The organism is Halospina sp. K52047b, assembly GCF_008709855.1.
GTDB lineage: Bacteria > Pseudomonadota > Gammaproteobacteria > Pseudomonadales > Oleiphilaceae > Halospina > Halospina utahensis_B.
This window is the reverse complement of sequence record NZ_VYJH01000008.1, coordinates 112,124-167,090: the sequence shown is the minus strand read 5'-3', so window position 1 is coordinate 167,090 and position 54,967 is coordinate 112,124. Positions and strand designations below refer to the sequence as shown.

Annotated in this window: 57 protein-coding genes and 1 pseudogene (2 of these 58 cut by a window edge); 24 read left to right on the top strand and 34 right to left on the bottom strand. The window is 62.8% G+C overall.

Annotated features, from left to right (window positions below; translation table 11 throughout):
• The 3 genes and pseudogenes from F3089_RS11525 to F3089_RS11515 form a co-directional block, all read right to left on the bottom strand.
• Window positions 1-170: the 5' portion of a type II toxin-antitoxin system RelE/ParE family toxin gene (locus F3089_RS11525; RefSeq protein ID WP_151440937.1), read on the bottom strand. 169 nt of this gene lie to the left of the window's left edge; only the first 170 of its 339 coding nucleotides appear in the window; it begins with the start codon at window positions 168-170; the stop codon falls past the left edge of the window.
• Window positions 171-360: 190 nt separating this feature from the next.
• Window positions 361-495: pseudogene (locus F3089_RS11520) on the bottom strand (metallophosphoesterase family protein); the annotation flags it as partial.
• Between the two features lie 63 nt (window positions 496-558).
• Window positions 559-1,530 (bottom strand): virulence RhuM family protein/type II toxin-antitoxin system death-on-curing family toxin, encoded by a 972-nt coding sequence (locus F3089_RS11515; protein WP_151440936.1) that lies wholly within the window; start codon window positions 1,528-1,530, stop codon window positions 559-561.
• A 224-nt stretch (window positions 1,531-1,754) separates the two neighbouring features.
• Between F3089_RS11515 and F3089_RS11510 the strand changes: the two genes are divergently transcribed.
• The 4 genes from F3089_RS11510 to tnpC are packed head-to-tail and all read left to right on the top strand — an operon-like array spanning window position 1,755 to window position 4,460.
• Window positions 1,755-2,078 carry a HigA family addiction module antitoxin gene (locus tag F3089_RS11510; RefSeq protein ID WP_192497362.1) on the top strand — a complete coding sequence of 108 codons (324 nt, stop codon included), beginning with the start codon at window positions 1,755-1,757 and terminating at the stop codon, window positions 2,076-2,078.
• Window positions 2,079-2,109: 31 nt separating this feature from the next.
• Entirely contained in the window at window positions 2,110-2,412 is a 303-nt protein-coding gene (gene tnpA, locus F3089_RS11505) for an IS66 family insertion sequence element accessory protein TnpA (protein WP_151440935.1), read from the top strand.
• On the top strand, window positions 2,412-2,780 hold the full coding sequence (gene tnpB / locus F3089_RS11500) for an IS66 family insertion sequence element accessory protein TnpB (protein ID WP_151440934.1): 369 nt from the start codon (window positions 2,412-2,414) through the stop codon (window positions 2,778-2,780). Before tnpA ends, tnpB begins: the two co-directional genes overlap by 1 nt.
• 45 nt (window positions 2,781-2,825) lie before the next feature.
• Window positions 2,826-4,460 carry an IS66 family transposase gene (gene tnpC, locus F3089_RS11495; RefSeq protein ID WP_151440933.1) on the top strand — a complete coding sequence of 545 codons (1,635 nt, stop codon included), beginning with the start codon at window positions 2,826-2,828 and terminating at the stop codon, window positions 4,458-4,460.
• A 141-nt stretch (window positions 4,461-4,601) separates the two neighbouring features.
• Here tnpC and F3089_RS11490 read toward each other — a convergent pair whose 3' ends face one another.
• Complete coding sequence (locus F3089_RS11490; RefSeq protein ID WP_151440932.1) at window positions 4,602-5,093, bottom strand: metallophosphoesterase family protein; 492 nt, start codon at window positions 5,091-5,093, stop codon at window positions 4,602-4,604.
• Between the two features lie 221 nt (window positions 5,094-5,314).
• Here F3089_RS11490 and F3089_RS11485 point away from each other — a divergent pair, with 221 nt between their 5' ends.
• Entirely contained in the window at window positions 5,315-5,551 is a 237-nt protein-coding gene (locus F3089_RS11485; RefSeq protein ID WP_151440931.1) for an HP1242/YdcH family protein, read from the top strand.
• Window positions 5,552-5,715: 164 nt separating this feature from the next.
• Here the strand turns inward: F3089_RS11485 and yihG are convergent, their stop codons facing one another.
• The 4 genes from yihG to F3089_RS11465 are packed head-to-tail and all read right to left on the bottom strand — an operon-like array spanning window position 5,716 to window position 9,195.
• Window positions 5,716-6,612 carry a 1-acylglycerol-3-phosphate O-acyltransferase, YihG family gene (gene yihG, locus F3089_RS11480; protein ID WP_151440930.1) on the bottom strand — a complete coding sequence of 299 codons (897 nt, stop codon included), beginning with the start codon at window positions 6,610-6,612 and terminating at the stop codon, window positions 5,716-5,718.
• 57 nt (window positions 6,613-6,669) lie between these two features.
• Entirely contained in the window at window positions 6,670-7,137 is a 468-nt protein-coding gene (locus F3089_RS11475) for a glucosaminidase domain-containing protein (protein ID WP_151440929.1), read from the bottom strand.
• 34 nt (window positions 7,138-7,171) lie between these two features.
• A complete protein-coding gene (locus F3089_RS11470; RefSeq protein ID WP_151440928.1) occupies window positions 7,172-8,728 on the bottom strand; it encodes a BCCT family transporter in 1,557 nt (518 codons plus the stop codon).
• The gene (locus F3089_RS11465; RefSeq protein ID WP_192497361.1) at window positions 8,728-9,195 is read right to left on the bottom strand and encodes a YbhB/YbcL family Raf kinase inhibitor-like protein; all 468 of its coding nucleotides are present in this window, start codon (window positions 9,193-9,195) and stop codon (window positions 8,728-8,730) included. Before F3089_RS11465 ends, F3089_RS11470 begins: the two co-directional genes overlap by 1 nt.
• Window positions 9,196-9,419: 224 nt before the next feature.
• Between F3089_RS11465 and F3089_RS11460 the strand changes: the two genes are divergently transcribed.
• Window positions 9,420-10,544 (top strand): hypothetical protein, encoded by a 1,125-nt coding sequence (locus F3089_RS11460; protein WP_151440927.1) that lies wholly within the window; start codon window positions 9,420-9,422, stop codon window positions 10,542-10,544.
• Window positions 10,545-10,571: 27 nt separating this feature from the next.
• Here the strand turns inward: F3089_RS11460 and F3089_RS11455 are convergent, their stop codons facing one another.
• The 6 genes from F3089_RS11455 to F3089_RS11435 all read right to left on the bottom strand — a co-directional run bounded on the left by F3089_RS11455 (window position 10,572) and on the right by F3089_RS11435 (window position 15,343).
• Window positions 10,572-11,015, bottom strand: a complete 444-nt coding sequence (locus F3089_RS11455) for a response regulator (protein ID WP_151440926.1) — start codon at window positions 11,013-11,015, stop codon at window positions 10,572-10,574.
• Entirely contained in the window at window positions 11,012-12,136 is a 1,125-nt protein-coding gene (locus F3089_RS11450) for a sensor histidine kinase (RefSeq protein WP_151440925.1), read from the bottom strand. The genes F3089_RS11455 and F3089_RS11450 overlap by 4 nt, the downstream gene beginning before the upstream one ends.
• Window positions 12,129-14,192: a putative bifunctional diguanylate cyclase/phosphodiesterase gene (locus F3089_RS11445; RefSeq protein ID WP_151440924.1), complete on the bottom strand. Its 2,064-nt coding sequence runs from the start codon at window positions 14,190-14,192 to the stop codon at window positions 12,129-12,131. Before F3089_RS11445 ends, F3089_RS11450 begins: the two co-directional genes overlap by 8 nt.
• Before the next feature lie 131 nt (window positions 14,193-14,323).
• Window positions 14,324-14,572 carry an ATP-binding protein gene (locus tag F3089_RS16200; protein ID WP_225741740.1) on the bottom strand — a complete coding sequence of 83 codons (249 nt, stop codon included), beginning with the start codon at window positions 14,570-14,572 and terminating at the stop codon, window positions 14,324-14,326.
• On the bottom strand, window positions 14,469-14,843 hold the full coding sequence (locus tag F3089_RS15890; protein WP_192497359.1) for a hypothetical protein: 375 nt from the start codon (window positions 14,841-14,843) through the stop codon (window positions 14,469-14,471). Before F3089_RS15890 ends, F3089_RS16200 begins: the two co-directional genes overlap by 104 nt.
• A gap of 56 nt (window positions 14,844-14,899) precedes the next feature.
• Window positions 14,900-15,343, bottom strand: coding sequence for a hypothetical protein (locus tag F3089_RS11435; RefSeq protein WP_151440922.1), 444 nt, complete (start codon window positions 15,341-15,343; stop codon window positions 14,900-14,902).
• 227 nt (window positions 15,344-15,570) lie between these two features.
• On the opposite strand from F3089_RS11435, the gene F3089_RS11430 reads away from it, so the two are divergent.
• Window positions 15,571-16,635, top strand: coding sequence for an SDR family oxidoreductase (locus F3089_RS11430; protein ID WP_151440921.1), 1,065 nt, complete (start codon window positions 15,571-15,573; stop codon window positions 16,633-16,635).
• Between the two features lie 10 nt (window positions 16,636-16,645).
• Here F3089_RS11430 and F3089_RS11425 read toward each other — a convergent pair whose 3' ends face one another.
• Window positions 16,646-17,080 (bottom strand): DUF488 domain-containing protein, encoded by a 435-nt coding sequence (locus F3089_RS11425; RefSeq protein WP_151440920.1) that lies wholly within the window; start codon window positions 17,078-17,080, stop codon window positions 16,646-16,648.
• Window positions 17,081-17,250: 170 nt separating this feature from the next.
• Here F3089_RS11425 and F3089_RS11420 point away from each other — a divergent pair, with 170 nt between their 5' ends.
• Window positions 17,251-19,605, top strand: a complete 2,355-nt coding sequence (locus tag F3089_RS11420; RefSeq protein ID WP_151440919.1) for a DUF6351 family protein — start codon at window positions 17,251-17,253, stop codon at window positions 19,603-19,605.
• 233 nt (window positions 19,606-19,838) lie between these two features.
• Window positions 19,839-20,570, top strand: a complete 732-nt coding sequence (locus tag F3089_RS11415; protein ID WP_151440918.1) for a Crp/Fnr family transcriptional regulator — start codon at window positions 19,839-19,841, stop codon at window positions 20,568-20,570.
• On the opposite strand, the gene F3089_RS11410 is transcribed toward F3089_RS11415, so the two are convergent.
• The 3 genes from F3089_RS11410 to F3089_RS11400 form a co-directional block, all read right to left on the bottom strand.
• Window positions 20,565-21,611 (bottom strand): diguanylate cyclase domain-containing protein, encoded by a 1,047-nt coding sequence (locus F3089_RS11410; protein ID WP_151440917.1) that lies wholly within the window; start codon window positions 21,609-21,611, stop codon window positions 20,565-20,567. The two genes, F3089_RS11415 and F3089_RS11410, sit on opposite strands and share 6 nt — an antisense overlap.
• A 128-nt stretch (window positions 21,612-21,739) precedes the next feature.
• Window positions 21,740-22,240 (bottom strand): NlpC/P60 family protein, encoded by a 501-nt coding sequence (locus F3089_RS11405; RefSeq protein ID WP_077528767.1) that lies wholly within the window; start codon window positions 22,238-22,240, stop codon window positions 21,740-21,742.
• Between the two features lie 57 nt (window positions 22,241-22,297).
• Window positions 22,298-22,621, bottom strand: coding sequence for an antibiotic biosynthesis monooxygenase family protein (locus F3089_RS11400; protein WP_151440916.1), 324 nt, complete (start codon window positions 22,619-22,621; stop codon window positions 22,298-22,300).
• A 55-nt stretch (window positions 22,622-22,676) separates the two neighbouring features.
• Between F3089_RS11400 and F3089_RS11395 the strand changes: the two genes are divergently transcribed.
• Window positions 22,677-23,246, top strand: coding sequence for a cyclin-dependent kinase inhibitor 3 family protein (locus tag F3089_RS11395; RefSeq protein ID WP_151440915.1), 570 nt, complete (start codon window positions 22,677-22,679; stop codon window positions 23,244-23,246).
• Here F3089_RS11395 and F3089_RS11390 read toward each other — a convergent pair.
• Window positions 23,239-24,021 carry a PhzF family phenazine biosynthesis protein gene (locus F3089_RS11390; protein ID WP_151440914.1) on the bottom strand — a complete coding sequence of 261 codons (783 nt, stop codon included), beginning with the start codon at window positions 24,019-24,021 and terminating at the stop codon, window positions 23,239-23,241. The two genes, F3089_RS11395 and F3089_RS11390, sit on opposite strands and share 8 nt — an antisense overlap.
• A gap of 117 nt (window positions 24,022-24,138) precedes the next feature.
• Here F3089_RS11390 and F3089_RS11385 point away from each other — a divergent pair, with 117 nt between their 5' ends.
• The 3 genes from F3089_RS11385 to F3089_RS11375 are packed head-to-tail and all read left to right on the top strand — an operon-like array spanning window position 24,139 to window position 26,365.
• The gene (locus F3089_RS11385; protein WP_192497358.1) at window positions 24,139-24,768 is read left to right on the top strand and encodes a SatD family protein; all 630 of its coding nucleotides are present in this window, start codon (window positions 24,139-24,141) and stop codon (window positions 24,766-24,768) included.
• Between the two features lie 12 nt (window positions 24,769-24,780).
• The gene (locus tag F3089_RS16070; protein ID WP_225741739.1) at window positions 24,781-25,473 is read left to right on the top strand and encodes a hypothetical protein; all 693 of its coding nucleotides are present in this window, start codon (window positions 24,781-24,783) and stop codon (window positions 25,471-25,473) included.
• A gap of 22 nt (window positions 25,474-25,495) precedes the next feature.
• A complete protein-coding gene (locus F3089_RS11375; RefSeq protein WP_151440912.1) occupies window positions 25,496-26,365 on the top strand; it encodes an alpha/beta fold hydrolase in 870 nt (289 codons plus the stop codon).
• Window positions 26,366-26,369: 4 nt separating this feature from the next.
• Here the strand turns inward: F3089_RS11375 and F3089_RS11370 are convergent, their stop codons facing one another.
• The gene (locus tag F3089_RS11370; RefSeq protein ID WP_151440911.1) at window positions 26,370-26,879 is read right to left on the bottom strand and encodes a retropepsin-like aspartic protease family protein; all 510 of its coding nucleotides are present in this window, start codon (window positions 26,877-26,879) and stop codon (window positions 26,370-26,372) included.
• 2 nt (window positions 26,880-26,881) lie between these two features.
• On the bottom strand, window positions 26,882-27,616 hold the full coding sequence (gene cysZ / locus F3089_RS11365; RefSeq protein ID WP_225741742.1) for a sulfate transporter CysZ: 735 nt from the start codon (window positions 27,614-27,616) through the stop codon (window positions 26,882-26,884).
• A gap of 153 nt (window positions 27,617-27,769) precedes the next feature.
• Here cysZ and F3089_RS11360 point away from each other — a divergent pair, with 153 nt between their 5' ends.
• Both F3089_RS11360 and F3089_RS11355 read left to right on the top strand, forming a co-directional pair.
• The gene (locus tag F3089_RS11360; RefSeq protein ID WP_225741738.1) at window positions 27,770-28,441 is read left to right on the top strand and encodes a GNAT family N-acetyltransferase; all 672 of its coding nucleotides are present in this window, start codon (window positions 27,770-27,772) and stop codon (window positions 28,439-28,441) included.
• A gap of 108 nt (window positions 28,442-28,549) precedes the next feature.
• A complete protein-coding gene (locus tag F3089_RS11355; protein ID WP_151440909.1) occupies window positions 28,550-29,830 on the top strand; it encodes a DUF4013 domain-containing protein in 1,281 nt (426 codons plus the stop codon).
• Window positions 29,831-29,850: 20 nt separating this feature from the next.
• Here F3089_RS11355 and F3089_RS11350 read toward each other — a convergent pair whose 3' ends face one another.
• Window positions 29,851-31,332 (bottom strand): rhomboid family intramembrane serine protease, encoded by a 1,482-nt coding sequence (locus F3089_RS11350; protein WP_192497357.1) that lies wholly within the window; start codon window positions 31,330-31,332, stop codon window positions 29,851-29,853.
• Between the two features lie 153 nt (window positions 31,333-31,485).
• Between F3089_RS11350 and F3089_RS11345 the strand changes: the two genes are divergently transcribed.
• Window positions 31,486-32,166 carry a type 1 glutamine amidotransferase domain-containing protein gene (locus F3089_RS11345; RefSeq protein ID WP_151440907.1) on the top strand — a complete coding sequence of 227 codons (681 nt, stop codon included), beginning with the start codon at window positions 31,486-31,488 and terminating at the stop codon, window positions 32,164-32,166.
• Between the two features lie 25 nt (window positions 32,167-32,191).
• On the opposite strand, the gene bamE is transcribed toward F3089_RS11345, so the two are convergent.
• Window positions 32,192-32,503, bottom strand: a complete 312-nt coding sequence (gene bamE / locus F3089_RS11340) for an outer membrane protein assembly factor BamE domain-containing protein (protein ID WP_192497356.1) — start codon at window positions 32,501-32,503, stop codon at window positions 32,192-32,194.
• Between the two features lie 359 nt (window positions 32,504-32,862).
• Between bamE and F3089_RS11335 the strand changes: the two genes are divergently transcribed.
• From F3089_RS11335 to F3089_RS11325, 3 genes are all read left to right on the top strand, one after another.
• Window positions 32,863-33,300: a hypothetical protein gene (locus F3089_RS11335; protein ID WP_151440906.1), complete on the top strand. Its 438-nt coding sequence runs from the start codon at window positions 32,863-32,865 to the stop codon at window positions 33,298-33,300.
• 134 nt (window positions 33,301-33,434) lie between these two features.
• A complete protein-coding gene (locus F3089_RS11330; protein WP_151440905.1) occupies window positions 33,435-35,063 on the top strand; it encodes a GGDEF domain-containing protein in 1,629 nt (542 codons plus the stop codon).
• A gap of 32 nt (window positions 35,064-35,095) precedes the next feature.
• Entirely contained in the window at window positions 35,096-35,740 is a 645-nt protein-coding gene (locus F3089_RS11325; RefSeq protein ID WP_151440904.1) for a class II aldolase/adducin family protein, read from the top strand.
• Here the strand turns inward: F3089_RS11325 and F3089_RS11320 are convergent.
• The 4 genes from F3089_RS11320 to F3089_RS11305 all read right to left on the bottom strand — a co-directional run bounded on the left by F3089_RS11320 (window position 35,737) and on the right by F3089_RS11305 (window position 41,247).
• Window positions 35,737-36,768 carry a proline racemase family protein gene (locus F3089_RS11320; protein WP_151440903.1) on the bottom strand — a complete coding sequence of 344 codons (1,032 nt, stop codon included), beginning with the start codon at window positions 36,766-36,768 and terminating at the stop codon, window positions 35,737-35,739. The genes F3089_RS11325 and F3089_RS11320 overlap by 4 nt on opposite strands.
• Window positions 36,765-37,928, bottom strand: coding sequence for a zinc-binding dehydrogenase (locus F3089_RS11315; RefSeq protein ID WP_151440902.1), 1,164 nt, complete (start codon window positions 37,926-37,928; stop codon window positions 36,765-36,767). The genes F3089_RS11320 and F3089_RS11315 overlap by 4 nt, the downstream gene beginning before the upstream one ends.
• A gap of 1 nt (window position 37,929) precedes the next feature.
• Window positions 37,930-40,167, bottom strand: a complete 2,238-nt coding sequence (locus tag F3089_RS11310) for an NADP-dependent isocitrate dehydrogenase (protein WP_151440901.1) — start codon at window positions 40,165-40,167, stop codon at window positions 37,930-37,932.
• Window positions 40,168-40,242: 75 nt separating this feature from the next.
• On the bottom strand, window positions 40,243-41,247 hold the full coding sequence (locus F3089_RS11305) for a histone deacetylase family protein (protein WP_151440900.1): 1,005 nt from the start codon (window positions 41,245-41,247) through the stop codon (window positions 40,243-40,245).
• A gap of 269 nt (window positions 41,248-41,516) precedes the next feature.
• Between F3089_RS11305 and F3089_RS11300 the strand changes: the two genes are divergently transcribed.
• Window positions 41,517-42,503 (top strand): zinc-dependent alcohol dehydrogenase family protein, encoded by a 987-nt coding sequence (locus F3089_RS11300; RefSeq protein WP_151440899.1) that lies wholly within the window; start codon window positions 41,517-41,519, stop codon window positions 42,501-42,503.
• 6 nt (window positions 42,504-42,509) lie between these two features.
• Here the strand turns inward: F3089_RS11300 and dsbG are convergent, their stop codons facing one another.
• From dsbG to dsbD, 3 genes are read right to left on the bottom strand one after another with little or no spacing between them, the layout of a single operon-like run.
• Window positions 42,510-43,091: a thiol:disulfide interchange protein DsbG gene (gene dsbG, locus F3089_RS11295; protein WP_151440898.1), complete on the bottom strand. Its 582-nt coding sequence runs from the start codon at window positions 43,089-43,091 to the stop codon at window positions 42,510-42,512.
• Complete coding sequence (locus F3089_RS11290; protein WP_151440897.1) at window positions 43,088-43,918, bottom strand: TlpA disulfide reductase family protein; 831 nt, start codon at window positions 43,916-43,918, stop codon at window positions 43,088-43,090. Before F3089_RS11290 ends, dsbG begins: the two co-directional genes overlap by 4 nt.
• 11 nt (window positions 43,919-43,929) lie before the next feature.
• Complete coding sequence (dsbD, locus tag F3089_RS11285) at window positions 43,930-45,744, bottom strand: protein-disulfide reductase DsbD (RefSeq protein WP_151440896.1); 1,815 nt, start codon at window positions 45,742-45,744, stop codon at window positions 43,930-43,932.
• Window positions 45,745-45,809: 65 nt separating this feature from the next.
• Here dsbD and F3089_RS11280 point away from each other — a divergent pair, with 65 nt between their 5' ends.
• The 3 genes from F3089_RS11280 to F3089_RS11270 are packed head-to-tail and all read left to right on the top strand — an operon-like array spanning window position 45,810 to window position 48,566.
• Window positions 45,810-46,496 carry a response regulator gene (locus F3089_RS11280; RefSeq protein ID WP_151440950.1) on the top strand — a complete coding sequence of 229 codons (687 nt, stop codon included), beginning with the start codon at window positions 45,810-45,812 and terminating at the stop codon, window positions 46,494-46,496.
• The gene (locus tag F3089_RS11275; RefSeq protein WP_151440895.1) at window positions 46,493-47,749 is read left to right on the top strand and encodes a histidine kinase dimerization/phospho-acceptor domain-containing protein; all 1,257 of its coding nucleotides are present in this window, start codon (window positions 46,493-46,495) and stop codon (window positions 47,747-47,749) included. Before F3089_RS11280 ends, F3089_RS11275 begins: the two co-directional genes overlap by 4 nt.
• A 58-nt stretch (window positions 47,750-47,807) precedes the next feature.
• Window positions 47,808-48,566 (top strand): class I SAM-dependent methyltransferase, encoded by a 759-nt coding sequence (locus F3089_RS11270; protein ID WP_151440894.1) that lies wholly within the window; start codon window positions 47,808-47,810, stop codon window positions 48,564-48,566.
• 6 nt (window positions 48,567-48,572) lie between these two features.
• On the opposite strand, the gene tilS is transcribed toward F3089_RS11270, so the two are convergent.
• The 4 genes from tilS to F3089_RS11250 are packed head-to-tail and all read right to left on the bottom strand — an operon-like array spanning window position 48,573 to window position 54,844.
• Complete coding sequence (gene tilS, locus F3089_RS11265) at window positions 48,573-49,934, bottom strand: tRNA lysidine(34) synthetase TilS (RefSeq protein ID WP_151440893.1); 1,362 nt, start codon at window positions 49,932-49,934, stop codon at window positions 48,573-48,575.
• The gene (gene accA, locus F3089_RS11260; RefSeq protein WP_095617924.1) at window positions 49,918-50,874 is read right to left on the bottom strand and encodes an acetyl-CoA carboxylase carboxyl transferase subunit alpha; all 957 of its coding nucleotides are present in this window, start codon (window positions 50,872-50,874) and stop codon (window positions 49,918-49,920) included. Before accA ends, tilS begins: the two co-directional genes overlap by 17 nt.
• Before the next feature lie 30 nt (window positions 50,875-50,904).
• Window positions 50,905-54,390, bottom strand: a complete 3,486-nt coding sequence (gene dnaE / locus F3089_RS11255; RefSeq protein ID WP_151440892.1) for a DNA polymerase III subunit alpha — start codon at window positions 54,388-54,390, stop codon at window positions 50,905-50,907.
• Window positions 54,391-54,394: 4 nt separating this feature from the next.
• Window positions 54,395-54,844, bottom strand: a complete 450-nt coding sequence (locus tag F3089_RS11250) for a TlpA family protein disulfide reductase (protein ID WP_151440891.1) — start codon at window positions 54,842-54,844, stop codon at window positions 54,395-54,397.
• 111 nt (window positions 54,845-54,955) lie between these two features.
• Between F3089_RS11250 and F3089_RS11245 the strand changes: the two genes are divergently transcribed.
• Window positions 54,956-54,967, top strand: the start of a protein-coding gene (locus F3089_RS11245; RefSeq protein ID WP_151440890.1) for a DUF2069 domain-containing protein. It continues 372 nt past the right edge of the window; the window shows 12 of its 384 coding nt (coding positions 1-12); its start codon is at window positions 54,956-54,958; its stop codon lies beyond the right edge, outside the window.

The following is a 54,967-nucleotide window of genomic DNA, read 5'->3' as shown; positions in this document are numbered from 1 at the left end:
TTGCCCTTCCCTTTGAAACGAAGTTTACGCAGGCCTCCCGTTCCCTGGATCCGGTCTCCCTTTACGGGATTTTCCATCAAATCCCGTTGCAACTCCTTGAAGCTCAAGTCATCGAGATAATCACTTCGATGGCGCTCAAACGGAGGAAGTTCGATAAAAACAGCTTTCATGACACTCCTTGTCCTCTACACAAAACTATACGCACATTGCGTATAGCAATCAAGCTACCCGAGCTCGACCATTACTTACGCCTACGGGGCTCAGGAACATCCAGTTCCTGGATATGGCCCTCCACACCGCTATCGGTAACCCTTATTCGACCGACCGTAACGGGAAGGCTGAAGCGGCGTGGGCCCGCTCGCTCAGCGCATCCATCACCTCTGGCTTGCCAATGTCACCCACGTGCAGGATCAGCTCACAATCAGCCAGAGCGCTCAGGGCCTCGGGCCTCACCTGGCCATGGGTATCTGAAATGACGCCAATATCACTGCTGATGCGCACGGTTTGCCTCTCTCAATTCCAGCCAACCAACTGCCCCACTTCTGCGCTTCTGCAAGTTTAATAGGGATCCGTTGCCAGCAGGTTCATCACCAGGCGCACCATCAGATCCTTGGCTTTAGGGTCGCTCTCTGCAATCAACAGCGTCAGGGCCGTCAGGCCCTGCTCATTCAGGGTCAGATGCATGCCTTCCTGGCGCAGGTAGAGGACGAACAGAAAGGCACCGGAGCGCTTGTTGCCATCCGAGAAGGGGTGGTTCTTGATGACGAAATACAGCAGATGGGCGGCGCGTTCCTCGCGGGTCCTGTACAGGGGCTCACCGAACATGCTCTGTTCCAGGTTACCCAGAATGGCTTCGAGCCCCTCGCCTCGATCCCGGGCAAACAGCTCGCTGGCTTCACCTCGCTCCCGCAGCTCCCCGGCCAGTGCATCCAGGGCGCGACGAGCCTCGTTGAAGTTCAGTACACCACGTGCCGGGCGCGCGCCCTCCGGAATACCCAGGCCACCCTCGTCGTAATCGAGAAGCAGGCGCCAGGTGCGCGCGTAGCCGAGGATCAGGCTTACCACTTCCTGCCCCACATCGGAGACCAGCGCCTGCCTGGTGAGCGTCTGGCCAAGCAGTTCCACGGCCTGCTCCAGCTCGGAGAGACCCTGCTGTGCCAGGCGGTGTTCGTTGAGGCTGTAGCCCTGGGTCAGGTGTTCGCGGAGGACGCGGGTTGCCCACTGGCGAAAGCGCACGCCCCGTTGGGATTTGACTCGATAGCCCACGGAAATAATGACATCGAGATTGTAATGCTCAACGGCACGCTGGACCTGTCGTTTGCCCTCTTGGCGAACTATCCGGAATTTCCGGATAGTTCCCTCCCGGTCCAGCTCCCCCTCTTGATACACATTGCCAACGTGTTCGTTGACGGTACGAAGATCCTTGCCGAAAAGCTCCGCCATCTGCTTCTGGGTGAGCCAGACAGTCTCACCTTCCAAGCGGACCTCCACCGGTTGGCTCTCGTCTTCAAAAATCACAATTTCACTCATACAGCCTCCTTGCTGTCGGTTACTGGGCGTTGTTGGTTGTGTTCCGTCATTATGGAAGAGCCTACTTCATGAACGGGGTCAGGGTCAGCTTACGCCCGTCTTTCCCTACGCCTTTAATTCATTGTGCCCTTTTGACGCTTACCGTTAAACGTTATACATTCAACAAATGATCAGAAGCTTTCGGTGTAAGGAAACACAGACGTTTTTCCGGACGGGCAAGACTGATGACGGACAACGGCATGCGCCCTATCCATCCGGGTGAGATCCTCCGCGAAGAGTATCTCGAACCCACGGGCATGAGCGTGAATGCGCTCTCGAAAGCGTTGCGCGTTCCCGCTACACGCATGAATGAGATCGTGCGCGAAAATCGGGGCATTACAGCGGATACCGCCATGCGCCTGGCCCGCTATTTCAGCACCAGCGAACGGTTCTGGCTGAAGCTGCAGATGGAATACGAACTGCGTGAGGCGCAGGTGCAGCGTGGTTCGCGTATCGTAAGCGCCAGAGAACCGACACCTACCCCCGGGTCTGAGCACCCATCACACTGATTCCATCCTGGTAACCACTGGAGGAATCGGTATGACCCGCACCGAGCGGCATCATTTCTGGCAACAGATTCTGGCCGAGTGGGCGGCCTCCGAGCTTTCCGGCGCCGCCTTCTGCCGCGAACACGCCCTCGGCTACCACCAGTTCCGCTACTGGTGCCGCAAGTTGCGGCCCGAGGGCGAGTCACAGACTGGCGCCGGATTCACCCGGGTCGCGCCGGTGGCAGATGCTGACACCGCGGATGGATTGACCGTGTCGTTGCCCGGCGGTGTGTCGATCACCGGCCTGCATGCGGGCAACGTTGAGTTGCTCAGCGCCGTGCTGAGCCAACTGTGATGCGTCACCGGTATCTACGCCCGTCGCGCCGGTTTCCGGAGATTTACCTGTACCGGGAACCGGTCGATTTTCGCAAGCAGGCCCATGGCCTGGCGCTGATCGTCGAGCAGGAGCTCGGGCACAGCCCGTTCACCGGCGCGCTCTACGCCTTCACCAATCGCCAGCGCAACAAGATCAAGTGCCTGATGTGGGAAGACAACGGCTTCGTGCTCTATTACAAGACCCTGGCCGAGGAACGGTTCAAGTGGCCGGGCCCAGGGGATCAGCTGATGGCGCTGACCGGTGAGCAGATCAACTGGCTTCTGGATGGCTACGACATCACCCTTCTCAAGGGCCATAAAGCGTTGCATTACGAGGCGCTCGGATAGGCGTTTTTGCGTGCGCCAGGGCGCTGTTTTTGCTATCATTTCGCAATGAAATCAACGCCTGATAACGCCTCTCAAGCCCCCGATCTCAGCGGCCTTTCGCCCGCTGAGCTGATGGGCGTTATCGGCGATCTTCAGCAGCAGCTCAACGCCAGGGACCAGGCGCTGGCCTCGAAAGAGCAGGCCCTACAGCAGCGCGACACCCGCATTGATCTGCTCGAAGAGCTGCTGCGGCTGAAAACCCTCCAGAAGTTCGCCGCCAGCAGCGAGAAGCATCGTGACCAGATCACGCTGTTCGATGAGGCGGAGGTGGAAGCCGAGATCGAGGCCCTGCGCGAGCAAGCTGGGGACGACGACGATGAACCGGATCCAGATGAGCCACCGCGCCCGGCGCGCAAGCGCGCCCAGCGCGGGTTCTCGGACACACTGCGGCGCAAGCGCATCGAGCTGACCCTCAGCGACGAGGAAAAGGCCGGTGCGAGCAAGACCTTCTTCACCAAGGTCAAGGAAGAGCTGGAATACGTCCCCGCGCAGCTGAACGTGCTCGAATACTGGCAGGAAAGGGCCGTGTTCGAGCACGACGATGGCGAAGAGGCCGTGGTGGGCGCGCCGCGCCCGGTGCATCCGCTGGGCAAGTGCATGGCCACCACCTCGCTGCTGGCCCACATTATCACCTCGAAATACGCCGACGGGCTGCCGCTGTACCGGCTGGAGACCATGCTGGCGCGACTCGGGCATCCGGTCAGCCGCACCAGCATGGCGCACTGGATCATCCGGCTGAACGAGGTGTTCAAGCCACTGATCAACCTCATGCGCGAGGCCCAGAACACCAGTGATTACATCCAGGCCGATGAGACCCGCCTACAGGTGCTCAAGGAGGACGGCAAAACCGCCCAGTCCGATAAATGGATCTGGGTGACGCGCGGTGGCCCACCGGGCCAGCCCACGGTGCTGTTCGAGTACGACCCCTCACGGGCAGGCAGCGTGCCCGTGCGCCTGCTCGATGACTTCAATGGCATCCTTCAGGCCGATGGTTACTCCGGCTATGGGAAGGTGTGTCGGGATAACGCCATCACCCGGATCGGTTGCTGGGACCACGCCCGTCGCAAGTTCGTCGAAGCCTCGAAAGCGGCGCCGGCGAAAAAGAAAGGCAAGGGCCAACAGCAAACGTCCAAGGCCGATGTGGCACTGAACCACATCCGCAAGCTCTACGCCATCGAACGCCGGATCACCGACCTTGGCGATGACGAACGCTATCGCATCCGCCAGGGCGAAAGCCTGCCCCGGCTGCAGGCGTTCAAGAGCTGGCTGGACGACAACGCTGACAAGGTCGTAAAAGGCTCACTGACCCGCAAGGCCATGGACTACGCCCTCAACCAGTGGGAGACCCTGGTGGGTTACTGCGAGCGCGGGGACCTGCAGATCAGCAACGCTCTGGCCGAGAACGCCATCCGCCCGTTCGCACTTGGGCGTAAGGCATGGCTGTTCGCCGATAGCACGCGAGGGGCGAACGCCAGTGCGAGCTGCTACTCGCTGATCGAGACGGCCAAGGCGAATGACCTGGAGCCGTCGGCCTACATCCATCATATCCTCAAGCATATCGGCGAGGCGGACACCGTCGACAAGCTTGAGGCGCTGCTGCCCTGGAATACCGACCTGGAGCCGGCTCCAAAAAAGAGCTGATCAATGCGCCTGGGGCAAGTGGGTCGATTTACGGGCGCTTACCGCGTATCGCAGAGGAAGTCGCTCCGTACAATGCTTGATGCGGGTATCCGGGAGTAACGGGAAACGGCGCCACGGCAAGAAAGACCGCAAGATCCGCAATCATCGACGCTTTCGGGGTCCTGGAACATCCAGTTCCTGGATCTGACCTTCCACACCGCTATCGGTAACCCGTAGTAGCCCAACCGTAACAGGCAGGCTGAAGCGGCGTGGGCCCGCGCTACCCGGGTTGAAATAGAGCACGCCGTTTTGGGTCTCGTTGAAGGGTTTGTGGGAGTGCCCGAACAGGACGACATCGCAGGATCTGTCCGGCAACAGGGTCTTGATGTCCTGGTGACGATGGACCATCTGGATACGTAGGCCGTTAACGGTGAGCTCCTGCGTTTCCGGATAGACCAGGGCCCAGTCCCCGTGGTCCACGTTGCCCCGTATCGCCACGACCTGCGCCTGCTCGCTCAGGGCATCCATAACCCCTGGCTTGCCGATGTCACCCACGTGAAGAATCAGCTCACAGTCGGCCAGAGCCCTCAGGGCCTCGGGCCTCACCTGGCCATGGGTATCCGAAATGACGCCGATATCACTTCTGATGCGCACGGTTTTCCTCTCCCAATTCCAACAGGACTACGGGGTCCACCCTAAGCTTCGCTCCGTGTCATCTTCGTTAAGATGATCTCGTCACCTTTCATCCGAAAGAGCATGCACCAACCGGAGTTTCCAGGATTGAGAATCTGCAACGACAGCTCTCCGCAGTGATGGCAGACTGGTGATTGCGATCAAAAACTTTGACGCCAATCACCGAGTAAGATGGAGACCCTATGAGTCACACCCCGCACGAACTGGCGGAAGAATTCCCGGAACACACCGATCGCATCTCTGAGCTCAAACAGTCGGACGCACACTTTGCCGAACTGGTGGATGAGTACCACGAAATAAACCGCACCATTCACCGTATGGAAACGGAAGTTGAGCCGGTGGCCACGCCCACAGAGGAAGATGCCCGCAAAAAGCGCGTGGCACTTAAGGACCAGATTGCGGCGTACCTCAACAAGTAGCCCAGCGACAGCCGAGCCGCGACCGGGCTCGCGCTGACCGAAAGCGCCGCCGGTTCCACCCGGCGGCCTTATCTACCTGAGAGCCCCCTCACCCGCCTCTCAAATCCGCGCCACCATTTCTATTAGGGTGCTTTAAAGGGCTATCTGGAAAAGCTGCCGGAGCGCTAATCCTTTGACTTCAACTCATCGAGCAACCGATCCTTGCGCTCCCAAAGTGCTTCCTGCCACTGCTTGACCTGTTGGCGGTGGTTTTCATCCTCGTTGTAATTGCCGCCCAGCAGATGCTGTGGAATGGGCACCTGCTCAACACGGATGACGATATGGGTGACCCGCCCGCACATGAATTCCCAGAGCCCGGGGCGGCCGTTGGGGTAGGCAATGGTAATGTCGAGCAGAGTGGAGAGGGTGTCGCCCATGGCTTCCAGAACGAAGGCGGTGCCGCCGGCCTTGGGGCGCAGCAGATGCTTGTAGGGGGATTTCTGGCTGTCGTGTTTCTCGGGGGTGAAGCGGGTACCTTCCGGGAAGTTCATCACGCTGACCGGGGTATAGCGGAATTTCTCACAGGCGCGGCGGGTGGCCTCCATGTCCTCGCCGCGTTTCTCCGGGTGTTTCTGCAGATACTCCCGGGAATAGCGCTTCATGAACGGAAAGTCGAGCGCCCACCAGGCCAGCCCAATCACCGGCACCCAGATCAGCTCCTGTTTGAGGAAGAACTTCAGAAACGGAATGCGCCGGTTGAAGATGTGCTGCAGGGCGAAAATATCCACCCAGCTCTGATGGTTGCTCATCACCAGGTACCAGCCCTCGCGGCTGAGCCCTTCCACCCCGGAGACATCCCAGGTGGTGCGGTGGGTGAGGCGCATCCAGCCACTGTTGCAGGCCACCCAGCACTGCGAGATCCCGATGATCAGGCGGATGCAGAACACCCGCCAGGCACGGATCGGGATGATCAGCTTCAGTATGCCCGGGATATAGAGCAGCACACACCAGAAGACGGTGTTCACCGCGAGCAGCAGGGAGTTCAGTACGCCGAGTAAGGGTTTGGGGAGAAAGTTGAGCATAGAGCAAGCCGGCCATCGAATGATTCATCGCCATTGTTCGATGAGTTGGGCCAGGGATCAATGGGGAGCAGCCAGGTTGTTGGCCTTGATCACGCGGCGGATGAGCCGGATGTAGCCTTCACCCTTGGCGGAGTATTTCTCAAGACCCGCTGCAAGATCGCTCCCCTCCGGGGCCTGGCCTTTGTTGCGCGCCTGAGCCCGCCGTTCCCTCAACGGTTCGTAGACCGGATGGCTGTTCAGGTGGTGGATGTAGTCATTGACGGCTTCCACAATGGGCGCGAGGTAATCGAAGAAAGCCTCCTTGCGCTCGGGCCCGGCGGGGATGTCCAGAAAGGCCGGCATCGATTGGGCTCCGGCGCCCTCGTCAATCCGGGGTGGAATGGCAACCTGTTCGGATTCAGGTGTCGTGGCTTCTGTCGTGGCTTCCTCGCTCTCCTCCACGCCGTTGTCACAGGCGGAGAGAGCGATGACAACACCGACCATGAACGCGGCCGACAGGTATTGGCGCCTTTTGTGACTCAACATGTATGCTCCCGGATCAATGGTATGTTCATCGGCCTCACCCCCAGGGCGGTTCGACACCCTCAACACGATACTCCCGCTTCAGCGCCCGCTGCAGGTTGATACAGGCGAACGCCAGAATCACTGCCACCGGCAGACCGGCCGTTACTGAAGCCGTCTGCAGGCTGTCGAGCGCACCCGCGCCGCCCACCAGAAGCAACGTGCTCGCGACCAGGCCCTCTGTAATCCCCCAGATAACGCGCTGACGACGTGGTGAACGCTTGCTGCCCCGTGAGATCAGTGCGTCCACCACGTGAGTGCCCGAGTCAGAAGACGTGACGAAATAGGTTGCGATAAGCAGTGTGGCAAGTGCCGAGGTAATACCGGCCAGGGGAAGCTGCTCCAGGGTCACGTACAGTGCCACTGTGGTGTCTTCAGCGACGGCCTCGGCGATGCCACCGCCGCCCTGCCCCAGTTCCATCTCGAGGGCGGTGCCGCCGAAGGTGGCCATCCATACCAGCACGAATGCGGTTGGCATCATCAGCACGCCCACGATGAACTCGCGGATGGTTCGGCCATGGGAGATCCGGGCGATGAAGATGCCCACGAAGGGGGACCAGGCAATCCACCATCCCCAGTAGAAGATGGTCCAGCTCTTCTGCCATTCGGAGCCGCCCATGGGGTCGGTGGACAGGCTGAGTTCGATGAGCTGTGTCAGGTAGCCTCCGGTCGCATCGAGCAGGAAGCGGATAATGAAGAGCGTGGGTCCCAGCGCCAGGACGAACAGCAACATGACGAGGGCAAGCCCGAGGTTGAACACACTCAGCCACTTGAGGCCACGGTCCAGGCCGGAAATCACCGACAGAACCGCGACCCCGGTAATGAAACCGATGATCCCCACCTGGGACCACTTGGAGACGGGCAGGTCCACCAGCACATTGAGCCCGGTGTTGAGCTGCATGGCGCCGAAGCCGAGCGACGTGGCGAGGCCGAAGAGCGTTCCAAACACGGCCAGGATGTCGATGAGGTGGCCGATGGGCCCGTAGATCCGATCGCCCAGCAAGGGGTAGAAAATCGAACGGATGGTCAGTGGCAGGTGATGGCGGTAGCTGAAATAGGCAACCGAGAGTCCCAGCACAACATACACCGCCCAGGCATGCAGCCCCCAATGGAAGAAGGTGTAGATCATCGCCTGGCGTGCCGCCGCTGGTGTTCCACCCTCCCCCGTCGGCGGATTCTGGAAATGGAGAATGGGCTCGGCGATGCTCCAGAAGACCAAGCCGATCCCCATGCCGGTGCTGAACAACATGCTGAACCAGGCGGCTTTACCGAATTGGGGACGGGCGTCGGGCTCGCCCAGTCTGATGCTTCCGTAGCGGCTGAACAGCAACCAGACCAGAAACCCCAGGAACACCGTGACAGCCAGCAGGTACACCCACCCCAGATACTCGGTGATAAATCCCTGGATCTCCCCAAACACCCGCCCTGCCGTCTCGGGAGCGCCCACACCAAACAGCACGAAGCCCACGACAATGACCGCGGAGGCGACAAAGACTGTCGGATTGACCGTTGAAAAGAAACGCTCTGGTCTGGCTGGTCGAAGATCGCGTGCCATCAGTCCTTCCCACCGTTTTTTTCAGAGGGATTGGCATCAACGATGCCGTTCAGGGCGGCTTGATCGAGAACATGCGCCTTCATGGCCCGCTCAAGTGCAGGACGGGTGGCACCAGCCTCCAGCTTTAGCTTGGTGTCCAGGGCCAGCACCGAGAATCGATAATGATGGCGCCCCTCAGGGGGGATGGGACCCAGGTAGCCTATCTTCCCGAAGCTGTCTCTGCCGATGCAGCATTCCGCCGGCAGATTCACCGCGTCCAGTGATTGGGTATCGGGTGGAATGTTCCAGGCCATCCAGTGCGTGAGCGTGCCCAGCGGAGAGTCCACGTCCTCAATCATCAGTACCAGGCTACATGCCTGCTCAGGAACGTCCTGGATTTGAAGCGGAGGTAGTTCGTTCGCCTTCGGGGCCGTGTATTGCCAGGGAATGGGATCACCTTCGGAAAATGCTGGGCTGGACAAACGCATGGTTCCTGCTCCCTTCCATCTATAATCACGCCCCAAGTGCGAACGCTGGCCACTTTCGGCTTACTCTACACTATTGGCAAAACCTTAAAGTACTGGAAAATAGCACATGATGGCCGGCTGTAAGCTCCTGCTCTGTGTCTGCAGGTTTCAGGCACAAGCAGGAGAGCAGAAATGACCCTGGGAGCTTTGTTCAAGCGAGGCTCCCCCATATTGATGAACCCCAGATGCGATACCTGCAAACCCTCACCACGCTAACCGTAATCCTGGCCATCTCCGCCGCGCCCACCTGGGCTGCCGAGACGCTCAAGACCAACCGCCAATGGGATGTATTGCCCTCGCCGAATGGAGACGAGGGGCGGCAAACCCTGGCGGCGGCCGCGCAATCCCTGGCCTCGCTGGATGTGACGCTGGCGGCGGAGCCACTGACAGAGCAACGGCTGAGCCGGTTGGCGGCCACACCAGCGGAGGACCCCCTCATCCGTGCGCTGCGGGAGTCACTCGGACAGGCCATTGATCGGCGGGACTTCCTGTTGTTCCTGGACGATGTGGCCCGAGCCCAGCCGGAACGCGTGCGCGTGCACTCCGGCCGTGCGCGGCGGGCGGGCATCCTTCTGCACCCCGATGACGTCTTCAAAGGCGAGCCCCGCCGTTACGGCGGTCAGACGCTGGCTATCGCGCCACCTCCTCGGCCCCCCGATCTCGATCCTGCACCGGACGGCGCGCCGCTTGGTGAGCGCTGGAGCGCACGTTATCCCAATCCACCCGATGAGACGGAGCGCCTGCGGGCGCTGGAGGCGGCAGGCGGCGGCGACTTCCGAGAACGCATCGAACAGCTGATTGACCAGCTGCGTGACCAGGGGGCCGAGGTCCACGTGCTGTCCACCGTCCGCCGGCGCGAGCGGGGGTATCTGATGTATGGGGCCTTCACCCTGAGCCGGGCCAGCACCCGGGCGCAGGTGGAGCAACGGGTGGAGGAACTGGATCGGCTCAACCGGGAATGGGATCTGGATATCCCCATCCAGTGGCAGCATCCGGATGGCTGGCGGACCACCATTGAGGCCGCAAAAGAGATGGCTGAGGCCTATAACGTGGTCTACGCCACGCGCCACGGCGCGCGCCATTCCAACCATTACGGTGCCGGGGCCATTGACCTGTCGGTGACCCGCCTGCCACGAAACCTGCGGCTGCAGGCACCGGACGGTGCGGAGCGGACCTTCGATCTAAACGGGGCCGACGAGCCACGGGACCTCAACCTTACCCCGCGTCTCATCGAGTGGATCGAGGCGCACTACGGTGTCCGCAAACTCCGATCCGACTATCCCCACTGGGGGAACGCCAGCGGGGACTAGGATCACTGCCCTCGAAGCGTACCGAACTCAACGCTCGCTTGGCAGAACCGCCACATGCTGCCAGAACCCTTCAACGGCTTCTGCGATCCGATAGAACTGTGAGAGCCCGAGAGGCTTGGTGATGTAGCAGTTGGCATGCAGTTCGTAACTGGTGTTGATGTCTTTCTGGGCCTGGGAGGAGGTGAGCACAATCACCGGCAGTACCTTGAGCTCCGGATCGCTCTTGATGGCCTCCAGAACTTCGCGCCCGTCCATACGGGGCAGATTGAGGTCGAGCAGGACAAGATCCGGCCTCCCCGCCTCTCCATACTCGCCCTCCTGGCGCAGGAAACGCATGGCGTCCTCGCCATCCCTGACCGGGTGCAGACGGGTGCCGTTACCGGTCTCGGCGAAGCTTTCCAGGATCAGGTCCACATCCGCAGGGTTGTCCTCAACCAGCAGAATTTCGAGCGCCTCGGATTGTGGCTTCATGGGGATTCCCCTTTTCCGGTGCGCGGCGTCTTTGGAAGTGAGAAATGGAAGCGCGTACCCGTTCCGTGCTGGGACTCGAACCCGATCCTGCCACCATGGCGCTCCACAATGCGCTTGGCGACAGCCAGACCAATCCCCGTCCCGGGGTAACGGTCCCGTTCGTGCAGACGCTGGAATACCTGGAAGACCCGTTCCGCGTACTGAGGGTCGATACCGATGCCATTGTCCTGAATATGGAAAAGCCATTCGGCCGGCTTTTCCTCACAGGAGACATGAACCCGGGCCGGCTCTTCCCCGTGGAATTTCAGGCCGTTGAAGATAAGGTTCTGGAACAGCTGGACCAGCATGGATTCGGAGGCCCTGACCGTTGGCAGTTCATCCCAGGTTATGCTCGCCCCGGGCTGTTCAGCCAGCGTGACACTGAGCAGGTTGAGCACGTGGTTGACCACGGCATTGACGTCCACCTGGGAAATCTCCAGCTCACCCCGCCCCACCCGTGAGTACAGCAGAAGGTCATCGATGAGCAGCTGCATCCGCTCCGCCCCTTCCACCACGTACTTCATGGCCTTGGCACTCTTTTCGTCCAGATCCTGCCCGAGGTGGCGTTCCATCAGCTCGGTGTAGCTGCGCACCATGCGCAACGGCTCCTGGAGGTCGTGGGAGGCAACATACGCGAACTGCTCCAGCTCGGCATTGGAGCGCGCCAGCTCATCGGCCTGACGCGCCAGCGCCTCCTCGGCCTGCTTGCGGTAGGTGAGATCAATGATGGCGCTGAGCACATGGGTGCCATCCGGCATGTGGATGGGGGTGAGGCCCACTTCGATGGGAATTTCCTCACCGTCCCGGCCCATGCCGTAGAGATCACGGCCCTGCCCCATCATCCGGGGCTCGGGCGTGGCCAGGTAACTTTCCCGGTACTTATGGTGGGAGCCCCGAACGGAGGCGGGAACCAGCATCTCCACGGAGTTGCCCAGGAGTTCCTCTCGCTCGTACCCGAACAGCCGTTCCGTGGCGCGATTGACCAGAACGATTTCCCCGGCGGGGTTCACCAGTACCAGGGCCGAGGGTGATGCGTCGATGATGTCCCGGTACCGCTGGATTTCCGCCTCGAGCTCATTCATCGCCCTCCCTCCCGGCCGACCTCAGCCAGCCATGGAACTGGGAAAGCTCAACGGGCCTGCCGATATGGAACCCCTGCAGATAATCGCACCCGATACCGCGCAGGAACGCCTGCTGCTCATCATTTTCCACCCCTTCAGCGACCACTCGCAGGCCCAGTGCCCGGGACAGGCCCAGAAGGTTCTCGATGATGGCTTCCGTCTGGCGGTTGCTGCCGATCTCCATGACAAAGCTGCGATCAATCTTGAGTACGTCGACTGGCAGCTTGCGGAGATAGCTGAGTGAAGAGTAGCCGGTGCCGAAATCATCAATGGCAATGGAGACACCGAGCTCCCGCAGCCGCCGAAGGGTTTCACAGGTGCGCTCAAGATCCGCCATGATGGAGCTTTCGGTCAGCTCCACCTCAAAGTTCCCCGGAGGCAGTCCAGTGGACTCGAGGACACCGGCGATCTGGTCAAAGAGCCCCGGGTCGTACAGCTGGCGCATGGACACGTTGACCGCCATCCGCAGTGTAATCCCCAGTTCCCGCTCCGTCGCGACGGCCATTTGCGCCGCCTGCTTCATAACCCAGTAACCAACACGCTCGATGAGCCCCACATCCTCCATCACCGGGATGAAGTCCGCCGGGGACAGGACCGGTATGGTGTCGCCGGGCCAGCGCAGCAGGGCCTCGACGCCTACGGCCTGCCCATCCGACGCGCGTATCTGGGGCTGATAGGCCAGCCACAGGGTCTCGTCCGCAACGACCTGGCGCACGGCCTGCTCCCGCACAAGCCGGGTCTCCACATCACGCTGCAGCTGTTCCGAGAAAAACTGGTAGTGATTCTGCCCCCGCTCCTTGGCCTGATACATGGCGGTATCAGCCGCAGAGTACAGTTCCTGGGCGCAGCTACCGCAATGGGGATAAGTGGCGATACCGATACTCAGCCCAACCCCGACACTGCTTTCGCTCAACCTCACAGGTTCGCGAAACACCTCAATGAGTTTCTCGGCGACGTGGGCTGCATCATCAGGCTGTTCAACATCCGAAAGCACCAGCGCGAATTCATCGCCCCCCAGGCGGGCGATAAAGTCACTGCTTCGACTGTTCTGGCACAGGCGCTCCCCGACGAGTTGCAGCAGCTCGTCACCGGCACTGTGGCCCAGGGTGTCATTGATGTTCTTGAAGTGATCCAGATCGATGTAAAGCACGGCCACCATGCCGCCTTCACGGTCCACATGGGCAATCAGGCGGTCGGTGTGATCGAAGAAATGGTTCCGGCTGTTGAGCCCTGTCAGCTGGTCGAACTGCACCAGCTGTTTCAGTTTCCATTCGACCTTCTTGCGTTCGGTGATGTCGTGGTAGGCGACGAGTGTTGCCGGAGTCTCATTCCAGTCGAGCGTTGCCCGGCGCACCTCGGCCACACGCCCCCCAGCCAGCTCCAGTTCTTCACCTTCCTCTCCCATGAGGTCCTGGCTCAGCTGGGTACCGATGTCCTCAGGCGCCCTCAGCCCAAGCATATGGCTGGCCGCCTGGTTGAGAAAGAGCAACTGAAGGTCCTCACCCATAACCACCATGCCGTCCGGATTCGTCTCCAGGATCCGCGCATACTGGGTCTGAAGGCGATGGCGCTCCATGGCGTGGCGGATGGCCTGGGAGAGAACCGCCGCACTGAGGTCCTGTTTGGCACAGAAATCCTGGGCATGCTCGCGGATAACGCGGACGCCCAGCTGCTGATCACGGCTGCCCGTGAGCACAATGATGGGAATCTCAGGGGCAATGGCCCGGAGTTTGATTACAGAGGTTACGCCGGAGCTGTCGGGCAGTCCCAGATCCAGCAACACGATGTCGACAGCATGCTGTTCAAGCAGCGGCTCGACCTGGGCAAGCTGGCTGGCATGAAGAACGTTCGCCCGGGAACCAAAAGCATCGGCCAGATAGAACTGGCACAGATCCGCATCCGCAGGATTATCCTCGATCAACAGGATCGTGAACGCATGCCCATGCCCGCCGCCGGAACCTGCACTGACTCCCTGCCCGGAATCACCGCTGGTAAAACTGTATTGGGTTAGATTCATCGATACCGCCCGACCCCGATCAAAGTCCCTGGCCGACCCCGACCTCTGCAACCAACGTAGCCCTCTTTGAGAAGCAGTTCAAACGGTGGCGGGAGCCGGTAATGTCCGTGCAGACCACGCTTGATGCGGGATCAGGTGCCCGCCAGGGGCAGGCGGACCCTGACCGTTGTGCCCTGGCCCTGCTCGGACTCAACCGCGATATCACCTTCCATCGCAAACACAAGCTCCCGAACGAGGCTCAACCCCAGGCCCGTGCCACTCTGGTTACGGCGTTTGTCACTGCTGTCCGCCCTCGCGAACCGGTCGAAGATCTGGTCCCTGAAAGAGGCGGGGATGACATGTTTGCCCAAAAAGCGCAGCCATCCAGCTTTCAATTTCACCGTAATCCGGCTGGCCGTTCTGGCTCTGGATGAAACTCGCCAGACCAATGGTGATGTAGAGGCCTTCGCTGATCTCGGCTTCCATCAGCGCTCGCGCATCGACCAGCTGAGAAAAGAGCTCCTTTTCGGTTTCTGCTCTGTGATTGGCATCGAATTGCCAGATCAGAAGCTCGCCAACCGCAACGAGGAGAGCAACGCCCATCGACACGATCAGCCACCGTCGGGCGGCGGGTCCTTTGAACAGGCGAGGGAATATGGACGTTACCGGCATGAGGGTGTGCGATTCCTGCTGTCATCAGGTTTCAGCATAGTGCCCAATGGCAGCGTCTACCAGATCGCGATCAGGCCCCCGGACCCCAGCACCAGGGCCCCGCCCACTTCCGCCACGATCAACAGCCCCATGAACCCGTGAATTACCCAGGGTGGCAGGGTTGTCTTACCCAGGCGGTGCGGCTTGCGCATCTGGTTGCTGGTGTCCTGCAGGAGGCCATGAACGATGTAGGTGCTGATCGCGAACGCAAAGAAGCTCAATGCCGCCACCGCTGCCAGGGTGTTCAGCCAGCCGGGATAGATGCTGTAGCGCGCAAAGGTTGCCAGCACCAGCGCGGCGAAGCTGTACATCAGTGAGCTGCGATGGGCGATGTCCACGTACCGCGGCGCGGTCGCCTTGGGGCTGGCGGTCATGGCCGCGTACTTCCAGATCCCGGTCAACAGGCCGGTCATGAGGAAGATGAAGGCTGCCGTGAGACTGATTTTTTCTGCAAGGGGCATTGGTGTCGTTCCTGAGCGATTCACTCGATGTGAGCCGAAAAACGGACGTATTCGGCTCACCCAATGAGCCGAATAGCACTCATAATCGGCTCATCCTTTCACGAAGTCTGCATCATTTCCCATGTCCGGACTGACGGTCGGCTTAGACAAACAGAACCGGTATGCTGTCCAGCGACACGCTTCACGAACCTTCGACGCACTTTGAGATGCCCACAGGAGACCGGGTCATGACGGATCAGACACAACCCACCACGGTACTGGTAACCGGCGCGACTGGCTATGTCGCCGGCTGGCTGGTGAAGGCGCTGCTGAAGGAGGGGCATACCGTTCACGCGGCGGTTCGCGATCCTTCAAACAGGGACAAGGTGGCCCACCTCGATGCCCTGGCGGCCGAGCAGCCCGGCGAGATCCGGTATTTCCAGGGGGATCTGCTGGAGGATGGCTCCTACCATGACGCCATGCAGGGCTGCGAGATCGTGTTCCACACCGCCTCGCCTTTCATTGCCAGCGTGGCGGACCCGCAGCGCGACCTGCTCGACCCGGCCGTGAGAGGCACCCGCAACGTGCTCAACAGCGTGAATGCCACCGAGAGTGTGCGCCGCGTGGTTCTGACCTCAAGCTGTGCGGCCATCTATGGCGACAACGCGGACATGGCCAACAGCAGAACCGGCGTCTTCACCGAGGCGGACTGGAACACCTCATCAAACCTGGAGCACCAGCCCTACTCCTACTCCAAGACCGAAGCGGAAAAGGCCGCCTGGGAAATCGCGGAGCAGCAGAGCCGTTGGGAGCTGGTCACGGTGAACCCATCACTGGTGCTCGGCCCGGGCATCAAGCCGGACGCAACCTCCGAGTCCTTCTCCATCTTCAAGCAGATGGCGGACGGCACTCTCAAGCCGGGTGCGCCGGACCTGGCGTTCGGCCTGGTGGACGTGCGTGATGTGGCCGAGGCCCATGTGCGCGCCGCGTTCACGCACGAAGCGAAGGGCCGTTACATCACCTCCGGCCACGATTCGAGCCTGATGGGGATTGCCTCCATCCTGCGGGAATCCTTCGGCAACGACTGGCCCTTCCCCAAGCGCACTCTGCCCAAGTCCCTGCTCTGGCTGGTCGGCCCGCTCGCCAACAAGGCGCTCACCCGTAAGTTCATCAGCCGCAACGTGGGCTACCCGGCCTCGTTCGATAACACGAAGAGCAAAAAGGAACTGGGCATGAGCTACCGGCCACTTCCGGAGACAGTGGATGAGATGTTCCAGCAGATGCTGGATGCAGGCTCCATCCGCAAGCGCTAGCGGCCGAGACTCATGGCAACAGATCCCTTATCTCAAGGTCCGCTCTAGCCTGCACCCGCTCCCCGATCAGCAACCGGTGGCACTGCCGGGGATCGCGCTCGTAGCACATCATGCAGGGGGATTCAGTCCGGGCCAGGTCGATCAGGCTTCTGAGCGCCTGCTGGGCGGGGTCAGTATCCAGGTGCGCTTCATAGAGCCGGTTGAATGTGGCCGTGTCGCCCTGCCGGGCCGCGTCCCGGGCGGTTTCCGGTGCGCCCAGTACCGGCCAGCTTTCATAGCCAATGCCATGCTCGGCCAACGCGGGCCCAAGATGCTTATAGGCAAATTCACGGCGCCGGGAATGGGGCTGGACCCGAACATCGATCAGGCGCGTAACGCCCACCTGGCTCAGCGCCTCCGCAAACTCCGGGAATCCGGATTTCTCATAGCCAATCGTGAATAACATTCAGTCGCTCACCTCGCCTTTCCGTTACCGGCTGCCATCATGCATAAAGAGACTCGACGGATGATTAACGTCCGTTTAAAGTCGATGGCAAGCGCGTTGTGTTTCCAGGATGAAGTCGGGCAGTTGTCGGGCGCTTTACAGGGAGTATTTCATCATCGGGGGAAACGACAATGCCAAGAATAATCGTGTCCGCGTGCCTTACCGCCACCATCATGGCGGCTCTCCTCTTCAGTGCCACCACGGCGCTTGCCATGGGGCCTTTCAGGCTGCCACCCGGCCTGCTCTGGAACATCGAGCTCTCCGTTCTCTCCAGCGACCCGCAGCAGGTGACCGGCGGCGACGCCCGGATTGCCATCAAGGCGCCCCCGGGGCAGCGCAAACGGCTCTCTCTGACGCTGAACGGCTCCCCAGTCGACCTGAATACGTTCAAGGCCAGCCGTTGGCGGCTGGAGGGCGTCATCGAGGGCCTGAATGAGGGCGACAATGAGCTGAACCTGGTCCACGACCGTTTCGGCCACGTCCGAACACTGACCCTGACCAACCACCCGGTTTCCGGTCCGGTCTTCTCCGGCCCGCAGCAGTCGCCCTTCATCTGCATGACGCCCAGCGAATTCGGCATTGAACCCAAAGTGGATGCCGCAACGCCCCCAGGCTTCAGGGTCTATAACGACGCCGGCGACACCGTGATCGGCTACAGCAGGAACTGCGCCATCGAGCCCTTCATCACCTACTCCTACCGCACCACGGGCGGCGAATGGCGGGACTGGCCGGAAGACGGAGAGCGCCCGGCAGACCTGGCGCAGACTGAGACCATTGACGGAAATACCGTCGACTTTGTGGTGCGCGTAGAACGCGGGACCATCAACCGCTTCATCTACAGCTACGCGATGCTGGTGGACCCGGAGCGCATCGGCAATGACGACGGGACCGATACGCACCGCTGGAACGGGCGCCTCGTCTACCAGTTCCAGGGCGGCGTCGCCATCGGCCATACACAGGGCGAGTGGTCCCAGCGCCTGGCCATGAACGAGGACGTGCTCGGGCTGGGCCACGCCATTGCCTACTCCACCGGCAACAGCACGGACGTGCACTACAACCTGCAGGTGGGCGGCGAGACCGCACTGATGACCAAGGAACGCTTCATCGAGCGTTATGGCGTGCCGAAGTACACCGTCGGTCTTGGTGGTTCCGGTGGCGCCATCCAGCAGTACGTCTACGGCCAGAACCATCCGGACCTGCTCGATGCGGCCATTCCCCAGCGTTCCTATCCGGACATGGTCACCCAGACCATCCACGTGGGTGACTGCGAGCTGCTGGAGCACTACATGGATGCCACGGACCGCAACAACCCGTTCTGGCAGGTCACGGACAACCGCAGCCTGCTGGTGGGGCTGAACGCTACCAACTTCCTCGGCAATCCCTTCTTCGACATCCAACGTGCGCTGGGCTTTGCCGCCGCCCCGGGCATGACCGAGTGCGTACCGGCCTGGCGGGGCCTGTCACCACTGGTGCTCAATCCCAACTTCGGCGGCGTGCCGGAGATGCAGCGCTGGGAACCCCAGTCCGACATCGCGGAGATCGAGTGGACCCACATGGATGACCTGCGCCACATCTACGGCATCGGCGAGGACGGTTACGCCAATCGCGCCGTGGACAACGTGGGCGTGCAGTACGGACTGGAAGCATTCCGCAGCGGCGAGATCGGAGCCGATCAGTTCCTGAAGGTCAACGCGGAGGTGGGCGGCTGGAAGCCGAGCAGCGAAGCGGTCCAGGAAGGCTTCCCCTTCATCGGCGAGCCCACACCGGCCAACTTCGACCCCTGGAGCCGTCGGAACATGATGCTCAGCGATAACGGCGAGCCGGCACCACGCCACGAAGGCGACCTGGAGGCAATCCGTTCTCTCTATGAGACCGGTATGATCTTCCATGGCGACATCCGGATGCCGATCCTGGATATCCGGGACTACATGGAACCCATCCTGGACATGCACAACGCCCACCAGTCCTTCGCCACCCGCCAGCGCATCCGCAATGAGATGGGAACGGCCAGACACCAGACGATCTGGTTCGCCAGTATCGGCCCCAAACCCTACCCGGGCTCCCAGTTCAATATGACGCTGAAGGCGCTCCGGGTGATGGACGAATGGATGGGGAATATCCTGCGCGACCCGAAACGGCGTATCGCCCGTAACCGGCCGGAGACAGCGGTGGATACCTGCTTCGGCTATCAGGGCAATGTCATTGCCTCCGGCAGGAACGTCTGGAGCGGCATCCTGGATAACGGTGGCGAAGGCGCCTGCACCCGGGAATTCCCGGTCTACACCACGTCACGCATTGAGGCGGGTGGCCCGATTACCGGGGACGTGTTCAAGTGCCAGCTCAAGCCGGTTTCCAGGGCGCTGAACGATGGCACCTACGGCAGCCGCCGCTTCACACCGGAACAGGTCGAGCGCCTGAAGGCGATTCACCCCCAGGGTGTCTGCGATTACAGCCTTCCCGATGCCGGAAGGCCGGCCAATCTTTAACGCATCAGCCGGGGCCGATCCATTCGGCTCCGGCATTCCCCACCCCCGCATAAGATGCCCGCTCATGACGTTAAGGGCTCAAACCACTCGATTTGTGGCCTCTATCGCAAATAATCACCCATAACGGACCATAAACTGTCCTATAGTGACACCAGAAGAGCGCTTCTCGCATTAAGCCTCCCTGAATGATTCGGATACCCGGTGCCGGGTACCCCTGACGTATCGAGGTCAGCATGTCGCCCCACAGACCGCCCGTTGCGGAGCCAACCGACAATCGCCTGCTTACTCAATTGACGCCGGAAGCCCGGGAAAGTCTCATTCCGCATCTCAAGCTGGTCGAGCTCAAGCTGGGCGATGTTATCTATGAGGCCGATCAGGATCTGGAGTACGTCTACTTCCCCACAGACAGCATCATTTCCCTGCTCTATGTCATGACCAATGGTGCCTCGGCGGAAATCGCGGTCGTCGGCTACGAGGGACTGGTGGGCATTGCTGTCTTCATGGGTGGGGAGAGTACCCCGAGCCGGGCCGTGGTCCAGAGTGCCGGTTCCGCCTACCGCCTGCCAGCCGCTGAGCTGAAGCGGGGGTTCAACCGGGACCCGGATATGCGCATGACCTTGCTCCGCTACACACAGGCGCTGATCACGCAGATGTCACAGACTGCGGTATGCAACCGTCACCACACCATTGAACAGCAGCTGTGCCGTTGGCTGCTGCTTTCCATGGATCGTCTGCCGACCAATGAACTGGTCATGACTCAGGAGTTGATCGCCAATATGCTCGGCGTCAGGCGTGAGGGCGTCACAGAGGCGGCCGGCAAGCTTCAGCGTTCCGGGGTTATTGAGTATTCGCGCGGCCGCATCTGGGTACTGGACCGGGAGACCCTGGAGCAGATGTGCTGTGAATGCTATGCCACCGTCAAGCGTGAAACGGATCGGCTGCAGGGGATCCCGGCACCCTCATGAGCGCCGGACCAGTGAACCCGCCATCCGTGATGGACTCCCGGTGCTCCGGGGCGTGGTAGCGGCTGCCACCTTCGCCCGGGACAGGGACTTGCGAGCGTACATGGCGTCATCCGCTCGGTGCAGCAGTGTCTCCATGGTGAGGCCATCGTCGGGGAAGACGCTGATGCCAATGCTCAGTGTCAGTGTAGTTCCATACCCTTCCAGCAGGCCGGGCTCCGAAACGGCCCGCCGCAGTTTCCTGGCCATCCGCCCAGGGTGACCGAGGCGCTCTATGTCACTGAGCAGTACAACAAACTCATCACCCCCGTAACGGCAGACAGTGTCGGTTTTCCGAACACAGCTCGACAGCATGCGCGCCAGGTTCACCAGCAGCTCATCTCCGGCTTGGTGACCCAGTGTGTCATTCACTTCCTTGAAATTGTCGAGATCCACGAACAACAGCGCCACCTTGCGATGATGCCGCTTGGCAAGTGCTGTGGCATGATCAAAGCTTTCGCTGAGGGCTGTACGGTTGGGCAGTCCGGTCAGCGCATCATGGCGGGCCAGATAGGCCATCCGGTCCGTCATGGCCTGGGAGAACTTCACGTCGTGAAACACGACGACGGCCCCTGAGACCCGACCCTGCCGATCATGGATGGGCGCTGCCGAATCCTCGATCGCCACTTCCTCACCTTCTCGGTCGACCAGGAGGGTGTTGGCGGCGAGCGCAACGATACAGTCTTCCTGAATCGCCCTCTCGGCCGGATTACCGACGGGCTCTCGGGTGTTGGCATCCAGAACCCGGAAGATCGTGGTAAACGGCTTACCCCTGGCGTCTTCAAACAACCAGCCGGTCATCTGTTGCGCGACGACGTTCATGTAGGTAATGCGACCACGGATATCCGTGCTGATCACGGCATCACCAATTGAATCAAGCGTTACCCTGGCCCGCTCACGCTCCTCGAACAGCATGGCCTCAATACAGGAACGGGAGGGCTCCAGCAGCCTGCGGGGGTTGGCGCCATCCGGCGTATAGGGTACAAAACCTGCATAGTGGGTCATGCCTTCGACCTCCGGGCACCCCTGAAATGGGATCTGAAATCAGGATCGTAGAAGAATGCCGGACCGGTGTCCGTTCGGTACCACACGCAGATCCGGCATTGGCACTCATGGAGGGCTTGTTCTGGCCGTTAATCGCCGCTCAACCGGCGCGAATGCCAGTAGTTGGAGGCCCAGTAGCGGTTGTTGAGGTTGGACAGGGAGACACCCTGGCTCGAGGAAACGTGGAAGAACTGCTGATCCCCCATGTAGATGCCCACATGGCGCGTCTTGTAACCGGTCTTGAAGAACACCAGGTCACCCGGGCGCAGCTGGTCACGGCTTATGGTGCGCCCCACTGTGGCCTGTCGCCGGGTGGTGCGGGGGATATCATGCCCGAGGCGGGCCAGGAAGGTCCGGTGCACGAGCCCGGAGCAGTCCACGCCATTCTGGCTCATGCCGCCCATGCGGTGCGGTGTGCCCTTCCACTTGGCGTACTGGTCCATCAGGATGCTGTGCACGGTCTGCCGCTCGGTCAGGTCCACGGCATCGCCCCGGGACGTGACAGGAGTGGGCTTCTGAAGGGAACCGCCGGTGCTGGCGCAGCCAGCAAGGGTGAGAAGCGCCAGGGCGCAGAGGATCTGTCGGGTCATGGCTCAGATTTCCGTGTTCTGTAACCCCATGTTAGCCGTAACGGCGAGGCTGACAAGTTACGATTCACCTCCGCCCGGCGGCATCACCACCCATTCGGGCTCATCGAACTCACCGATGGGGCGGATATCGCACAGGTGGGAGGCACTCCGGATGATCTCGGCCACCCTGGGATCCTGCTCCGATTCCATGGCATCCCGGTCCGCCTTGCTGTCCCATTCGGCAATGGCGATCAGCACATTGGGGTCGTCCATCTTCCGGTGCAGTGCTGTACCCCGAGCGCCGGCGGCCTGCTGGATGATCTCGCTCGCCCGCACCCAGGCATCAGCGTACTCCTCCGCCGTGTGGCCTTCGCGGATATGGACCTCAAACAGGTATTTCATTGTGCCTCCGGTATTGTGGCTTCACATCCCCCCAGACTAAGGCCATTATTGGCCCATGTCGCTGTCCTGGCTGGAACCGCTGCCCATTGATGTTATCCGCGCCCCGGAGACCCGGGGGCGCATTGGCATGAGCTATTGCCCGGGCCGTTACCTGCGCGGTTGGGGCCTGATGGGCGGCCAGCGGGATCTGGATAAGGATCTGGACACCATCAGACGCTGGGGCGCCCGGACCATGGTGACACTGGTCCAGGATCCCGAGCTCCGGACGCTGGGTGTGCCACACATGGCGGAAACCGTACCCGCCCGCGGGTTTGACTGGTTCCACGCGCCCATCCGGGACTTCAGTGCCCCGGGCAGCGCCTTTGAACTGGCCTGGGCCGAGGCGGGGCCGGTCGTGCGGGAGCGGCTGCGCCAGGGCGAGGACGTGCTGCTTCACTGCCGTGCGGGTCTCGGACGCACAGGCACGGTTGCCGCCCGGCTGCTGGTTGAGTTCGGGCATGAACCGGAAGCCGCCATAGCCACCGTGCGCCGGGCAAGGCAGGGCACCGTGGAGAACGCTGAGCAGGTCGAGTACGTCCACAGCCTTTCCGAGCTCCAGAGCCTGGCCTGGCGGGAAATCAGCTGACCTCGATACTGCCGCGCAGATACTCCACGCAGCGCCCGCCGATACGCACCCGCTCGCCGAGCCACTCGCAGTCCAGCTCACCCCCGCGCGCCGAAACCTGCCGGGCGCTGAGATGATGGCGCCCAAGCTGTTCCGCCCAGTAGGGGATGAGCGTGCAATGCGCCGACCCCGTCACCGGATCCTCGGGCACGCCGGCGCCGGGTGCGAAGAAGCGCGATACGAAGTCAACGTCCGTTCCCGGTGCCGTCGTGATGACGGCAAACGTATCCAGGTCGGCGACCGCCGCCAGGTCCGGCCGCAGGTTGCGCACGGTGGCCTCATCCTCGAATACCACCATCCGGTCACGACTCTCCCGCACGTCCACCGGCCGGCCCCCCAGAGCCGCTTCCAGTTCCGCCGTGACGGCGCCCTGCTCGCCGGCACGCGCCGGGAAGTCGAGACTGAGCACATCCCCGGAACGGATGACGGATACCGTGCCGCTGCGGGTTTCAAAGTCGATGCGTTGGCGTTCGGGCATGTATTCGCGGAACAGGACATAGGCTGCCGCCAGGGTGGCATGCCCACACAGGTTCACCTCCACCGTGGGCGTGAACCAGCGCAGCTTGCAGCTCTCCCCGCCGGGAATCACGAAGGCTGTCTCGGCCAGGTTGTTCTCCGCCGCAATGGCCTGAAGGGTCTCGTCCGGGAGCCATTCGTCCATGGGGACCACGGCCGCCGGGTTGCCGCCGAAGAGGCGATCGGTGAAGGCATCAATCTGGTGGATGGCGTAACGCATGAATCGTCCCTGTAATACAGTTCTGGGTTAAAAAACTCAATTAAACCATTTTGGTTTAAAAAGACAAAATAACCTGATATGGTTTACTCTGTGATCACGCTCACTGGAGCTGGCACCATGAACCACCTGGTGATGATCGCCGATGTCATCGGCTCCCGACAACTGGCCAACCGCGGGCAGGTCCAGACACTGCTGGAAGCCGAGCTGCACACGCTCCACAAGGATAGGACTGGACTGGCCTCCCCCTACACCATCACCCTCGGCGATGAATTCCAGGCCGTATTCAAGGGTGCGGACCGGGTCTTCCCGGACATCCTCGCCATCCTGAGGGCACTGCATCCAGTCGGGCTGCGCTTTGCTCTCGGGATCGGGCCCATCACCACCCGGATCAACCCGGAACAGGCCATCGGCATGGACGGCCCCGCCTTCTACCAGGCACGTGACCTGCTGGAACGCATGAAGAAAGACGGACGGATCCTTGCTGTGGCTGGCCTCCCGGAGGACGATGGCCTGCAGGAGAGCGCCCTCGGCCTGCTGGACCACCAGCTCCGGAAATGGCGGCCCAACCGGCTCGACATCCTGCGGCTGCTGTTGCAGGGGTGGAAAGCGGGGACCATTGCCGACCATCTCGACATCACGGAACAGAGTGTGTACAAGAACATTCGTGAGGGCGGCCTTGAACATGCCATCCAGCTGACCCAGGCCCTGACCGGGCGCATGAACAACGCCCTGGCGCGCACCGACTGAAACGGAGTTCCCATGGCCATTCTTCTGTTCCTCAATGCCTGGCTGCTCACCCGTCTCTGGTTCACCTTCCGGGACCGGCCCCTGCCCACGCATGAATGGACCGGCCTGGCACTGGTCCAGGTGGTGCTGATCGGCGTGCTGACACCGGGGCTGCATACCCTGGCCCTCATTCCAGCCGTGACCGCCTCGCTTGCCCTTTCCGAGGCCTGGATGCCAAAGGAACGACTCAACGAGGGGCGCCTGGCGGGCGGTGCACTGGTAGCGGTAGTGGCCTTCCTTTCCGCCCATTACGGGATGCCCGGCTCCTGGCTGCTGCCCGCGCATCCACCGGCGGTGCTGCGGCCAGCCCTGCTGGGTCTGCTCGGCTTCCTGCTGGTGGCGAACGAGACCAACCTGGCCATCCGGGCCCTGCTCCACCGCTTCCAGATGGAGCCCACCACCTCCAGCCACGGCGAGCCGGACACCGTGGACGACCGCGAGTACAACGCCGGCCGCGTGATCGGCATGCTGGAACGCTGGCTCATCTACCTGGTGGTGGTCTTCGCCCAGAACTACAACGTGATCGCGCTCATACTGGCTGCCAAGGGCTTCGCCCGGTTCCGCCAGCTGGAGGAGCGCGAATTCGCGGAATACGTCCTGATCGGGACCCTGGCCTCGCTGCTGTTCACCGTGGTGATCGGCCAGTCCATCCTCTTTTTCTTCTGATCCATGCCAAGGAGGGAGACCCATGTCACTGAGCCCTGCACGGTCCATTGATACCGAACGCGGCCGTTTCACCTGGCGTGAAGGCGGCGACCCCGCCGGAACCCCGGTCGTCATGATCCACGGCTGGCCTGAGAGTTCCTGGTGCTGGGCTCCGGTCAGTGACCACCTGAACCCCGGCCTGAGAGTGATTGCTCCGGACCTCCGCGGTCTGGGTGACAGCGAGCGCACGGAAGGCGCGGAACACTACCGCAAGCAGAACCTCGCCCGGGACGTGATCGCCCTACTGGATGCACTTGGCATCGAAGGGTTCCAGCTGGTGGGGCACGACTGGGGCGGCGTGGTGGCCCAGGAAATGGCCCTGGCGGAGCCGGAGCGCGTGCAGCGGATGGTCATCCTGAACATTGCCATCATCAACAATCTGCGCGGCAATCAGGAGGTGATCGAGAAGGTTCGCGGCTCAGGCGGTGCCCAGTACTGGTATCAGCACTTCATGCAGACGAAAGGGCTCCCCGAGGCCATGATCCCGGGCGCGGAGACCGAGTGGCTGGGCTATTTCCTGAAACTGGCCAATCGCGAGCCCTTCCCGGAAGAGGCCTTCAACGAATACGTGCGCACCTTCCGGATACCCGGCACGCCTCACACCAGTGCCAACTACTACCGCACCTTCCATGACGACGCCAAACGCTGGGCCACCCTCGCCGATCATGTCTGGCCGATGCCCGGGCTCTACATCTATGGCAACCAGGACCACGTGATCCTGCCGGAATACCTGAACCACATCGAGGACTGTTTCGAGTCCATCACGGTGCGCGAGGTGGCCGCCGGGCACTTCCTGCAGGAGGAGCAGCCAGAGGCGGTGGCGGAGCATCTGAACGGCTTCCTGGCGCCCTGAGTCGTCAGGGGCCGGCGCGCCGCAGCGTCAGGACGCCGTCCTGCTGGGAGAAGTCCACCTGCCCCAGGGCGCTCATGCCCAGCAGCGCCATGTCGTCGTCCATGGAGGGGCTGATGGCGCCCGGAACATTCCGGAAGCGCATATCACCGAGGCGCAGCTCCGGGATCGTGGTGCTCCAGACCGTGACCGTGCCGGCCGCAGTACGTGCCCTGCCGCGACTGTCGCGCTCGAGCCCCGCCCGCTGGGCAATCGCGTCCGAGACGGTCACCCGGGTTGCCCCGGTGTCCAGGATGAAGGTCACGTCGGCCCCGTTGATGCCGCCCCCCGCGACATAGTGACCCTGCCGATTGGCCTCCAGCTCAATGGACTGGACACCGTTGACCATTTCCGTTTCAGGAGTCTGGTTCGGGTTCCGCTGACTCTCGGTAATACCGCCAAAGAACCAGGTGGCACCCCCGATCAGCACCAGCCAGAAGCCGCCGAAATACAGCAGGTAACGGGTCTCGCTCGCCATGCCTAGGCGGCTCCTCTCTGGTCCGCATCCCGCATCTCCCGGGTCCAGTACACGGTGGCGCCACACACGGCCGCCGGCACCAGCACCAGGTTGACCAGCGGCACCATGGCCAGAACCGCCACCGGCACCCCGAAGCCCAGCGCCGTCAGCCGCTGGGTCGCCACGCGCTTACGCAGCCCATCGAAGGAAACACGGTGGTTGTCCGCCGGGTAATCCACGTACTGCAACACCATCATCCAGCTGTTGAACAGGAACCAGAGCAGCGCAGCCAGCAGGTTCACCACCGGGATCAGCCCCAGCACAAACAGCACCAGTGCCCGGGGCAGGTAGTAGACGATTTTCCGGACCTCCCGATACAGGGCACGGGGAATGTCCTTCACGATCTGGAGCCAGCCGTCGTCCGGTGTCAGCGTTTCCCCGGCGATTTCCTTCTCCACCAGTTCGGAGAGGTAACCGTAGAAGGGCGACCCGATAAGATTGGCCACCATCACAAAACCATAGGCCAGCAACAGAAGGATCACCAGGCCGTAGAGGATCCAGAACACCCAGTCCAGAACCTGGAGCCACTCCCAGTCCGGAAGCCAGCCCATGGCAGCGTCCACCATCACGGCGTAGCCCTCACCCAGCAACCAGATGAGCACACCGAACACGACGATGTTCAGGATCAGCGGCAGCACCACGAACAGGCGCAGTCCCGGCTGGCGGATCAGCCGGAACCCCTCGCCCAGATAGCCCATGCCACGGAATGGATTGCCTCGCACGTTGCACTCCTCCGGAGAACCAGTGATGACCCGGGAGCCTACCACGCCAGCCCAAACAGCGCTGCCCTGTGCAGCCCGTCTCCGGCGGGCCATAATAACGCCAGGATTACCGGATGGAGAAAGGCGACCATGAGTGATGAGGACGATACACGCCCCAGCCCGGGTGCCATCCGCGAGCCGGCCATGCGCCGCTCCGGCTGCGGCTTCCGGTATGAACCCGGGGAACTCAGCGGCGGCGTGGATTTCTCACGGGCCCATGAGCTTCTGAACGGTGCCAGTGAACCGCTACTGCGCGATGCCACCCCGGATGACGCTGAGGCCATCGCCGAACGCGTGAACAGCGCCTACCGCGGCGACATCAGCCGCCAGGGCTGGACCACGGAGGCCGACCTTCTGGGCGGCCAGCGCACCGATGCCCCGATGATCCGGGAACTGCTGGCGGAGTCCCTGTTCCGGCTGGCATGGCAGGGCGACACCCTTGTCGGTACCCAACAGATTGAGCACCTGGACGCCAACACCGCGGAACTGGGCATGCTTGCCGTGGCACCGGAGCACCAGGGCGAGGGGCTTGGCCGGCGCCTGGTCACGGATGCGGAACAGACCGCCCGTTCGCGCCTGGGCTGCCGTACACTGCGCATCCGTGTCCTCCATCAGCGCTCAGAGCTGCTGCGCTGGTACGAATCCCTGGGGTTCACACGCACCGGCGAAACCGCCCCATTCCCCGAGTCCCCACGCTTCGGCGAACCCAGAGTGGCCGATCTGTGGTTCCTGGTGCTCGAGAAACGACTCGACGCCGGCTGATTTGCCGTCCAGCGTCGGACATTCTATCTTCCTATCAACGTTCGATGACCCAGTCGGTCAGTACGGACAGGGCATACCCTCAAAATCAGGAATATCCACGGAGGATCCATGAGTTCAATTGCCAGGGACAGCGGCCGGGTACCCCCGGTCTGGGAACGTCTGCCACAGATCTTCGGCTACCCTTTCAAGACCGCCTGCCTGACCACGCTCGGGCTCGCCGCCATACTCTACCTGATCGGGATGGTGGTCCCGCTTCTTGGCCTTATCCTGGTGATCGCGGCCTGGGTGGTGCTCTACAAATTCGCCTATGACGTGCTCGAGGCCACTGCCCGGGGCTGGATGGATCCACCCGAGATCCAGCGCAAGAGCAACAGCTGGGTGCTGGTGAAAACCTTCGTGCTCTTCGTGGTCCTGGGGTTCGCGGTTACCGGCATTGCGATTGTCACCGGCTCCCTGACACTGGTCGCGGCTGCTGCCATTTTCATCGTACTGGCGCTGCCGGCGGCCATCATCACCCTGGCCATGAGCAACAGCCTGATGTCGGCACTCAACCCGGGCACCTGGGTCGGCATCATGCGCTCGGTGGGCTTTCCCTACTTCATCGCCTCGCTGCTGCTGTTCATGCTCTCGGTCAGTCAGGGCATGGCGGAATCCCTGGTGGCGGGCCTGTTCGGGCCCAGCCTGGCAGGCCATGTCGGGGTATTCCTGATTGGCGGCTACTTTCTCATCGCCTCCTTTCACCTGATGGGCTACCTGGTTTACCAGCACCATGACATGCTGGGCGTGGAACAGGAGGTCACCGCCGCTGACCGGGCCCGTGCCGCCAACCCAGACCTCAGCCCACTGCTCCAGGAGGTGGAAGGCCTGGTGGCGGAAGGCAGCGTGGACGAGGCGATTGAGCGCCTGCAGAAGGAGCTCCGCCAGAGCGGCCTCCAGCCGGAAGAGCACGAGCGCTACCGGAAACTGCTGCGCCTCCAGGGCCGCACGGATGAGCTGCTTGCCCACTCCCGGGAATACATCTCCACCCTTCTCTACGGGCTGGAACAGCCCAAGAAAGCCATGAGCATCGCCGAGGAAGCGCTGCGCGTTGATGCCAGCTTCCAGCCGGAACACCCGAAACAGGTGCGCGACCTGGCCCGCCTCGCGGACCAGTACGACCACCATGAGCTGGTCATCCGCCTGACCAGCCCCTTCGGCAAGCAGAACCCGAAGCACCCCCACCTGCCGGAGAACTACTTCCTCGGCGCCAAGGCGCTGTTCGAGGGCCGGGGTGATGAACAGAAGGCACTCAGGATCCTCCGCCAGCTCCAGAAGCACTTCCCGGACCATGAACTGCGCGAACGGGTGGATGAACTGGCAGAGCGGGCGGAACGCATCGCGACAAGCTGACCCGCCCTGCCCGGGCGGGCTCAGTCCTGGATCTGGCGCAGCGCCCGCATCATGGCCGGATCACTGGTCAGCCGCTGCACGGCCTCCATGTAGGGCCGGGCATCGTCGCTCCGGCCCTGGCGCCGCAGCTGCTGGGCGGCGATCAGGCAGGCCCGGGGCAGTTCCTCCGGTGTCTTCTTCAGCCGCAGCAAGCGGTCCAGTAGCAGCAGCCCCTCCTCCAGCGCCTCCCAGCGCAACAGACGGCAGCACAGATCCGTGACCTGGCTGGCTGTAAGCTTCAGGTTGGCGCGCTGGCGGTAATCCGCAAAGGTTTCCATGACCAGCGCACGCTCCTCGGCGCTATCCCCGGGCAGGGCCAGGATGCGGCCGGCGGCGTCGTGCAGATCCGGGTCCTCTTTCTGGATCTTACAGGCGTGATACCAGCTCTCCAGTACGGCGGTATCGTCGGCGTTACGCTCCAGCAGGGGCCGGAGCCGGTGTTTGGCGCGCGTCACGTTCAGGGCGGCCAGGTCCTGCCGGGCCGCTTCCAGTGCCTCCCGGTCATCCTCGCGATGGGACTCCTCCTGCAGGAACCCATCACGCTGCCACCCCAGGGCCCGCACACCGGCGGCGATCAGGGCGCCGGTGGCGATACCGCCCGCATGGGCCTCATAGGCCACATTGCTGCCCTCCGCCAGCAGGAACTGCAGCAGCTCCCAGCCCAGCCATACCGGCAGAAGCACAATGGCGGGCGCACGCACATAATCGAAATAGACCCAGACCCAGTAGAAGAAGCGCACCCTGAGACGCCCGTAGAGGACGGTGAACAGCCCCATGAGCCCAGCAATGGCGCCCGACGCCCCGAGCATGCCGGTTGGTGTGCCCCAGTGGACCGCCAGGGACAGGGCCGAGCCTCCAAGCCCCGCCACCAGGTAGGCCGCCAGGAACAGACCCGGCCCGAGCGCGCCTTCCACCAGAATGCCCAGCAGCAACAGGAACAGCATGTTACCAACCAGGTGCCCCACACCACCGTGCAGGAACATGTGGCTGAGCAGCGTTACCGGCTCCACATCGTCATAGTGCATCATGTGCTGGCGCGTAAAGCTCTGGTCCATGAGCCGTTCGAACTCGGCCCTGTCGGCCTGCCAGTCGGCATACCGGTCGCTGTCCGGGTCAATGATGTCGCCGGATCGCAGCGCCGGCAGGAAATCCGGATGGGATTCCACCATGCGCGAGCGGGCAAGCGCGATGCGCCGGGCTGCCACATCATTCTCCGCCGCCCTGTCGAGCTGTTCCATCTGGTTGCGGAATTCCATTTCATAGCCGGGAACGAACTCCTCCAGCCAGGCCCACTCCCGCTTCTCGAGGCCACTCTCCTGATAGTACGAGGCCGCCTGCTGCATGACTTCGGTGTCGCCACCTTGAAAGATGGCGAACACGGCACCATTCAGAAGTACCAGCAACAGGGTTACGAGCGGAAAGTTCTTCCGCGAAACAGCTTTATGGAGCGGAATGATCAGCATGGTTGGGCGTCCTTTTCTGTGTCCGGCTTCCTTTGGACCCGGGTCCGGGGAGAGCATAGCCCATTAACCGCCCGTAGCCAGCCCCGATCCCACTGACGGGATCCGTACATCACCACAGCGTGATCACCCACACGAACAGACAGGGGGAACCCCATGAAGATCCTGATGGTCCTGACATCGCACAGCGACATGGGCAACACCGGCCACAAGACCGGTTTCTGGCTGGAAGAGTTCACGGCACCCTACTACGCATTCCGCGATGCCGGAGCCGAGGTGACACTGGCCAGCCCCGCGGGCGGTCAGCCTCCGGTTGACCCCAACAGCGAGGCGGACGATGCCCAGACCGAGACCACTCGCCGCTTCCAGACGGATGAGGACGCGAAAACAGCGCTCGCGACGACACAGAAACTCTCGGACCTGTCGATCGACGGGTTCGATGCCGTCTTCTACCCCGGCGGCCACGGCCCGCTCTGGGACCTGGCGGAGGACGCCGACAGCATCCGTCTGATCGAGAACGCCGCCAGACAGGACAAGGTGATCGGTGCTGTCTGCCACGCCCCTGGTGTCTTCCGGCACGTTAAGGGTGCGAACGGCGAACCGCTGGTCAAGGGCCGGGAGGCAACCGGTTTCACCAATACCGAAGAGGAAGCAGTGGGTCTTTCCGAGGTCGTGCCCTTCCTGGTGGAGGACATGCTGGAGGCCAATGGCGCGGATTACCGCTGCGGGGATGACTGGAGTTCGTTCGTGGTCCGCGACGGCAGACTGGTAACCGGCCAGAATCCGGCCTCATCCGAGGAAACCGCGAAAGCGGTCCTGAATACCCTGAAGCAGTAACGGGCCCGTCTGGGCCCGTTCAGGGTTACTGGGTGGTGTTGTAGACGTAGGAGTCGACCGTGCCGTCCTCGTTGAAACGCACCACCAGGTCCGTGGTTTCCGCTTCACGGAAGGCGGACCAGCGGTACTTGGCATAGGTCCAGGTCCGCTTGCCGTCTTCGAGACCAGTGCGCCACGGATCGCCGAACATGGCTTCAATGTCCGAGCGGGTCGTCTCGCCGACATTGATCTCTTCCACCTTGTGAGTTGCAAAGTCTTTGCCGACACTGGCGCAACCGGCAGCCACGAGCATCACACCTGCCAGAAACACGCCTGCGAACTGCTTGCCTGTGCGCATTACACTACTCCCTTTACGGATGTCGCCCCTATCCTACCCAGAGCCTTCCGGCACTGAAAGTCACGACCAATTGCCGTTTATTCATTCCGCTACCGCTTGCTTTGGGCCGCCCTGCTGACCTACATTGGTCGCGTTCCGCAGCGAGGGGAACTCCGGTGAGAATCCGGGGCTGTCGCGCAACGGTATGGTGGTTCCGCCACTAAGCCCGATTACCTCCTCGGAACAGAGACTGGAGCCTTCGCGTCAAGGGTGAAAGGTCGGAAAGGGCACTGCACCACTACCATCCCGTGCCCCAACCCTCCGTTTCGACTCCGCGTTGGCTTCTCCAATAATCCTCTGAAAGACTCAAGGAGAAGCCCGTGTTGGAAGCTACCATCCATTCCAATCCCGAATCCGTTCATACCGCCGGTATACACACCAGCGCTGAAACCGCTGGCCTGGACACCCTTATCCTGCAGAGCAGGCTGACCCGCAGCGCCCGGCGCCTTCTGGAAGCCATGGGGGTGCGCATTGAACCGGTGCGCTGGGACAGGATCGCCGGCCCCGCCGTCTACCGCCTGGCCTGCGCCCAGCGCCGCCCCGTTCTCCACTGGCTGCCGCCCGAGGCCTCCGAGATGCTGATGGAGGATCTGCGCCGCGAGGAGGATGACCCGCGCACGCCGGAATGGGCCCATGACCTGCTTCGCCGCCAGCGTGCCGGCACCCTGCTGGACATGGATGACGGCATCGAGTTCGGGGACGACGGCATCGATGCCGGCCTCGTCCTGCATGATCTGCTGCGCCATCCCGGCGCCTGAACCAGCCGCCGGTCTCTGCGCTACATTCCGTCACAGGGATGGTGACGATGCTCACACTCTGTAATCGGCGCTGACAGCCATTCGGGAGTAGGCTGAATTGAGGCTTGCGACCAAACCAACAGGGAGGTTTGGCAATGGTGATGTCCGGCGGCTACCAGGCCCAGTCTTCTCATACCCTGATGCGGGTAGGGCTGGGCTCTATCGTCCTGCTGCTGGTTCTGGCGTTCGGGGCCGCCACGGCCCTGATTGAGTTCAAGACCGGGGTGCGCGCCTACGCGACCGGAGAAAGCCTCTGGTCCAAGGGGCGGCAGGCCGCCGTCTACCACCTGAACCGATACACAGAGACCGACGACCCGGCACACCTGAACCAGGCCCGCGAGGGCCTGGTAACGCCGCTGGCCTACCGCAAGGCACGCCAGGCGATGACCGCATCGCCCATGAAGGCCCAGCGCGCTGCCGAGATGTTCCGGGAGGGGGGCAGCCATGCCGATGACATTCCCCGCCTGATCAACGTGTACCGCTACATGGGGTATTCGAGCCTGTTCCATTCCCCACTGCAGATCTGGCGGGATGCGGACCCGCATGTCCTTCGTCTCGAGGAGATCCTGACGCTGCTGTCGGAGGACGAGATCGACAGCGCCGAATACCCCAATCTCCGGGACGAGGTCGACCGCATCAACCAGGAGCTGGTGGCCATGGAGTCCGACTTCTCCTCGAGCCTGGGCCGCATCGACCGCACCCTGAACGGGCTCCTCCTGCTGACCGTGGCCACGGTTCTGGCGCTGGCCGGCGTGCTGGTGACAATGCTGTTCGTCAGTGCCGCAAGGCGCATGGCCCGGACCGAGGATGAGCTGCGCACCACACTGGAACACGCAGCCGTGGGCATGGCCCGGCTTTCGCTTTCCGGCATCATCCGCTCGGCCAACCAGCGCTTCGCCCAGACCCTGGGTTATCCCCAGGATTCCCTGGAAGGCATGCAGCTGGACCAGCTTCTGCTACTCAATGAAGGCGAAACCGCCCTGGATATGCCGAGCCTGCGCCACAGGGTCCTGCGTCACGGCACATGGACTCTGACCCGCGATGAACCCTGGACCCGGGAGGACGGTACGCCACTCTGGCTGGAATTCACCTTCAGCGCGGTACGCGACCACCGCGGCCGTATCGCGGACTATATCGTGGTGGTGGACGACATTTCCCACCACCGGAGCCAGGTGGAGAAGCTCAGCTATGAGGCCAGCCACGACTCACTGACCGGGGCCATCAACCGCCGGGAATTCCTCAACCGTCTGGCCATCTGCCTGGAGAACACCGGTTACGAACGCAGTCGCCATGCCCTGTGTTTTGTGGACCTGGACTATTTCAAGGAGATCAATGACACCCACGGCCACCAGGCCGGGGATGACTGTCTCATCCAGCTGTGCCGGATCATCCGCGCCCAGCTGCGCGAAGGCGATATCCTGGCCCGCCTGGGTGGCGATGAGTTTGCCCTCATCTTCACCTACTGCCCCGTGGATGTGGCCGAACGCCTTGCCGAGGAACTGCGGCAACGGATCGCGGATCACATCTTCAGCTCCGGCAGTATCACTTTCAGGCTGAGCGCTTCCATCGGCGTTACCGAGATCCGCAGTCATCACGGGGATCCGGAATCCGTCATGGAGGCCGCCGACCGGGCCTGCTACGGCGCCAAGGAGCACGGGCGCAATCACGTCTACGTGGTCAGCCTGGATGACCCGGATACCGAAAAGGCTCCCCGCGGCTCTTGAACGCCACCGGTCGATCAGGGAAAGTGTGCGTCATGACTCTGGACGCACAGCTTGTAGACACAGCCCGGGCAATGAACGCCACGGGCCTCAATCAGGGCCGGTCCGGCAATGTCAGCGCCCGTTGCGGCGATGGCATGCTGATCACGGCCTCCGGATGCCATTTCGACGACATCACGCCGGAACACCTGGTGGAAACCGACCTGGATGGCCGCTGGCGCGGCCCTCTCAAACCCTCCAGCGAGGCCTCTTTCCATGCCGCCATCTATCGCCAGCGCCCGGATGCCGGTGCCGTTATCCACGTGCACTCTCCCTGGGCCATGAGCCTGGCCTGTCTGCGCCGCCGCATTCCCCCCTTCCATTACATGGTTGCGGTGGCCGGTGGCACGGACATCCCCTGCATCCCCTACGCCACCTTCGGCACAGAAGAGCTGGCGCAGCACGTGGCCCAGGGGCTCGCGGACCGGGATGCCTGCCTGATGGCCAACCATGGGCAGGTGGCACTGGCGGACACACCAGCTGCGGCACTGGAGTTGGCGCAGGAAGTGGAGCACCTGGCCCGCAGCTACGGGCAGCTCCTGCCCATCGGCGAACCGGTGCTTCTGGATGATGATCGGATGGCGGAGGTTCTGGGCCGGTTCAGCAGTTATCGCCGCAACGCCCAGACCACCGGAACCTAAGACGACACGATGTGCTGCAGCCCGCTGCACTCGACCATGGGGTCATCACAGTTCACCACGATGTCCGAGTGGGCCAGCACGTAGCTCTTGCCGGTGATGGTGTTCTCCACCACCTGGTGCGGGCCTTCCTGGTGGACGCCGGTGAAATTGCCGATGAAACCGGTCTCGCGCAGGGAGACCGTCTCAAGACGGTCACCGGGCTGAATACGGCCTTCGTAGTGCATCAGCGCCAGGCGTGCAGAGGTGCCAGTGCCGGTCGTGCTGCGACAGATAACTCCCGGATGCACATAGGTGGTGGAGCGGGAGCGGTAGAAATTGTCCGCCACCTGCTCCACCGGACCCATGAAGTGCAGGAACGGCAACGGCCCCACGTCCCCGAGGGTGTAATGGGAAAAGCCCCGCTCCGCCTGGATGGCCTCGACGATGCGATGGGCGCAGTCCGAGAGGTCATCCTCTTCGTCCAGTGTCAGGTCAAAGCCCAGGTCGGTGGCGTCCACCAGCGCATAGAAACCGCCACTGTAGGCCACGCTGTAGGTGACGTCGCCCAGTGAGGGCACATGGATGGTATGACGGTAGCTGTCGATGTAGCTGGGCAGCCCTTCACAGGTAATGGCCTCGACCACACCGTTCTCCACCCGGGCTTCCACCTGGACCAGGCCCGCCGGCGCCTCCAGCTGGAACCGCTGGGTGCCCTCCTGCTTGGGAACGATCCCCTGCTCGAGCACGGCGGTGGCGGTGCAGATGGTGTTGGAGCCGGAGTAGATGGGGTAGCCCATTACCTCCATGATGATGTAGCCGGCCGCTGCCTGCGGGTCCGCAGGCGGGACCAGCAGGTCCACGGACATCTCCGGGATCCCATAGGGCTCGAACAGCAGCAGCTTACGCAGGCCGTCCGCGTCCCGTTGCAGGTACTCCATCTGCTCGCGCACGGTACTGCCGGGCAGTGGTGCGATACCACCGGTCACGATCCGGCTTACGTCCCCGCCGGCATGGGTGTCCATCAACCGCAGGGTCAGGTCATTGCTCATGATTGGGCCTCAATGGCGTAGGGCGCACCCTGTGCGTCCCACTCGCTGTCGGGAACGATGACGATCTTGCCCAGGTAACCACTGCCGCGATTGACGAAGTATTCCTCCGCCTCACGCAGCGCCGAAAGCCGGAAGGCCCCATGCAGGACGGGTTTCAGCTGCCCGGACCGGATCCAGGCCACCAGCTGCTCCGCCTCCTCGCGGGTCCCGTGGGACACCCCGAAAATCTGGACCTGGTAAAGGTAGATCCGCGTCCACAGCACCTCACTGACGTTACCGGCGCTGGCACCAGCAATACTGAGCCGTGGATAGGTGCTTCGGCGGGTCATGTCCGTGATCATGGTGTCGATGAATCGGTCAGTCATCGTGCCACCGGCCAGGTCCATGACCGCGTCGATGGGCTCGCCACCGGTCTCGGCCATAACCCTGTCCGTGAAGCTCTCCATGTCCGAACGGTCCAGTACCGCCTCGGCACCCAGCTCCTTCAGCGCCGGAGCCTTCTCCTGCTGGCTGAGGGCATAGGGAATGGCGCCCATGATGCGACAGAGCTGGATCAGGGCCGTACCCACACCGCCACTGGCGCCGGTCACAAGGACCCGCTCACCCGCGGTCACACCGGCCACGTTCAGCATGTGCACTGCCGTCTGGTAGGAACACATGCCCAGGGCCGCGAGTTCGGCATCCGCCAGCTCCGGATTGTCCACCCGGTGGAACTGGTCCGAGGGCACCGCGATGTACTCGGCGAAACCACCATCGGCGCCGTGACCGTAGTAGTCCGGCGTCAGGTTGATGTCGCGGCGGTCATCCGGATAGAGGTTGAAATCAAGAAGGCCGCGTTCACCGACGCGGCCCTCATTCACTCCTTCGCCCACGGCCACAACACGGCCAGCCACATCGGCCCCCTGGATACGGGGAAAGGTGAGCGTGGGCTCGCCGCCCATGGCGAACGAGGCCACCTCCTCTTTGTCCTTCGTGGGGTACAGGCCCTCGCGGGCCTTACGGTCGGTGTTGTTCTTGGCCGTGGCACTGACCTTCACCAGCACCTCGCCCGGTGCCGGGCGCGGTGTGGCTACATCCGTGTGGTACTGCAGCTGATCCACACCCCCGTGGCCCATCAGCTGCATCGCCGCCATGGTCTCGGGGACGGACACTTCGCTCATATCAGTCCACGAACTCGTCGATGATGGCGTTCAGGGTCTCGCTGGGCCGCATGGCCTGCTTGATCTTCTGGGCATCCGGGTAATAGTAGCCATCAATGTCCACGGACTGCCCCTGGATGTCGATCAGTTCCTGCAGGATCTGATCGGCGTTGTCTTCCAGCTTCTTCGACATCTTCTGGAAGTGCTCTTTCAGGTCCTTGTCCTCATCCTGGTTCGCCAGTTCCTCGGCCCAGTACCGCGCCAGCCAGACGTGGCTGCCCCGGTTGTCCAGCTCACCGGACTTGCGCGAGGGCGAGCGGTCCTCCTCCAGGAAGCGGGCCGTGGCCCGGTCCAGGGTCTGCGACAGCACCGCGGCACGCGGATTGCCCTGCTTGTCGCCCATGTGCTCGAGGGAGACCATCATGGCCATGAACTCACCCATGGAGTCCCAGCGCAGGTGATCCTCTTCCAGGAACTGCTGCACGTGGCGCGGCGCGGAGCCACCGGCACCGGTCTCGAACAGGCCACCGCCCTTGAGCAGCGGAACCACCGAGAGCATCTTGGCGCTGGTGCCCAGCTCGATGATCGGGAACAGGTCCGTGAGGTAGTCACGCAGCACATTGCCTGTCACCGAGATGGTGTCCTTGCCACGGACCATGCGCTCCATGGTCCAGCGGATGGCCCGGTCATAGCCCATGATGCGGATATCCAGACCCTCGGTATCGTGCTCCTTGAGGTAGTGTTCCACCTTCTGGATGAGCTGGGCGTCGTGGGCCCGCTCCGGATCCAGCCAGAACACCGCCGGCATGCCACTGGCGCGGGAACGTTCAACCGCGAGGCGGACCCAGTCACGGATCGGCTCGTCCTTGGTCTGGCACATGCGCCAGATGTCGCCTTTCTCAACCTCGTGCTCGAAGACGGTGTTGCCGTCGTCGTCCACCACGCGGACGATGCCGTCTTCCGGCAGCTCAAAGGTCTTGTCGTGGGAGCCGTATTCCTCGGCCTTCTGGGCCATCAGACCCACGTTGGGCACGGTGCCGATGGTGCTGGGATCGAAGGCATCGTGGTGCTTACAGAAGTTGATCACTTCCTGGTAGATGGTGGCGTAGGTGCTCTCGGGGATGACCGCCTTGGTGTCCTTAAGCTTACCGTCCGTACCCCACATCTTGCCGCCATCGCGGATCATGGCGGGCATGGAGGCATCCACGATCACGTCACTGGGCGTGTGCAGGTTGGAGATGCCCCGGTCGGCGTCGACCATCGCCATCTCCGGGCGGTTGATGAAGCAGTCCCGGATGTCCTCCTCGATCTCGGAACGCTCGGAGAAAGAGAGGTCCTGGATCTTCTGGTACAGGTGGCTCATACCATCGTTCGGGTTCACCCCGATCTTCTCGAACAGTTCCCTGTGCTTCTCGAACACGTCCTTGAAGTAGACGGTCACGGCGTGGCCGAACACGATCGGGTGCGAGACCTTCATCATCGTCGCCTTCACGTGCAGCGAGAACAGAAGGCCGGCACGGCGTGCCCCCTCGATCTCCTCTTCCAGGAACTGGCGCAGCTGAGCCACGCTCATGAACATGCCGTCGATGACCTCGCCTTCCAGCACCGGCACGCTGTCCTTGAGGACCGTGGTCTTGCCGGTTTCCTTGCCTTCCAGCTGGATGCGGACATTGCCCGCTTTCTCCATGGTGGTCGACTGTTCACTGTGGTAGAAGTCGCCCTTGCGCATGTGCGCCACGTGGGTGCGCGAGGCCTGGCTCCACTTGCCCATGCGGTGCGGATGCTTCTTGGCGTACTCCTTGACCGCGTTGGACGCACGGCGGTCGGAGTTGCCCTGGCGCAGTACGGGGTTCACGTTGCTTCCCAGCACCTTGGCGTAGCGGTCCTTGAGGGCCTTCTCGTCATCGGTCTGGGGGTTCTCCGGGTACTCCGGCAGCGGGTAGCCTTTTTCCTGCAGCTCCTTGACGGCCGCCCGAAGCTGCGGGACGGAGGCGCTGATGTTGGGCGTCTTGATGATGTTGGCATTCGGGTCCTGGGTCAGCTCCCCGAGCTGCTGCAGGTAATCCGGAACCTGCTTGTCCTTCGGGAGGTAATCGGGGAACTGGGCAAGGATACGGGAGGCAAGGGAGATGTCGGAGGATTCGACCTTGATGCCTGCGGGCGAGACAAAGGCCCTGACAATGGGCAGAAAGGAGTAGGTGGCCAGCGCAGGTGCTTCGTCGGTCTCGGTATAGGTGATGGTTGGCTGTTTATCTGTCATGAGTGCCTCTGTCCTTCAGCGTTGTGGCGGGAGGGCAATTGCGCGCCTCCCGTTTGTAGATGACACCGGGCGGCGTCACTTCAACCCGGTGAAGAAAGCCGTTGCGTTGTCCGCCAGCGACTCCAGGTGGTAGCCGCCTTCCTGGACCACGAGCGTGGGCAGGCCCAGCTCGCTGATCAGCCCGCCCATGCGCTCGAAGCCGCTCTGCGAGACGGCCACTTTCGCCTGCGGGTCGTCCTGATAGACGTCAAAGCCGAGCGAGACGACCAGCACGTCCGCGTCAAACAGGCGGATGGCGCTGCGCGCCTCTTCCAGACGCTCAAAGAAGGTCGACTCCGGGGAGCCGTGTGGCATGGGCATGTTGATGTTGTAACCGAAGCCCGCGCCTTCGCCGCGCTCGGTCTCATGGCCGCTGACCACCGGGTAGAAATTGGTGGTATCGCCATGGATGGAGATATAGAGCACATCGTCGCGGTCGTAGAAGATCTCCTGGATGCCCTGACCGTGATGCATGTCCGGATCCAGGATGGCCACGCGCTGGAAGCGGCTGCGCAGGGCCTGGGCGGCAATGGCCGCGTTGTTCAGGTAGCAGAAGCCGCCGGCGGCGTCGCGCCGCGCGTGGTGACCCGGCGGGCGCGACATGGCATAGGCGCGCTGCTCACCACCAAGCAGTTCATCCGCCCCGGAAAGCGCACTCTGGGCCGACCAGTAGGCCGCTTCCCAGGTCCCCTCGCCGATGGGGCAGCTGCCGTCCGCCTGGTAGCGGGCGCATTCGGCCAGGATGCCGTGCATGTGGTTAGGGGCGCGCACGAAAATGTTGGACATGACTTCCTCGCCCCAGTCCTCCGGCCAGCGCCGGTGCGCGGACTCCAGGAAACGCAGATACCCGAGGTCATGCACCGCGCCGATGGGAGCCATGCCGTGATCCACAGGCTCCGCAACCTGCATGCCCACGTTCTCCAGGCCCGTGAGCAGCTCCGGCGTGCGCTCTGGAATCTCCTGCGGCGGACGCATCTTGCCGCGCGTGAGGTAGGTCAGCGGACGGTGCCGGTTCTGCGAGGGATGGAAGAATGCTTTCACGGAGGACTCCTTTGGCAGTGTTCGGTGCTCGGATCGGAACTTGCTCAGCCCCCATCATAATAGACGTCCGGCGAGTCTGCCTTTGCGGATCACCGAAAGACCCGGCTTCGCTCCGGTTTCCGGGGACCCATTGTACGCTTCCCGCGTCCATTTTGCGTCCGACCTTGGTCGAAGATGCCACTGGTGACCCCGGTCGGCAATCCATGCGCTTTACATGAGAGTACAACGGAATACGCTGAACAACACACACACCAGCAGGGAGCATCCCCATGCTCAAGGCGCAATACAGCAGTCGCGGCCCCGTCCCCCAGGACGTTATTGAAGCCGTTTCCGAAGAAACCCCGAAACCCGGCAGTGGCCAGGTGCTGCTAGAGGTGCTGGCGGCGCCCATCAACCCGTCCGATGTCCTTACCCTGACCGGCGACTACGGCATCCTGCCAGAGCTGCCGGCGGTCGGCGGCAATGAGGGAGTTGGCCGCGTCGCCGAGGCCGGCGAGGGCGTCTCCGGCCTCGACCAGGGCCAGACCGTGCTTCTGCCGGTGGGATCCGGGACCTGGTCCAGCCATGTTCTGGCAGAGGCGAAGGACCTGGTACCGCTGCCCAATGACGCGGACCCGAAGCAGCTCAGCATGATGACCATCAATCCGCCCACTGCCCTGCTCATGCTGCAGGAGTTCGTGGATCTGAAGGAAGGCGACTGGGTCATCCAGAACGCCGCCAATTCGGGCGTTGGTGGCTACCTGATCCGGCTGGCGGCCCAGAAGGGGCTGCACACCGTTAACGTGGTCCGGCGCGAATCCGCCGTGGCCGGTGTTGCGGCCCAGGGCGGCGACGTCACCCTGGTGGACGGTCCCGACCTCCACAAACGCGTGAAGGAAGCCACGGGCGGCGCCGACATCCGTCTGGGCATCGATGCCGTGGGCGGTGACGCTACCGACCATCTGGCCAACTGCCTGACCGCCGGCTCCCCCGTGGTCAACTACGGCATGATGAGCGGCCAGCCATGCCAGATGTCGCCGGCGAACGTGGTCTTCCGTGACATCTCGCTGCGCGGCTTCTGGCTGTCACGCTGGTTCAGCCAGGCTGGCCGTGACCAGCAGATGGCCATCTACAGCGAAGTAACCCGCCAGATCGCCAGCGGCGCCCTGAAGGCTCCGATTGCCGCCGAATACGATGTCAGCGACATCAAGCAGGCCGTGGCGGCCGCCGCCTCGGGTGAGCGCGACGGCAAGATCCTGGTCGTGCCCCAGCACTGACGCAGGTCACTCCGGCTTCTGGCTGCCCATGATCGCGGGCATTTCCCGGGGCCGGGGTGCACCCTGCTTGGCCGCCAGTTCGCCATTCCCATCCCAGTAGATGGTGGTGGGCGTGGCCCTGGCGCCCAGGTCCCGCATCAGGAAGTTGTTCTCCCGGACCTGGCCTTCCGCTTCCTTCACGAGCGCCTCGTCGGGCTCGATCCCGCCACTTTCATAGGCTTTCCGGTTTTCCGCCAGTTTCGCTTCAGGATCCTCGCTGCCGAGAATCGTGGCCGCCTTGGGCGTGCTGCTGCGCTTGATGATCCCGACCATGATGTGACGCAGCTGGACTCGGCCCGCTTCGATCCAGGGCGCGGCCTGTTCGCGGAACTGATCGCAGTAGGGGCAGTTGGGATCGGTGAAGGTGTAGATGATCCTGTCCGCGTCATCAGCGCCGTCCTGCACCCAGTTGCTGTCCTCCAGGGTCTGCCAGATGGCGTCGCCATCCATGGTCTGCTGCTGGGCGTGGGCCGGCAGAGCCAGGGCCAGGGCCAGGATCAGCAGGAGGCCGGCGGCAAGCCGGTAGGCTCCGGTGTTGAGGGGACTCATTGGTTGTTATCTCCTTTGTCGGTTTCGAATTCGGAAAGGTTATCCGCGAGGGTCGCGCTGGAGAGCTCACCATGATGGACGGTCACCAGCTGCCCGGATGCGTTGTAGAAAAGCGTCGTGGGCAGCCCCTGGCTGCCGGTATTGGAAGCCACCTCGCGCCTGCGGTCCAGGACCACGTTGCGCAGCGTCAGGTCATGTTCATCAAGGAAACTGTTGATGGTCGGTGTACCTTCCCCCTGATTGACGAACACAAAGGCGATATCCCCGTGGCTTTCCTGAGCATCTTCCAGCACCGGCATCTCACGCACACAGGGAGGGCACCACGAGGCCCAGAGGTTGACCACCATGGGGCGGCCGTCCGCCAATGACGCCAGTGGCCGCTCACTGCCTTCGCGTGATTCCACCGTCACATCCGGAATCCCCTGCCCCTGGACCTGCATCAGCTTGATCAGACCAAAGGGAAGCGCCCAGACCAGCACACCGACGGTCACCGCAATCCCGAGCGCCTGGCGCAGCGCCGGATGACGCCAGAGCTGCCAGGCGGTTACCGCGACACAGCCGATCAGGCCGGACACCAGATGGAAGCCGCCGTCGCGGATATCGATGATGCCCAGCGGGTCATCCCGGTAGTGATCAAAGTAGAGCACCACGAAACCAATCCGCGCACAGACCAGCGACCAGAGCAGAATATCCGTCAGCGGCCCGCCCACGCTCACCTGCTCACGGCGCCCTGCCACGGCCCCGGCAAACAGCGCCACTGCAAAGGCCACGATCATCAGGACCTGGGCAACCGGAAGGCTCAGCGGCCCCACGGCGATTGATGACATCAATACCTCCTTCACAGTGACGACGCGCCCGTAGCGGAAAGCCTTTCCAGGAAGGCCTCGCTGCTGATCTCGCCGGTGACACGATAGCCACGGCGCTCCTGCCCATCCGGGCCGATCAGCATGATCGTGGGCGGTCCCACCACCTTCAGTTCATCCATCAGTGCCTGATCCGTGCGGTCGTTGGCGGTGACGTCCGCCTGGAGCAGCTGCACATCCGCCAGCGCCTTCTGGACCCTGGGATCACCGAAGACCTCTTCCTCGATCACCTCGCAGGTGATGCACCAGTCCGCATAGAACTCCAGCAGGGTCCACCGCCCCTGCTCTCCGGCACGGGCCACCGCCTGATCCAGGTCCGAAGGTGACTTGATCACCTCAAAACCGGCCATCCCATCATCGGTTTCTCCGGTGTCACCGGCGGGCTCACCGCCCCCCACAAAGGGTGTCAGCGGGGAGTACAGGGCACTGCCGCCGCCAGCCGCGCCGACCAGCATCAGAGCGCCCCAGAGACCCACCACCAGTGCCAACGCCGCTGCCAGAGCCCGTGCTGGTTCAGCAAGGGCGGCATGGCGCACTGCATTCAGCGCCAGAGCCGAGACAATGACCGCCAGAACGCCCCAGAGTGCCATGACTACATGATCAGGCAGGATACGCTCCAGGAACCAGACAGCGGTACCCAGAAGAATCACCCCGAACACCGCCTTGACGCCGTTCATCCAGCTGCCGGGTTTCGGGAGGAAACTCGCTCCAAGGGTGCCGAATGCCACCAACGGCGCGCCCATGCCCAGCCCCAGGGCGAACAGGCCCAGACCGCCGTTGAGCGCGTCACCGGACTCGGCGATGTACAACAGAGCGCCCGCCAGCGGCGCGGTCATACAGGGGCTCGCCAGCAGGGCCGAAAAGAAGCCCATCAGCGCCGCACCACCCAGATGGCCGCCCGTCTGGCGACCGTTCATCGCCTCAAGACGCTCCCGGATAAAGGCCGGCAACTGAAGCTCATAAACGCCGAACATCGACAGTGCCAGCAGCACGAAGAGCACCGCCAGGCCACCGATGAACAGCGGCACCTGGAACGCGGCCTGAAGATTGGCACCGATCAGCCCCGCCGCTGCCCCAAGCACCGCATAGGTTGCTGCCATGGTGACCACGAAAGTCAGCGACAGCCAGAAGGCCCGGCCGCGCGCCGCCTGGCTGCCCACAATCACCGCGGACAGGATGGGAACCATTGGCAGCACACAGGGCGTGAAGACCAGAAGCAGGCCCAGCCCGAAGAACAGGACCAGGTTCCAGGCCAGGCTGCTGTCCGCGAGGCTGCTGGCCAGGTATTCATCCTCCGCTTGTGGTGCTGCCCAGCCAGCCTGTTCAGCGTTGGGATTCCCGCCATCACCGTCACCGGGACTGGCCGTTTTTCCCTCCAGTGTCACAGTGGCACTCTGGGGCGGATAGCACAGGCCCTCGTCCGCGCAGCCCTGCCAGCTCAGCTCCAGGGTGCGGGCTTCCCCCGGGTCAATCAGCACCTCGGCCTGACCGTAATAGACCTCGGACTCCCCGAAATACTCGTCGGTGATGATCTCGCCTTCCGGGTAGCTCACGCTCGCGGGCTCAGCGTCCTGGCCGCTCACGGTCATGCGTTTGCGGTAGAGGTAGTAATCATCCGCAATATCCCACGCCAGACGGTACTGATCACCGTCGGGAACCAGCTCGTACTGGAACGCCTCCTCCGGGGATAGAAAATCCGACTGATCAATGGCCGCCTGAACCGGTATCATGCCGGCAAGCATCAGGAACAGGGCTGCCATCACCGTCGCTGCTGACTGGGTGTGTCTCATTCTGTCTCCCTGCTGTTCACGCAACTGGCAGGATTGTGCAGGGTACCGATTAAGTGGGCATTAAGATGCATGTGTTGCTGATTGAGGACGATGATCTGGTGGCCTCCGGTCTGGTCAGCGGCCTGGAGATGGATTCCTTTGTGGTCGACCGGGTCACCAGTGCCAGGAGCGCGGAACACGCGATGGCGACGGTGAACACCGATATCGTGATCCTGGATCTTGGCCTGCCGGACGGGGATGGCCTTGAACTGCTGCGCCAGTGGCGGACCCGGGGCGTCACCGTGCCGGTTCTGGTACTGACGGCCAGGGACGCCATGGATGACCGGGTGACCGGGCTGGAGTCCGGAGCGGACGACTACGTTCTCAAGCCTTTTGATCTGGACGAGCTCAGCGCCCGGCTGCGGGCCCTGCTGCGCCGCGCATCCGGCCGCGCCACGCCCGCGATCGAGCATGGCAGCCTGCGATTCATGCCGGAACGCGGCGAGGTCACCATGAACGGGGAACCGGTCACCCTCCCGCGCAGGGAGCTCCTGCTGCTGGAAAAGTTCCTGCGGTCCGGTGGCAGCATCCTGACAGGAGAGCAGCTCAAGGACGCCCTGTACGGCATGGACACCGAGATTGGCAGCAATGCTCTCAATGTGCACATTCACCACCTGCGCCAGAAACTGGGTCGGGAGCTGATCCAGACGGTCCGCGGCATGGGGTACCGGCTGGGCCCTCCACCCGGCGATGACAGCGGGGAACCGCAATGACGCTGAAACGGCGACTGGTTCTGGGCGTGGGGCTGGCCCTTGGGGTTCTGTGGGCATCCGCCGCTGCGCTGCTGTTCCTCGACCTGCGCAGCCAGGTTTCCGATACCCTGGATGAGCGCCTGGCAGCCTCCGCGCGGATGGTCGCGGGTCTGGTCGCCCGTCAGCCCGGACTCCTGGAAAGCCCCCGAAGTGATACGGAGCTGGTGCAGCCGGAGTCCGAGGGCGTGGCCTGCCAGATCCAGGCCGCCGGCGGTGAGGTGCTGGTGCGCACCGAAGGCGCCAACAGCCAGGCCCTGGACGCCCGCGAGCCCGGCTACCGGAACACGATGATCAGCGGAGAACGCTGGCGTCTCTATACCCTTGAGCACAACGGGCTGCACATCACTACAGCGGACCGCATGACGGAGCGCGGAGAGCTTCGCGAAGGCATTCTCCTGGTGCTGGTTGCCCCCTTTGCGCTGGCACTTGCCGGCGGCATCGGCGTGGTCTGGTTCGGCATAAGCCGGGGTCTGGCGCCCCTTGAGCAACTCAGCCGTGAGGTCTCCCGACGCCGCCCCTCCATGCTCACCCCCGTGGACATCGGATCAGCTCCGGCGGAACTCCAGCCAGTGGTCTCAACGCTGAATGATCTTCTGGCGCGGGTGAACGAGGCGATACAGCGCGAACAGCACTTCGCCAGTCAGGCGGCCCATGAACTGCGCACGCCACTGACCGCCATCAAGACAAACCTGCAGGTAGCAGCACGCCAGGCACCCGAAGCCAGCCGGGCCCTGGACCAGGCGCAAGCGGGCATCCAACGCATGCAGCGCATCATCGAGCAGCTGTTGATGCTTGCCAGGGTTGAACGGGCGGGCGCGCACGGCCATGAACGGGCAGCCGTGGAAACAGTGATCCATCAGGCCATTGCGGATCTGCCGGAGCGCGATCGAATCCGCATCGATTCGGAGGCATCACTCCCGGATCTGCCACTTCCCGCGCCACTGGCCTCAACAGCCCTGCGCAACCTGCTGGAGAATGCGCTGCGCCACGGCACCAACGGGGAAACGGTCGAGTTGAGGGTCCAGTGCAGCGGCACGGACCTTGTAATGACGGTGACCAATCCAGCCGGGGACCACGCGCCGGCAGACCCCGAGCGCAGCGACGGTCTCGGGCTCACCATCGTGCGTGCGATCACGGAACGATTCGATGCCCGGTTCGAATTCCGGCATCCACGGGAAGGGATGGTGGAGGCTGTTATCACCTGGCCGACTTGACCCGGTCCCCCACCCCCGACGATCATAAGCGCCCCTTTCGCAATATGGAAATGAGCGCATGAGTGATTCAGGCGTAAAAACCGACGAGAAAAAACAGCACTTTGACGATATCTATGTGGCGGAAACGCCCGTCCCCTTCAAGGAACGCATCCTCGACGAACTCGACTACGTCTCGGACAACTTCAACCGCCAGACCTTTGATCGACTGATCCTGCCCTGGGCCGAGAAGAAGGCCGCCAGTGGTGCCCTCAATGTTGTTGACCTCGCCGGATGCTTCGGCAACACCACCATGGCAACCATCAACGGTATGGATCTCAACGGCATCCGTGAGAACTGGAAGGACACGGAAGCCTGCAAAAAAGTGGCCCAGCCGCGCCGCTTCAACGCCAGTGTCACCGGCATCGACATCTCCGCCAACGCCCTGGCCTACGGCCAGTCCGCCGGCATCTACGACAACACCATCCAGGCTGACCTGAACACGCCGGATGCCGCGACCCAGGCGGAACTCGAAAAGACCATGAAGAACGCCAATATCCTGATCTCCACGGCGGCCCTGGTCTATCTCGAGCCCCACGCGGTGGAACGCCTGATGGATGAATTCGCCGCTGGCGACGACGAAGGCTACCTGCTGGTGAACTTCCTCAACCCCTTCGCACTGGAAGCGGCGGACGCCACCAAGCGCATCCTGCTCGAGCGCTTTGAGTTCGTCGGCAGCATGGCCTCACGCCACCGGCTCATGTCCGAGCTGGAGCGCTCCAACTACCCGGGCGAGGAATGGGCCCTGCTGGAAATCTGGGCGCTCAAGCGCCGCAAGTAATCCAGGTTACGGCGCCGCCTTCAGCAGTTGCCATGGGCGGTGCCAGACCGGCTGCCAGCCGGTCTGCCCTTCCCCCGCGCGCCACTCCGGCGCCAGCCAGAGATCCGCAATCGCCACCAGTTCCCCGCCGCCACTGAATACCAACGGCAGGTGTGCCCGTTCCCAGGGCGGAATGCGCTGCTCCTGCAGCCACTTGCGCAACGGGCGATGGGGCTGGCCGGGACCGGGGCGGAAACGCTCACCGCCGGAGCGGGCCCGGATCCGGAAACGCTCACCCGCATTCACAGCCAGGCCGCTTCCCTCATATCGCTCGGCGGACAGCCGGGTTCCGAACCACTCCAGATCGTTGCCCACAGACCATTCAACCGCCGCATCCCGGCCCACCACGGGTAGATCCGGAACCAGCCAGAGCTGATCCCGGAAACGGCAGACCCGCCAGTCTTCCCCGCGCAGTTCCGGTTGACCGTCATCGGGCGCGTGGAGCAGTGCCTCCAGCCCGGACGCCAGGCGCCGTTCACCCGGAGGCTGGCAACCGTGGCGGATCAGCAGATGACGCAGCAACTGTTGGCGCCGGGGCCCGCTCAGCTGACCCAGTGCCTGGACACTGATGCCCTGCCCGCTGGCCGCGCTTCCGGCATCGATGTCGGCCAGCTCCGAAAGCAGCTGCTCCGCTTGCCGGCAGTGCTCAGCGCTGCGGCCCATGCGCCGGCCGCTTCGGGGCCAACGCGCTTCCAGACGCGGCATGATCTCGTGGCGCAGGTAGTTGCGATCAAAGCGGGTATCCCCATTGGAACTGTCCTCGCACCAGTCCAGCGCCCAGTCACGGGCCAGAGCCTCAATGCGCCGCCTTTCCATGCCCAGCAGGGGGCGTACGAGACGACCGCTGCCCAGTTCCCTTTCCGCTGGCATCCCGGCCAGCCCGCGCACGCCACTGCCGCGCAACAGCCGCAGCAACACGGTCTCGGCCTGGTCGTCACCATGGTGTGCCATGAACAGGAGATCCCCCGGTTCCAACAGGGACTCGAAGCACTCATACCGGGCGTTTCTGGCCCGGGCCTCCAGATCCGGCTGCTCCGGATCAAGCGCCAGCCGCTCACTCACCAGCGGCACAGCCAGCGCGTCACAGACCCGCTCACAGTGCTGCTGCCACTGATCCGCGGCCGCGTTCAGACCATGATGGAGATGAATGGCATGCAGATGGGCATTGTGGCGTGGCGCCAGCGCGGCCAGGCAGTAGAGAAGAAAGGTGGAATCGCAGCCGCCGCTGAAAGCAACCCACCAGCGACGGCTTTCCGGCAGGTTGTGAAAGGCCCCGTTCAGATCCTGGGGCCAGGCCTCCGGCGCCGGCGGTTCACTGCTTGCTGGCATCGTAGCGGGTCAGGCGCTCGTACCGCTGCTCGACCAGTTCGGAAATGGAGAGCTGCTCCAGTGCGTCCAGCTCCTCAACCAGGGCCTCCCGCAGGCTTGCGCCCATGGTGGACTGGTCGCGGTGGGCACCGCCCAGCGGCTCCGGAATGATCCGGTCGGAGACGCCCAGGGACTTGAGCCGGTCCGCGGTCACACCCATGGCCGCGGCCGCGTCCGCGGCGTGGTCGGCGCTCTTCCACAGGATGGACGCGCAGCCCTCGGGCGAGATGACGGCATAGGTGGAATACTGGAGCATGCAGAGCCGGTCACCGACGCCGATGGCCAGCGCGCCCCCGGAGCCGCCCTCACCGATGACGGTGCAGATAATGGGCGTCTGCAACCGGGACATCAGTGCCAGGTTATTGGCAATCGCCTCGCTCTGGCCGCGCTCCTCGGCACCAATGCCGGGATAGGCGCCGGGCGTGTCGATCAGTGTGATCAGCGGCAGCTGGAAGCGTTCGGCCATGCGCATGAGCCGGGCCGCCTTGCGGTAACCCTCGGGTTTGGGCATGCCGAAATTGCGGTGAACCTTATCCTTGATCTCACGCCCCTTCTGGTGACCGATGACCATCACCGGCCGGCCATCAAGCCGTGCCAGGCCACCCACAATGGCCGGGTCATCCGCAAAGCTGCGATCACCGTGGAGTTCATCGAAATCCGTGAACACTTCATCGATGTAGTCGAGTGTGTAGGGACGCTGGGGATGGCGCGCCAGCCGCGCGATGTCCCATGCCTTGAGGTCGCCGAATATGCTCTCGGTCAGGCTGATGCTCTTGTTGCGGAGCCTGTTGATCTCCTCCGAGATGTTGACGTCGGCATCATTGCCGACCAGACGGAGTTCCTCGATCTTGTCCTCGAGTTCGGCGATGGGCTGTTCGAAATCCAGGTATTGGGGGTTCATGGCGCTCCATCTGTTGTTTCTTGCAACCGTTTATTCATCGTATACCAAAGTCACGCGATCGTCGCCCAGCAGGTGGCGCAGGCTCAACAGAAGTTCGTCGTCCGGCTGCACCTGCCAGTCCTCACCCAGGCGGATCAGCGTGCTCGCATCCGGGCTGTAATAGGCCAGATTAACCGGGCAGCCGTTACCGCGATAGGGCCGCAACACTTCCTCCAGATGATCCAGGAAGCCGTTGGCGCACTGTGGCCGATCCACCGCAAGGCGGATGCCGTGGCTGTACTGGCGGCGGGCGGCATTGATGTCCATCACACCGTCCGCGGTCATCTTGAGCGATCCGCTGTAGTCATCGTAGCTGATGCGCCCTTCCAGGATCAGCACATTGTCCGCCTGCAGAAGATCCTTGTACTCCATGAAGGCGTCCGTGAACAGGGTCGCCTCAATGCGGGCGCTGCGATCGTCCAGGGTGACGAACGCCATGGGCTGGCCACGGCGGTTCTTCATGGTGCGCACCGCCACCACCAGGCCGGCAATCCGCTGGGTGCCTTTGCCCTGCTGCAGGTTGGCGATGGGCGTGGGCACGAAATGGCGGACCTCGCTCTCGTAGGCATCGAAGGGATGACCCGTCAGGTAGAGCCCCAGGGTTTCCTTCTCCGCCTGGAGGCGCTGCTTATCGCTCCACTCGCGCAGGTGGGCCACATCCGCGAAGGGATTCTCATCCCCGGTGGAGACCAGATCCTCACCGAACAGGTCGCCCATGCCGGCATTGGCATTGCGGCTGAGCTGGCCGGCCTGCTGGATGGCCTTGTCGATACTGGCCATCATCTTCGCCCGGCTCGGGCCCAGGTTATCCAGGGCGCCGGCGCGGATCAGTGCCTCGATGGCGCGCTTGTTGACCTTGCGCATCTCCACGCGTGCGCAGAAATCGAACATGTCGCGGAAGGCACCGTCTTCCTGGCGCGCCGCCGTGATGCTTTCAATGGGCCCTTCACCCAGGCCCTTGATCGCGCCAAGACCGTAGACCACCTGGCCATCATCATTGACGGTGAAGCTGAACTCACTGGTGTTCACGTCCGGCAGCACCAGATCCAGCCCCATGCGGCGGCATTCCTCGACCAGCGTGACCACCTTGTCGGTGTTCTGCATGTCCGCGGTCAGCACCGCCGCCATGAACTCCGCCGGGTAATGGGCTTTGAGCCACAGAGTCTGGTAGGAGACCAGCGCGTAGGCCGCCGAGTGCGACTTGTTGAAGCCGTAGCCGGCGAACTTTTCCACCAGATCGAAGATGTTGTCCGCCAGTTCCTTGCTGATGCCGTTGTTTTCGCAGCCTTCGAGAAACGCCTTCTTCTGCTTTTCCATCTCGGAGGCTTTCTTCTTGCCCATGGCCCGACGCAGCAGGTCCGCCTGGCCAAGGGAGAAGCCCGCCATGACCTGGGCGATCTGCATCACCTGCTCCTGATAGAGGATGATGCCATGGGTGGGCTTAAGCACCGGCTTGAGACCGTCGTACTGGAAATCCGGGTGCGGGTAGGCCTCGGGCTGGCGCCCGTGCTTGCGGTCGATGAAGTCATCCACCATACCGGACTGCAGCGGCCCGGGCCGGAACAGGGCCACCAGCGCGATCATGTCCTCAAGGCTGGCGGGCTCAAGACGCCGGATCAGGTCCTTCATGCCGCGTGATTCCAGCTGGAAGACCGCCGTGGTCTCGGCCTTCTTGAGCAGCTCAAAGGAGGGCTGATCGTCCAGTGGAATCTCGTCGATGTCGATATCCGCCTCGCCGCGCTCGCGCCGGCGACGGTTCACCATGGCCAGGGCCCAGTCGATGATGGTCAGGGTCCGCAGGCCGAGGAAGTCGAACTTGACCAGCCCGGCCTCCTCCACGTCGTTCTTGTCGAACTGGGTGACGACACTGCCGCCGTCTTCTTCACAATACAGCGGGGCGAAATCGGTCAGCTTGGTGGGCGCGATCACCACGCCGCCGGCGTGCTTGCCGGCGTTACGGCAGATGCCCTCGAGCTTCTTCGCCATCTCCCATATTTCCTGGGCTTCCTCGTCCTGCTCCAGGAACTCGCGCAGCGGCTCTTCTTCCTCATGGGCCCGTTCCAGGGTCATTCCCGGATCGAAGGGAATGAGCTTGGACATGCGGTCCGCCAGCCCGTAGGACTTGCCCTGGACCCGGGCGACGTCGCGCACCACGGCCTTGGCCGCCATGGTTCCGAACGTGATGATCTGGGAGACGGCATTCTTGCCGTAGCGCTCGGACACATAGTGGATGACCCGGTCGCGCCCTTCCATGCAGAAGTCCACGTCGAAGTCCGGCATGGACACACGCTCCGGATTGAGGAAGCGCTCAAACAGCAGATCGTACTGCATCGGGTCGATGTTGGTGATCAGCAGCGCGTAGGCCACCAGAGAGCCGGCACCCGAGCCACGCCCGGGCCCCACGGGCACCCCGTTGTCCTTGGCCCACTGGATGAAGTCCATCACGATCAGGAAGTAGCCCGGGAACCCCATCTGGTTGACGATGTTGAGCTCGAAGTCCAGGCGTTCGTAGTAGCGCGCCCGCTTCTCTTCATAGTTGGGATCCGTGCGGTCCAGGATGCGCTCAAGGCGCTTCTCAAGCCCCTCTTCCGAGACCTTGCGGAAGTACTCATCCATAGTCATCCCTTCCGGGATGGGGTACTGGGGCAGCGAGATCTCGCCCAGCTTGACCGGGACCGTGCACCGGCGCGCAATCTCAATGGTATTGTCGATCGCCTCCGGGATATCCTCGAACAGCTCGATCATCTCCTCCTGGGAACGGAGGTACTGCTGGTCGCTGAAGCGCCGCTCACGCCGGGGGTCATCCAGGGTCTTGCTCTCGCCGATACAGACCCGGGCCTCATGGGCCTCGAAGTCATCAGCCTCCAGGAAGTGGACGTCGTTGGTGGCCACCACCGGCAGTTCCAGCATCTGGGCCAGAGCCACCTGCCCGTGCACACAGTCCTCGTCATAGGGGCGGCCGGTGCGTTGGAGCTCAAAATAGAAGGCGCCGGGGAACAGGGCGGCCCAGTAGCGGGCCCGTTCCTCGGCCAGTTCCTGCTTGCCGGCCAGTATGGCCCGGCCGATGTCCCCGTCTCGGGCGCCGGAGAGCATGAGCAGGCCTTGCGCTCTCTGTTCGATCCACTCCCGCTCCACCAGTGGTATCCCGGTGGCCAGGCCATCGGTATAGCCCAGGGAGATGATCTCGGTCAGGTTGCCGAAGCCGGTCTGGTTGCGTGCCAGCAGGGTAATGCGGAAGGGTTTGTGCGGGTCCTCGGGATTACGCAGCCAGATATCCGCGCCAATGATGGGCTTGATACCGGCGCTGGTGGTGCCCTCGTAGAACTTCACCAGCGAGCACATGTTGGACTGTTCGGTCAGCCCGATGGCGGGCATGCCCATTTCCGCCGCGCGCTCGATCAGTGGCTTGATCCGGATCAGGCCATCGACCAGCGAATACTCCGAATGAATACGAAGATGAACGAATGTACGCGACACAGGGCTACTCCATGACCTCGACCAGTTCCTCCTCGGTCTGCTCACCGAAGCGGGCCTCGACCACGTCCCCCTCCGGGTTGATCACAAAGGTAGCAGGAAGGGAGACCGGGTGCTCCCAGCCGTAATGGGCCTGGGGATCGTCAGTGACGACGGTGAACTCGATGCCCATGTCCTCCATGAGGGTGCGAAGAGGCTGACCTTCCACCTGATCGAAGTTCACGCCCAGAACCCGGACTCCGTCGCGCTGATCCAGCGCGTTCAGTTCCGGGATCTCTTCGTAGCAGGGTTTGCACCATTCAGCCCAGTAGTTGACGAAGACCCACTGGCCCTCCAGCTCGCTGGTTCTGACCACGTCACCTTTGGCGGCGGCAAAATCGGCGCTGCCGCCCAGACCGCCGGGCATACCGTCACAGCCCGCCAGCGCGAGCATCAGCACGACAACCGTCGCGCGCATGAGATGAATCACCGCCAACCTCCTGATAGAGTAACGGGCAAAGCCGGATCGAACATTGTAACGGCAAAACCGGCCTCCGTAATCCATACCCGCTGAAGTGAATCGCCCGTAATGACCGAGACC

Bases quoted from the DNA above. Each gene is read 5' to 3' on its own strand.
- F3089_RS11515 (WP_151440936.1), bottom strand. From the start codon at position 1,530: ATGAGTGAAATTGTGATTTTTGAAGACGAGAGCCAACCGGTGGAGGTC.
- F3089_RS11510 (WP_192497362.1), top strand. From the start codon at position 1,755: ATGACGGACAACGGCATGCGCCCTATCCATCCGGGTGAGATCCTCCGC.
- tnpA (WP_151440935.1), top strand. From the start codon at position 2,110: ATGACCCGCACCGAGCGGCATCATTTCTGGCAACAGATTCTGGCCGAG.
- tnpB (WP_151440934.1), top strand. From the start codon at position 2,412: ATGCGTCACCGGTATCTACGCCCGTCGCGCCGGTTTCCGGAGATTTAC.
- tnpC (WP_151440933.1), top strand. From the start codon at position 2,826: ATGAAATCAACGCCTGATAACGCCTCTCAAGCCCCCGATCTCAGCGGC.
- F3089_RS11485 (WP_151440931.1), top strand. From the start codon at position 5,315: ATGAGTCACACCCCGCACGAACTGGCGGAAGAATTCCCGGAACACACC.
- yihG (WP_151440930.1), bottom strand. From the start codon at position 6,612: ATGCTCAACTTTCTCCCCAAACCCTTACTCGGCGTACTGAACTCCCTG.
- F3089_RS11475 (WP_151440929.1), bottom strand. From the start codon at position 7,137: ATGTTGAGTCACAAAAGGCGCCAATACCTGTCGGCCGCGTTCATGGTC.
- F3089_RS11470 (WP_151440928.1), bottom strand. From the start codon at position 8,728: ATGGCACGCGATCTTCGACCAGCCAGACCAGAGCGTTTCTTTTCAACG.
- F3089_RS11465 (WP_192497361.1), bottom strand. From the start codon at position 9,195: ATGCGTTTGTCCAGCCCAGCATTTTCCGAAGGTGATCCCATTCCCTGG.
- F3089_RS11460 (WP_151440927.1), top strand. From the start codon at position 9,420: ATGCGATACCTGCAAACCCTCACCACGCTAACCGTAATCCTGGCCATC.
- F3089_RS11455 (WP_151440926.1), bottom strand. From the start codon at position 11,015: ATGAAGCCACAATCCGAGGCGCTCGAAATTCTGCTGGTTGAGGACAAC.
- F3089_RS11450 (WP_151440925.1), bottom strand. From the start codon at position 12,136: ATGAATGAGCTCGAGGCGGAAATCCAGCGGTACCGGGACATCATCGAC.
- F3089_RS11445 (WP_151440924.1), bottom strand. From the start codon at position 14,192: ATGAATCTAACCCAATACAGTTTTACCAGCGGTGATTCCGGGCAGGGA.
- F3089_RS15890 (WP_192497359.1), bottom strand. From the start codon at position 14,843: ATGCCGGTAACGTCCATATTCCCTCGCCTGTTCAAAGGACCCGCCGCC.
- F3089_RS11435 (WP_151440922.1), bottom strand. From the start codon at position 15,343: ATGCCCCTTGCAGAAAAAATCAGTCTCACGGCAGCCTTCATCTTCCTC.
- F3089_RS11430 (WP_151440921.1), top strand. From the start codon at position 15,571: ATGACGGATCAGACACAACCCACCACGGTACTGGTAACCGGCGCGACT.
- F3089_RS11425 (WP_151440920.1), bottom strand. From the start codon at position 17,080: ATGTTATTCACGATTGGCTATGAGAAATCCGGATTCCCGGAGTTTGCG.
- F3089_RS11420 (WP_151440919.1), top strand. From the start codon at position 17,251: ATGCCAAGAATAATCGTGTCCGCGTGCCTTACCGCCACCATCATGGCG.
- F3089_RS11415 (WP_151440918.1), top strand. From the start codon at position 19,839: ATGTCGCCCCACAGACCGCCCGTTGCGGAGCCAACCGACAATCGCCTG.
- F3089_RS11410 (WP_151440917.1), bottom strand. From the start codon at position 21,611: ATGACCCACTATGCAGGTTTTGTACCCTATACGCCGGATGGCGCCAAC.
- F3089_RS11405 (WP_077528767.1), bottom strand. From the start codon at position 22,240: ATGACCCGACAGATCCTCTGCGCCCTGGCGCTTCTCACCCTTGCTGGC.
- F3089_RS11400 (WP_151440916.1), bottom strand. From the start codon at position 22,621: ATGAAATACCTGTTTGAGGTCCATATCCGCGAAGGCCACACGGCGGAG.
- F3089_RS11395 (WP_151440915.1), top strand. From the start codon at position 22,677: ATGTCGCTGTCCTGGCTGGAACCGCTGCCCATTGATGTTATCCGCGCC.
- F3089_RS11390 (WP_151440914.1), bottom strand. From the start codon at position 24,021: ATGCGTTACGCCATCCACCAGATTGATGCCTTCACCGATCGCCTCTTC.
- F3089_RS11385 (WP_192497358.1), top strand. From the start codon at position 24,139: ATGAACCACCTGGTGATGATCGCCGATGTCATCGGCTCCCGACAACTG.
- F3089_RS16070 (WP_225741739.1), top strand. From the start codon at position 24,781: ATGGCCATTCTTCTGTTCCTCAATGCCTGGCTGCTCACCCGTCTCTGG.
- F3089_RS11375 (WP_151440912.1), top strand. From the start codon at position 25,496: ATGTCACTGAGCCCTGCACGGTCCATTGATACCGAACGCGGCCGTTTC.
- F3089_RS11370 (WP_151440911.1), bottom strand. From the start codon at position 26,879: ATGGCGAGCGAGACCCGTTACCTGCTGTATTTCGGCGGCTTCTGGCTG.
- cysZ (WP_225741742.1), bottom strand. From the start codon at position 27,616: ATGGGCTATCTGGGCGAGGGGTTCCGGCTGATCCGCCAGCCGGGACTG.
- F3089_RS11360 (WP_225741738.1), top strand. From the start codon at position 27,770: ATGAGTGATGAGGACGATACACGCCCCAGCCCGGGTGCCATCCGCGAG.
- F3089_RS11355 (WP_151440909.1), top strand. From the start codon at position 28,550: ATGAGTTCAATTGCCAGGGACAGCGGCCGGGTACCCCCGGTCTGGGAA.
- F3089_RS11350 (WP_192497357.1), bottom strand. From the start codon at position 31,332: ATGCTGATCATTCCGCTCCATAAAGCTGTTTCGCGGAAGAACTTTCCG.
- F3089_RS11345 (WP_151440907.1), top strand. From the start codon at position 31,486: ATGAAGATCCTGATGGTCCTGACATCGCACAGCGACATGGGCAACACC.
- bamE (WP_192497356.1), bottom strand. From the start codon at position 32,503: ATGCGCACAGGCAAGCAGTTCGCAGGCGTGTTTCTGGCAGGTGTGATG.
- F3089_RS11330 (WP_151440905.1), top strand. From the start codon at position 33,435: ATGGTGATGTCCGGCGGCTACCAGGCCCAGTCTTCTCATACCCTGATG.
- F3089_RS11325 (WP_151440904.1), top strand. From the start codon at position 35,096: ATGACTCTGGACGCACAGCTTGTAGACACAGCCCGGGCAATGAACGCC.
- F3089_RS11320 (WP_151440903.1), bottom strand. From the start codon at position 36,768: ATGAGCAATGACCTGACCCTGCGGTTGATGGACACCCATGCCGGCGGG.
- F3089_RS11315 (WP_151440902.1), bottom strand. From the start codon at position 37,928: ATGAGCGAAGTGTCCGTCCCCGAGACCATGGCGGCGATGCAGCTGATG.
- F3089_RS11310 (WP_151440901.1), bottom strand. From the start codon at position 40,167: ATGACAGATAAACAGCCAACCATCACCTATACCGAGACCGACGAAGCA.
- F3089_RS11300 (WP_151440899.1), top strand. From the start codon at position 41,517: ATGCTCAAGGCGCAATACAGCAGTCGCGGCCCCGTCCCCCAGGACGTT.
- dsbG (WP_151440898.1), bottom strand. From the start codon at position 43,091: ATGAGTCCCCTCAACACCGGAGCCTACCGGCTTGCCGCCGGCCTCCTG.
- F3089_RS11290 (WP_151440897.1), bottom strand. From the start codon at position 43,918: ATGTCATCAATCGCCGTGGGGCCGCTGAGCCTTCCGGTTGCCCAGGTC.
- dsbD (WP_151440896.1), bottom strand. From the start codon at position 45,744: ATGAGACACACCCAGTCAGCAGCGACGGTGATGGCAGCCCTGTTCCTG.
- F3089_RS11280 (WP_151440950.1), top strand. From the start codon at position 45,810: ATGCATGTGTTGCTGATTGAGGACGATGATCTGGTGGCCTCCGGTCTG.
- F3089_RS11275 (WP_151440895.1), top strand. From the start codon at position 46,493: ATGACGCTGAAACGGCGACTGGTTCTGGGCGTGGGGCTGGCCCTTGGG.
- F3089_RS11270 (WP_151440894.1), top strand. From the start codon at position 47,808: ATGAGTGATTCAGGCGTAAAAACCGACGAGAAAAAACAGCACTTTGAC.
- tilS (WP_151440893.1), bottom strand. From the start codon at position 49,934: ATGCCAGCAAGCAGTGAACCGCCGGCGCCGGAGGCCTGGCCCCAGGAT.
- accA (WP_095617924.1), bottom strand. From the start codon at position 50,874: ATGAACCCCCAATACCTGGATTTCGAACAGCCCATCGCCGAACTCGAG.
- F3089_RS11250 (WP_151440891.1), bottom strand. From the start codon at position 54,844: ATGCGCGCGACGGTTGTCGTGCTGATGCTCGCGCTGGCGGGCTGTGAC.